Below are 52109 nucleotides of genomic sequence, written 5' to 3'. Positions count from 1 at the left end.
CAAATGCCCCATCGAGGTGATGGGAGAGGTCATGCAAAATGCCATGGCAATGCGGCATGATGCTCCGGCTTCAATTCAATAACCGTGTTGCACTCAGCTCCTGCAACCGCCTGGAGAGAAGACTGGCTTCTCACTCAGCATTGCCAGCCACCTCTCACATTACTGCGGCAACAATCGCCGATTTTCCAATATTGACAGACATGTTCAGTCATTCTTTTTACAGGCAAAAAAGGAGAGCAACGACTTCGAAGGCCTATTTGAAGCAGCCAAAAAGAAACTTGGCACACTCAACCACAATGAAATGTATGGATTCGTCCCCGCGCTCGCCTTTGGTGGGGATGCAAAACTAGAGCGAATAGAGAAAGTAAAGACCATCGAGCACTTAATTATGCTTTCACAGCTCTCTGTACTCGAGCCCTACAGCTTCTCCGATTTCTAAATACACCACAAAGGACTTAAACGAATGGATGTAATCTTCACCCTCTTCCTCGAAACCTTCGGCGATCCTGTCGGCCACCAACCTGTACCGCCCTCCGCGCTCGATCATTACCAGGGCAAACTCCCCGATCGTCTTCTTGGGTACTGGCGAGACCACGGCTGGTGCGGCTACGGCGGCGGCCTGTTCTGGCTGGTAAACCCCCAGGAATACCAGGATGTCGTGGCCTATTGGCTGGCAGGCACGCACTTCGAAGCTCGCGATACCTATCACCTCATCGCCCGTAGCGCATTTGGCGACTTGTACCTATGGGGTGAGAAAACCGGCTCGGTGTTGACCATCGCAGCCTACCATTCCCGTTACCTCGATGGCGCTCACAGCTCAGGCGATGAGGAGCGAGACAACAGGATCCACGGCTTGCTCGTTTGGCTAATGTCCGAATGCATCTATTTCGACGACCTGTTCGAGCCTGCCAGGGAACGGCTCGGCACCTTGAAGGCAGACGAAATGTATGGGTTCGTTCCTGCCTTGATGCTGGGCGGGTCAGGCCGCCTCGAGCACCTTGAAAAGCTGAAGGCCGTAGAACATCTGGTGCTGCTTTCCCAACTAAGCGAGCTCGAGCCCTATGAACTCGGCGACGAGCAAGCGCACTAGCTTGGGGCTAGCCCGCGCCTGCAGGATTGCAGGCTATCCTCTGTTTGTGCTCGGCCAATCTGCCCCGCCACCTCAGGGTTAACCTTGGGTTAATCGTCCCAGGCCAGCATGTCGCCATTCCATGCATTGCCAAGGCGAAGACATGCGCGTCCTCCTGCTCTTCCTGACATTCCTTCTTGCGGGGCCTCTGCAGGCCAACCCCTTCGAGACCAAGCCCGACTTCCTGCCGGTCAACGAGGCCTTCGTCCTCTCCCATGACCGCCTGCCCGATGGCCAGATGCGCCTGCATTTCCAGATCAAGGACGGCTACTACCTCTACCAGAAGCGCCTGAAGTTCGATGGCCTTGCACCTGGACAGCATCCCGCCTTGCCTGCCGCCGAGAACCACCACGACGAGTTCTTCGGCGACAGTGCGGTCTATCGCCACCAGCTCGAGCTGCTGATACCCGCAGGCGCCCAAGGCCAGTTGCGCCTGGGCTGGCAGGGCTGCGCCGACGCTGGCCTGTGCTACCCGCCGCAGACCACTGCCATCGACCTCGGCGGTCGGGCCGCCCCCGTCGCCGACCAGGCCAGCGACCAGGCCCTGGCCAGCGGCCTGCAGCAGGCCAGCCTGGCCTGGAGCCTGGCAGCCTTCTTCGGGCTGGGCCTGCTGCTGGCCTTCACGCCCTGCTCCTTGCCGATGCTGCCGATTCTCGCCGGGCTGGTGCTGGGCAATGGTGCCAGCGCCCGCCGTGGCTGGCTGCTGGCCGGGGTCTATGTGCTGAGCATGGCCCTGGTGTACGCCGCCCTCGGCGTGGTCGCCGCCCTGCTCGGCGCCAGCTTGCAGGCCTGGCTGCAGCAACCCTGGTTGCTGGGCAGCCTGGCGGGCTTGTTCGTCATCCTTGCTCTGCCGATGTTCGGTGCCTTCGAGTTGCAGCTGCCCGCCGCCCTGCGCGACCGCCTCGACCGGGCCGGCCAGGGCACCCGTGGTGGCAATGTGTATGGCGCGGCCTTGCTCGGGGCGCTGTCCGGCCTGCTCATGGGGCCCTGCATGACGGCACCGTTGGCCGGGGCGCTGCTGTACATCGCCCAGAGCGGCGACGTGTTGCAAGGTGCGCTGGTGCTGTTCAGCCTGGGCCTGGGCATGGGCGCGCCGTTGCTGTTGCTGGTCACCGTCGGCAACCGCTACCTGCCGCGCCCGGGCGCCTGGATGAATCGGGTCAAGGGGCTGTTCGGCTTCGTCTTCCTGGCCATGGCCCTGTACACCCTGCGCAGCCTGTTGCCAGCCCCATTGTTGCTGGCCCTGAGCGGCGCCTGGCTGATCGCCCTGGCCTGGGCGGCCTGGCCGGCCCTTCAGCCCCTGCCGGCCTTGCGTGCGGTGCCGCTGCTCGGCGCGCTCTGGGGTGGCCTGCTGCTGGTCGGTGCGGCGGCCGGTGGCGATGACCTCTGGCAACCCTTGCACCCCTTCGCCGGGGGCAGCCTGCCAAGCGCAGCGACCAAGGCCGAGGATGCCTTCGTCACCGTCAGCCAGCCCCAGGCGCTGCAACGTGAGCTGGACGCCGCCAAGGCACGTGGCCAATGGGTGATGCTGGACTACTATGCCGACTGGTGCGTGTCGTGCAAGGTGATGGAAAAACAGGTGTTCGCCCGCCCTGATGTCCTGGCCGGCCTTGCCGGAGTACACCTGGTACGCCTGGACGTCACCGCCGATACACCCGCCAGCCGCGAACTGCTGCAACGCTACCAGGTGCCAGGCCCGCCCAGCCTGATCTGGATCGGCCCGGAAGGCGACGAGCGCCGTGCCCGGCGCATCACCGGCGAGGTGGACGCCGACGCGTTCCAACGACACTGGGCCAAGACCAGGAGCCAAGGCTGATGCTGAGCGTGACCCTGGGGCCGTTGACCATGGCCCTCAACCACCTGCTGTTGCTCGCGGCTCTGTGTGTGGCCAGCGTGGTCGGCTGGTGGGTGGCCCGGCGCGGTGGAGAAAACCCCGAGTCGGCGTTGTTCAACCTGTTCCTGTTGGGGCTGGTGTGCGCCCGCCTCGGTTTTGTGATGGCCTACTGGCCGATGTTCCGCGAGGAGCCGCTGCAGATCATCGATATCCGCGACGGCGGCTTCCTGCCCTGGGCCGGCCTGGCCGGCATCGTTGCCGGTGCCTTGTGGCAGTACCGGCGCCACCCTGGGTTGCGCCGCCCGCTGGGCTGGGCATTGTTCAGCGGTGCCCTGTTCTGGGGGCTGGCCAGCCTCGGCAGCCACCTGTACAGCAAGGGCACCGAGCTGCCGGCGCTGAGCCTGCGCAATGCCGCCGGGCAATCCGTGGCCTTGCACGCCTACCGTGGTACGCCGCTGGTGATCAACATCTGGGCCACCTGGTGCCCGCCCTGCCGCCGCGAGATGCCGGTGCTGCAACAAGCGCAGGATGACTACCCGCACGTGACCTTCCTGTTCGTGAACCAGGGCGAAACGCCGGAAAACGTCAGCACCTTCCTCGCCACCACCGGCCTGAGCCTGACCCACGTGCTGTTCGACGGCACCGGCCAGCTGGCCGAACGGGTCGGCTCCATGGCCTTGCCCACCACCCTGTTCTACACCGCCGACGGGCGCCTGATCGGCAGCCACCTGGGCGAGCTGTCTCGCGCCAGCCTGCACCGCGCCCTGGAACCTTTCGAGCAGGCCGCCGCGCCTGCCCCCGCCGCACAAGGAAACTGACATGCGATTGAATGCCCTCCTGCCCCTGGCCCTTGGCCTGCTCACTGCCCCCGCGTTGCACGCCGAGGCACTGCCCAAGGCGATCCAGCAACTGCAAGCCAAGGGCGCCGAGATCAAGGGCAGCTTCGATGCGCCCAATGGCCTCAAGGGCTATGCCGCCGCCTACCAGAACAACGGCATCGCCCTGTACCTGACTCCCGACGGCAAGCATGTGCTGGTCGGCAGCCTGTTCGACGAACAGGGCAAGGACCTGAGCGCCGAACCGCTGGAAAAACTGGTATACGCCCCAATGAGCAAGGCCATCTGGGCAAAGATGGAAAAAACCGCCTGGATCGCCGATGGCAAGGCCGACGCGCCCCGCACGGTGTACCTGTTCAGCGACCCCAACTGCCCGTACTGCAACATGTTCTGGCAGCAGGCGCGGCCTTGGGTCGAGTCGGGCAAGGTGCAGCTGCGCCACATCATGGTCGGCATCATCCGCGAAGACAGCCCTGGCAAGTCGGCGGCGCTGCTGGCCGCCAAGGACCCGGCCAAGGCGCTGCAGCAACATGAGAAGGCCGGCAAGGCCAGCACCCTCAAGCCGCTGGAGAACATCCCCGAGGCGGTGCGCAAGCAGTTGGAGGGCAACCTGGCGCTGATGGAAGAGATGGGCCTGGCGGCAACGCCGGCGATCTTCTACCAGGATGAGCAAGGCCGCCTGCAGAGCCAGCAAGGGGCGCCACGGCCGGAGATGCTGGGGCAGATCCTGGGCAAGCGCTGACCATCCGCTTCAACGCTGCCCCTTGTGCGGGCTTGTCCCGCGATCAAGGGCAAAGCCCTTGCCATGCAGCCGCAATGGCAGGGCCGCCCAATCGCGGGACAAGCCCGCTCCTACAAGGGTGGACAAGGCGCTTACAACTCCTCCAGCTCCGCCATCAGGTCACTGAGCCGGTCAACCTTGTCATCGTCCAGCACGCGCGCCTCCAGCCCACGCACGTAGTCGGCCAATGCTTCCACCGTACTGCACTCGAACATCGCCCGCAGCGGCACGTTCAACTGCAACTGCTTCTGCACCCGCGACGCAATCTGGGTGGCCAGCAATGAATGCCCGCCCAACTCGAAGAAGTTGTCGCGCACCCCAACCCGTTCGGCCTTGAGCACGTCGGCCCAGATCCCGGCCAGGGTTTGCTCCAGCGCGTCTCGCGGCGCCAGGTAGGCCTGGCTGTGCGGGCTGCCGATGTCGATGGCTGGCAGGGCCTTGCGGTCGAGCTTGCCGTTGGCGTTGTGCGGCAGGCTGTCGAGCCAGGCCCAATGCAGCGGCACCATGTACTCTGGAAGCTCCGCGCACAGGCGTCGCTTGAGCTGTTCCAGCAGCGCGGCGTCGGCCGAGACATGCGGGTGCGCCACCAAATAACCCACCAGGTGTTTGCCGTTGATGCCCTCCTGCACGCCTACCGCCGCATCGCGGACCTCAACCTGCTCATGCAGGCGCGCCTCGATCTCGCCCAGCTCGATCCGATAACCGCGGATCTTCACCTGGTGGTCGATACGGCCCACGTATTCGAGCACACCATCGGCGCGGCGCCTGGCCAGGTCACCGGTGCGATACAGCCGCTCGCCTGGCTCGCCGTAGGGATGCGGCACGAACGCCAGCGCGGTGCGCACCGGGTCGCCCACATACCCGCGACCGACACCTGTCCCGGCGACGCACAGCTCACCCACTGCCCCCACCGGCACCAGCCTCTGCGCCTCGTCGAGCAGGTACAGGCGGTTGTTGTCGGTCGGCATGCCGATCGGCAGGTAGCTGCCCTGGGTGGACGCCGCATCGACCTGGAAAAACGCCACATCATCCGAGCATTCCGCCGGGCCGTAGGCATTGACCAGGCCGATGCCCGGATAGCGCTGCAGCCACTGGGCCGCCAGCTCGGGCGGCATGGCTTCGCCGGTCGGTAGCATCCAGCGCAGGTCGCCCAGGTCTCGCTGTTCGTCGGCCAACATGCCCTGGATCAGCGACGGCACGCTCTCCAGCACCGTGATGCCGGTGGCCTGCACGTGTGTCAGCAGCCCTTGCGGGTCCTGGGCGATGCTGTTGGGCACGATCTCCACCCGGGCACCGAACAGCGGCGCGGCGAGGAACTGCCAGACCGAGATGTCGAAGCTCTGGGAGGCGGTCTGGGCGATCACGTCCCGCGCATCGAGCGTGAGGTACGGCACCTTGCTCAGCTGGTTGTTGAGCATGCCGCGCTGTTCGACCATCACGCCTTTGGGCAGGCCGGTGGAGCCGGAGGTATAGATCACGTAGGCCAGGTTGTCCGGCGCACTGTGGATGCCCGGGTTGTGGCTGGCGACCTGGCTGGCTTGCACCTGCTCCCAGACCAGCAGCTTCGGGCGTACCGCACCGCCGACCTCGTCCAGCAGTTGCCGGGCCTGCTCGGCACAGGCCGCCGAGCACACCAGTACCGGCGTGCGGCTGAGCTCGACGATGCGTTGCAGGCGCGCCGAGGGCAGGCCTGGGTCCAGCGGCAGGTAGCCGGCGCCTGCCTTGAAGCTGCCGATGATCATGCCCAGCAGCGCCAGGCCCCGCTCGGCCAGCAGCGCCACCGGCTGGTCGATGCCCACGCCGGCGGCCACCAGGGCATGGCCCAGGCGGTTGGCGGCAAGGTTCAGCCCGGCATAGTCGTAGCTGGCATCCAGGCAGCGGGCGACCGTGCGCTGCGGGTGCGCCGCGACCTGTGCCTCGAACAGCGCCACGTAGCTCTGCGCCAACGGGTAGGCCTGCTCGGTACGGTTGCAGTCCTCCAGCAGGAAGCGCTGTTGCTGCTGGCCTAGCAGCGCCAGCTCGGCCATCTCGCCGTCGAACCCGTCCACCAGTGCCAGCAGCAGGCGCTTGAAGTCGGCCAGCAGGCGCTCGACGGTCGGGAAATCGAAATAGCGTTGGTCGAACGACAGGTGCAGGCCCAGATCGTCGGCGGGGTAGCACACCGCGGTCAACGGGAAGTTGGTGTGGGTGCGACCCGAATCGGAGCTGGCATTGAGGTGCTGGGCATGGTCCAGCACCGCCGTTTCCACCGGTGCGTTCTCGAACACGAACAGGCTGTCGAACAGTGGCTGGCCCTTGGGCAGCTCGCTGCAGTCCTGGATCGCCACCAGCGGCAGGTATTCATGCTCACGCAGCTCCATGTTGCACGCCAGCAGGCCTTGCAGCCACTGGCGCACGCTTTGCCGTTGGCCCGGTTCGGGCAGTCGCACACGCAAAGCGACGCTGTTGATGAACAGCCCGACCGTGCGCTGCATCTGTGGCAGGCTCACCGGGCGCCCGGCCACGGTGACGCCGAAGACCACGTCGCGCTCGCCGCTGTAGCTGGCCAGCACCAGGGCCCAGGCCGCCTGGGCGAAGGTGTTGACGGTCAGTTGATGGGCCTGGGCCAGCTCGCGCAGCCGCACCCCATCGCGGACGTCCAGGCGGGTATGGCAGTCACCGACGACCATGCCGTCACCGGCGTGGTCATGGCGCAGCGGCCGGTCGCTGGGGAGGGCCGTGGCACGCTCGAAGCCGGCCAGGTTGCGCTGCCACCACTGGCGCGCCTCGTCCGGGTCCTGGCGCTGCAGCCAGCCGATGTAGTCGCGGTAGCGCGGCGGCACCGGCAACTGGGCCTGGCGGCCTTCGCCCAGGGCCTGGTAGATCTCGAAGAAATCGTTCATCAGCAACGAGCGGCACCAGGCATCGATGAGGATGTGGTGGTTGCTCATCATGAACCAGTAGCGCGCATCGGCGACCCGCACCAGGCGCAGGTGGAAAGGCGCCTCACGCAGCAGGTCGAAGCCGGCCTCGCGCTCCTGCTTGTGCAAGGCCTGCAGGCGCGCCTCCTGTGCCGGCGCATCCAGGCCGCGCCAGTCCTGGTAGTCGACCGGCGTATGGCCCGGCTTGTGGATGATCTGCAGCATCGATTCGCCCGCATTCCAGCTGAACGACGCGCGCAGGGCCTCGTGGCGCGCCACCACGGCCTGCCAGGCCTGGGCGAAGCGCTCGGGGTCCAGGGCGCTGTCGATGCGGTAGCGGTCCTGCATGTAGTAGATGCCGGTGCCCGGTTCCAGCAGCGTATGCAGTAGCAGGCCTTCCTGCATCGGCGTCAGCGGGTAGACGTCTTCGATCCGGGCCGCCGGTACCGGCAAGGCATCGATCTGGGCCTGGGTCAGTTGCGCCAGCGGGAAATCCGACGGCGTGAAGCTGCCGTTGCCATCGGCCAGGCAGTGGCTGACCAGGGCCAGCAATTCCTGACGATAGGCCTCGGCCAGCGCGGCGATGGTCGCCGCTTCGTAGCGTTCGGCGCTGAAGGTCCAGCGCAATTGCAGCGCACCGCCATACACCTGACCATCGATGCCGAGCCAGTTGGGCAATGGCGCATCCAGATCGTGGGCCTGGCCTGCTGGCGCATCCAACGGCTGGAACAGCGCCGCGTCGTCGAATTGCTGGTCGAACTGGCCCAGGTAGTTGAACGTGACCCGCGCCTGGGGCAACGCGGCCATGGCCTCTCGCCCGGCATCGTCGGCCAGGTAGCGCAGCACGCCATGCCCCAACCCCTTGTGCGGCACCTGGCGCAACTGCTCCTTGATGGCCTTGATGGAGCCGGCAAGGGCCGGGTCGTCGTCGCCGGCCTGGGGTTTCAGGCACAGCGGGTAGGCATTGGTGAACCAGCCGACGCTGCGGGTCAGGTCCATATCCTCGAACAGCCCGTCACGGCCATGGCCCTCCAGTTGCACCAACACCTCGCTGTCACCGCTCCAGCGGCACAAGGTACGTGCCAGGGCGGTAAGCAACAGGTCGTTGACCTGGGTGTGGTACGCCGCAGGTGCCTGCTGCAGCAGTTGACGGGTCTGCGCCACGTCCAGGTTGATGGTCAGGGTACGTGCATGGCGATAGAGATTGCCGCCCTGCGGGTGGTCGCACGGCAACTCACGGCGGGCGGTGTCCAGCTGGCCTTGCCACCAATCGAGCTCGTCACGCAGCGAGTCGCTGCTGGCATAGCTGGCCAGGCGTGCGGCCCAGTCGCCCAGGGTATGGGTCTTGGCGGCCAGGGGTTGGCCTCGGTAGAGCGCCTGCAGGTCTTCGAGCAGCACGCGCCAGGACACGCCATCCACCACCAGGTGATGGATCACCAGCAACAGGCGCTGGGCGCCCTGCCCGTCGCTGACCAGCAACGCACGCAGCAGCGGCCCCTCGACCAGGTCGAGGCTGCGTTGCACATCGGTGTACAGGGCCTGGCAGTCGTCCAGATCAGCCACGGTGGCGAGCCACAGCAACTGATGCGTGGCCGGCTGGGCATACTCGGCCTGCCACCGGCCATCGGCCTGGGTGAAGCGCAGGCGCAGGCTGTCGTGGTGTACCAGCAAGGCCCCCAGGGCGCGCTCCAGTGCCTCGGCCTGCAACGGCTGGCGGATGCCCAGCAACACCGCCTGGTTCCAATGTTGGGGCCGGATGACGTCACTGTCGAAGAACCAGTGCTGGATCGGCGTCAAGGCACTGCGCCCCTGGCGCGGGCCCTGCTCGACCTGGCTGGCGCGCTCGCTGCGGCTGACCACCGCGGCCAGGGCCTGGATGGTCTGGTGCTGGAACAGGTCCCGAGGGGTGAAATGCAGGCCCAGCTGGCGGGCACGGCTGACCACCTGGATCGACAGGATCGAATCGCCGCCCAGCTCGAAGAAGTTGTCGTGCACGCCGACGCGGGCAAGGTTGAGCACCTCGCCCCAGACCTGCGCCAGTTGCTGCTCCAACGCGTTGGCCGGGGCTTGGTACTGCTGACGTGCCAGGGCAAGGTCCGGCATGGGCAAGGCGCGGCGGTCGAGCTTGCCGTTGCCCATCAACGGCAGGCTGCCCAACAGCACCAGGTGCGTGGGCACCATGTAGTCCGGCAGGTGCTGCCGGGCATGGGCCTTGACCGCCTCGCGCAGGCTGGCCTGGGCATCCTGGTCGGCGTCGGCCTGTGGGCAGACGAGGTACCCCACCAGTTGCTTGCCACCCGGCAGGTCCAGCGCCAGCACCACCGCCTCGGCCACATCGGTATGTTCCTGCAGGCGGCTCTCGATCTCGCCCAGCTCGATGCGGAAGCCGCGGATCTTCACCTGTTGGTCGGCCCGCCCGATATACTCCACCAGGCCATCGGTGCGCAGGCGCACCAGGTCGCCCGTGCGGTACAAACGCCCGCCCTCACGGCTGAACGGGTCGGCGATGAAGCGCTCGGCCGACAGCCCCGGCCGGTCATGATAGCCCTGGGCCAAGCCGACGCCACCGACATACAGCTCACCGATGCCACCCTGGGGCAGTACGGCCAGGTTCTCATCGAGGATGAACGCCGTGCGCGCACCGATCACTCGGCCGATGGGTACGCTGCCGGCGTCCACGGGCAACTGCTCGGGCGCCAGGCAAGCCAGGGGCATGACCACGGTCTCGGTCGGCCCGTAGGCGTTGAAGAACTGCTGGGGCGCGAATGCCTGGCGAATGCGCTGCAGATGCTCGCCGGTCAACGCCTCGCCGCCGGTGATCACCAGGCGCACCGGCAGGCGCTCGCCCTGCCCGGCCAGGTGCTGGGCCAACTGGCTGCCATAGCTGGGCGTGAAGCCCAGGATGTTCACCTGCTGCTCGCGCACCAACTGGCAGATGTCCTCGGCGCCCCACTGGCCCTGGCCACGCAGCACCACCCGGGCACCGCAGAGCAATGGCGCCAGCAGGCGCTCGGTGGCGGCATCGAAGTTGATCGAATAGAAATGCAGCTCGCAGTCGTCGCTGCGCATGCCGAACGCCGCGATCACCGCCTGGCAGTGCATGGCGATCTCGCCATGGCTGACCACCACGCCCTTGGGTTTGCCGGTGGAGCCGGAGGTGTAGATCAGGTACGCCTGGTGTTGCGGCAGGTTGAGGTTGTCCAGCGGCGCATCGCTGTAGCCGGCCAACGATGCGCTATCGTCCTCCAGGCACCATTGCGTCACACCGTGCGGCAACGCGCCCAGGGCGTCGAGCAGCGCACGCTGGCCGAGCAGCAGGCCGATGCGGCTGTCCTCGATCATGTAGCGCAGGCGGTCGAGCGGGTACTCGGGGTCCAGCGGCACATAGGCCCCCCCAGCCTTGAGGATCGCCAGCAGGCCCACGACCATTTCCAGCGAACGCTCCAGTGCAAGGCCTACGCGCACCTGCGGGCCGACACCGCGCTCGCGCAGGGCACGGGCCAGGCGATTGGCCTGCTGGTCCAGCTCGGCATAGCTCAGGTGCTCGCCGGCGAAGGTCAGCGCCCGGGCCTGCGGGGTGCGCACGGTCTGGGCGGCGAACAACCCGTGGAGGGTCTGGCCGGGCTCGAATGCCTGCTCGCCCTGGAGCTGGCTGACCAGCACCTGCTGCTCGGCGCGACCCAGCATCGGCAGCTCGCACAGGCGCAGGCTCGGGTCGTCCAGCAGGCCGACCAATACCTGTTGCCAGTGCTCGGCCATGCGGGCGATGCGCGGTTCGTCGAACAGGTCGCAGCTGTAGGTCAGGCAGCAGCCGAGGCGCCCATCCAGGTCAGTGACCTCCAGGTAGAGGTCGAACTTGGTGGCGTTGGCATCATTGACCAGGTAATCCACGGTCATGCCCGACAACGTTCGACGTTGCTGGAAGGCCCAGCGCTGCACGTTGCACATGACCTGGAACAGCGGGTTGTAGGCGCTGCTGCGTGGCGGCTGCAGCGCATCGACCAGTTGCTCGAAAGGCAGGTCCTGATGCGACTGGCCTTCGATCACCGTGCGTCGCACCTGCTCGAGCAATTCGGCGGCGGTCATCTGCCCGTCCAGCTCACAGCGCAGCACCTGGGTGTTGAGGAAGGCACCGATCAGGCCTTCGCTTTCCGGGCGGATACGGTTGGCCACCGGCGCGCCGATGCGCAGGTCGTGCTGGCCGCTGTAGCGGTGCAGCACAGCGGCCAGCGTCGCCGTCATGGTCATGAACAGGGTCAGGCCACGCGCACTGTTGAAGGCGTGCACGCGTGCGACCAAAGCAGGGTCCAGGTCGAAGCGGTAGAGCGCGCCGCGGTGGCTCTGCACGGCGGGGCGCGGTCGGTCCGAGGGCAGCGCCAGCACCGGGTGGTCGTCACCCAGGCGGGCTTTCCAATAGGCCAGCTGGCGTTCCCCTTCCCCGCTTTCCAGCCATTGGCGCTGCCACACGCTGTAGTCCAGGTACTGCACCGGCAACGGCGCCAGCGGCGATTCGCGCTCGTCGACGAACGCTTCGTACAGCTCGCCCAGCTCGCGGGCGAAGATGTCCATGGCCCAGCCTTCGGTGACGATGTGGTGCAGGGTCAGCACGAAGTAGTGCTCGCGCTCGTCGGCCTTGACCAGGCAGGCGCGCAACAGCGGGCCGCGCTCCAGGTCGAACGGCTGGTGTGCCTGCTCGTCGGCCAGCTGTCGCAGGCGCTGCTGGCGAACCTCGGCGGCCAGCATCGAGAAATCATGCCAGTGCACTGACAACGGGCGGTCCTCGGCCACGCACTGGCAAGGCACGCCATCAATACTGGGGAAGGTCGTACGCAGGGTTTCATGGCGCACGATCAACGCCTGCAAGGCGCGCTCGAACGCATCCACATGCAGCACGCCGCACAGCCGCGCCATGCCGCCGACGTTATACGCCGGGCTGTCCGGCGCCATCTGCCAGAGGAACCACATGCGCTGCTGCGAGTACGACAGCGGCACCGCCTGGCGACGGTCGACCCGGGCGATGGCCCCTTGCCGGTTGTGCCCGCCGGCCGCCTGGATGCGTGCGATCTCGGCGCAGAACGCGCCCAGCTCGCGGGCCTCGAACAAGGCCTTGAGCGGCAGCTCGATATCCAGCGCCTGGCGCGTGCGCGAAACGATCTGGGTGGCCAGCAGCGAGTGACCGCCCAAGGCGAAGAAGTCATCCTGCATGCCTACCCGCGGCAACTTCAGCACCTCACGCCAGATCGCCGCCACCTGTTGTTGCAAGGCGCCCTGCGGCTCGACATGGGCACGCTGCTGCCAGACCGGTGCCGGCAATGCCTTGCGATCGACCTTGCCGCTCGGCCCCAGGGGCATCCGGGCCAGGTGCACCAGTTGCGCCGGCACCATGTAGGCCGGCAGGCGCGCCGTCAGCGCGGCGAGCAGCGCCTCGGACTGTTCGACACCGCTGTAGTAGCCCACCAGTTGTGCGCCGGCATCGTCCTGGTGGATCAGCACCAGTGCCTGGTCGACCCCTGGGTGGGCCAGCAGGCAGGCCTGGACTTCCTCGGGCTCGACCCGGAAGCCACGGACCTTCACTTGCTGATCGAGGCGCCCGAGATACTCCAGGGCGCCGAGCTGCACCTGCCAGCGGGCACGGTCGCCACTGCGGTAGAGGCGCTCGCCGTTACCGTCCGGCCGGGGCACGAAGCGCTCGGCGGTAAGCCCTGGGCGGCCCAGGTAACCGCGGGCCAGGCCCGCTCCGCCCAGGCACAGCTCACCTGGCACGCCGGGGGCGGTCAGCTCCAGCTCAGCGTCCAACACCTGGCACAGCACATTGGCCAATGGGCGACCGATGGGTGAGCGCAAACCATCCTGCGCTCGGCAATGCCAGTGGGTGACATTGATCGCGGTCTCGGTCGGGCCGTAGCGGTTGTGCAACTGCACCTGCGGCAGCACTTGTAGTACGCGGTCGCGCAGGTTGGCCGAGAGTGCCTCGCCGCCGGAGAACACCCGGCGCAGGCTGGTGCAGCCAAGCACCAGTGGCTCCTGGATGAACACCTGCAACAACGGCGGTACGAAATGCAGCGTGGTCACGCCATGGGCCTGCACCAGCTCGGCGATACGCCGGGGGTCGCGATGCTCTCCGGGGCCGGCCAGCACCAGCGTGCACCCCTGGGCCAGCGGCCAGAAGCACTCCCACACCGACACGTCGAAACTGATCGGCGCCTTTTGCATCAGGACGTCGCTGTCATCCAGGGCGTAGGTGCCCTGCATCCATTGCAGGCGCTCGGCCAGGGCCGCATGGGTAGTGCCCACGCCCTTGGGTTGGCCGGTGGAACCGGAGGTGTAGATCACATAGGCCAGGTTGTCGCCGTCCAGGTGCAGGCCTGGGGTGTGGCTCGGCCAGCTGTCCAGGTGCAGCTGGTCCAGGGCGAGGGTGCCGACCCCAGCCACCCGAGGCAGGCGCGGGAGCAGGTCGCTGTGGCTGAGCAGCAGGCCGGCCTTGCTGTCGGCCAGCATGTAGGCCAGGCGCTCGGCCGGGTAATCGGTGTCCAGCGGTACGTAGGCACCGCCGGCCTTGAGGATGGCCAGCAGGCCGACCATCAGCTGTGGCGAGCGCTCCAGGGCGATGGCCACGCAGGTATCAGGGCCAACGCCCTTGTCGCGCAGGTAATGGGCCAGGCGATTGGCCTGCTGGTGCAGCGTGGCATAGTCGAGGCTGCCGCCGTCCCACGCCAGGGCGGTGCGGGTCGGTGTCAGGCGTGCCTGGTCATTGAGCTGCTCCACCAGCAGGCGGTGCGCCTTCGGTGCCGGCGCCTGCCCCCAGGCCAGCAACTGAGCACGATCGGCCTCGTCGAGCAATGAAATCTGGCCCAAGGCCAGCTGCGGATTGGCGCAGACCTGCTCCAGCAAGGCCAGCAACTGCCCGGCCAGGCGCTCGATGGTGGTTGCCTCGAACAGGTCGGCGGCATAGTCGAAGGCCAGGCTCAGCCGCCCCTGGTGGTCCTGCTCGCTGTGCAATTGCAGGTCGAACTTCGCTTCGCGGCTATGCCAGGGCAGCTCTTCGGCGAGCAGGCCCGGCAAGCGGCGCAGGGCCGAGAGGTTCCGCTGCTGGTGGTTGAACATAACCTGGAACAAGCCCTGCTCGCGGGCGTCGGGCAATGCCTCGAGCAGTTGCTCGAACGGCAGGTCCTGGTTGGCCTGGGCTTGCAGCGTGGCATCGCGTACCTGGGCCAGCAACTGGTCGAATGGCAGGCGGCCATGGACCTGGGCGCGCAGCACCTGGGTGTTGATGAAGAAGCCGACCATGCCTTGGGTTTCCAGGCGCGGGCGGTTGGCGTTGGGCACGCCCACACGGATATCGCCCTGGCCTGTGTAGCGGTGCAGCAAGCCTTGCCAGGCCGCCAGCAACACCATGAACAGGCTGGCGTGCTGTTCCTGTGCCAGGTTGCCCAGGGCTGCCGTCAACCTGGCCGGCACCTTGACACTCAAACGAGCCGCCCGGGGCTCGCGCTGCGCGGAACGCGGGTGGTCGGGGCACAGGTCCAGCACCTTTGATTCGTCGCCCAGTCGCGCCTTCCAATAGGCCAACTGCCGCGCCGCTTCACCGCCGGCCAGCCATTGGCGTTGCCACTGGCCATAGTCGGCATGGCCCAGGGGCAACGGTGCCAGCTCGGCCTGCTGGCCTTGGCAATGGGCGGCATACAGCCTGGCGAACTCGCCGAGCAGGATATTCAGCGACCAGCCATCGGCCACGATGTGGTGCAGCGTCACCCACAATTGATGATCGTCATCGCCCAGTCGCGCCAGGGTGACCCGCAGCAGCGGCCCCTGGGTGAGATCGAAGGGTTGGCGGGCCTCGACCTCGCGACGGGCCGCCACCTGTTCGACATCGAGCCCCTGCAGATCGATGCGCTGCAGGTCGAAGACGGCCTCAGGCATGACCTGCTGCAGGCCCTGGCCATCCACTTCGCAAAAACGCGTGCGCAACGATTCGTGTCGCGCCACCAATGCCTGGAAGCTGGCCTGCAATGCCGCCTCGTCCAGCTCGCCGCGCAGGTGCAAGCCGGCGGGGATGTTGTAGGCGGCGGACTGCGGCTCCAGTTGCCAGACCAGCCACAGACGGTTCTGTGCCAGGGTTTGCGGATGGGCCTGGGCAGGGTCCAGGGCAGTGATCGCTTGCCTGCCAGGGCCGCCCTTGGCCAGCACGGCAGCCACCGCATCGCTGTAGGCGGCCAGCGTCGGCGCCTCGAACAGGGTGCGCACGCCCAGGTCGATGCCCAGCTCATCGGCCAGGCGCGCCGTCACCTGGGTGGCGGCGATGGAGTTACCGCCCAGCAGCAGGAAATGGTCGTCCGGCTCCACCGATTCGACATCGAGCCGCTCGCGCCAGATCGCGGCGATGCGCCGCTGCAGGTCGTCACCGCTTGCTGCCGGTGCGGCCTGCGCCTCGGTGCCGGGGAAACGCGCGTAGCAGTCCAGCCTGCCGTCGGCCATACGCAGGCGGCACGCCGAGCGTTGCAGCTTGCCGCTGGAGGTCTTGGGCAAGGCACCGGGGTTGAGCAACAACACCACCGCCGGGGCTTGGCGGCAGGCATCGGCAGCCACCTGGCGCAGGGTACGGATCAGGTCCTGGGGCTTGGTCGCCTTCTGCACTTTGCGGCTGACCTCCACCGCCACGCCGATGCCCTGCTCGCCCTGATCGTCCACCGCGAACACCGCCACGCGCCCTTTGCGCAAACCTTCGACTTCACGCTCCAGGGTCTTTTCCAGGTCCTGCGGGTAGAGGTTCTGCCCACGCACGATCAACATGTCCTTCAGGCGCCCGGTGACGAACACCTCGCCTGCACGCAGGAAGCCCAGGTCACCGGTACGCAGCCAGCGCTGGCCGTCCTGCTCGACGAACGTCCGGTCACTGGCCTCGGGGTTGCGCCAGTAGCCCAGAGCGATGCTCGGGCCGGCTGCCCAGATCTCCCCAACCTGGTTGTCGTCCAAGGCCTGAAGGCGTTGCGGGTCGACGATACGCACGGCATGCCCGGGCTGTGGGTAGCCGCAGCTCATCAGCACGCTGCCCTGCCCCGGCTCGGCGCGGTTGGCGGCGAGCGCCTCGGCATCCAGCGCCAGGGCGGCGATCCCCTGGCCACGCCGGCTGCCACTGACGAACAAGGTCGCCTCGGCCAGGCCGTAGCTGGCGAAGAAACTGGCCGGGTCGAAACCGCAGGGGCGGAACCTGTCGGCGAAGGTGTCCAGGCTGTCCTGGCGGATCGGCTCGGAGCCCGAATACGCCACGCGCCAGCGGCTCAGGTCCAGGCCGGCCAGGGCCGCCTCGCTGACCCGCTCGCTGCACAAGCGGTAGGCGAAGTCCGGGCCACCGCTGATGGTGCCGCCGTATTCGCTGATCGCCTGCAGCCACCGCAACGGCCGGGCGAGGAAATAGCCCGGCGACATCAGCACGCAGGGCACGCCGCTGAAGATCGGTTGCAACAGCCCACCGATCAGGCCCATGTCGTGGTACAGCGGCAACCAGCTGACGATGACATCGTCTGGGTTCAAGTCGATCCCGAAGCCGTGGCGAATCAGTTGTTCGTTGGCCACCAGGTTGCCGTGGCTGACCTCCACGCCCTTGGGCTGCGCGGTGGAGCCTGAGGTGTACTGCAGGAACGCGACGTCTTTGCCGGTCAATGCCGGCTCGCGCCATTGGCTAGCCAAGGCCAGGTCCAACTCATCCACCGCCAGCAGGCCTGGCGCAGCCCCACCGGCCAGGCCCTGCAGGCTGCTGCGCAGCGCCTGCACCGTCAGCAGCAGGCGTGGCTCGGCATCGTCGATGATCGACAGCAAGCGTTCCTGGTGATGCTGGCGCGAAGACTCCGGTGGGTAGGCCGGCACGGCAATGACACCGGCATACAGGCAGCCGAAGAACGCCGCGACGTAGTCCGGGCCACTGGGGAACAACAGCACCGCCCGATCGCCAAGGCCAGCCCGTGCCTGCAAGGCCGCAGCGATGACGCGGGCGCGCAGGTCCAGGTCCCGATAGGTGAGCACGGCCTGCTCGTCGGGATTGTCGGCCAGAAAGCGCAAGGCGATCCGGTCCGGGGTCTGCGCGGCGCGTTGCGCCAGGGCCTGGACCAGCGAGAGCGGGAGTTCGAAGGCGTCCGTCATGAGGGGTTCCTGCCAGTGTCTGGGTGGTTCGCGCCGGGGCGGTGCCACGCCGGTCGGCGGGCAGCGTTCGGCAGCTGGGTGTACACAGGGGACGGATGGGCAGGGGAAATAATTAGACAGCCGCGCGGCGCCGAAGCCGCGGTGGACGCGATGTGCGAACGCGGAAAGTGAACCGGTTCACGCTCCGGGGCTTAGGCGATTTCCTCACGGATATTAATTCTATTTCGCATTTGACAATAATTATCACTGAGAATAGCTTGTCGCACGTCGTAGGAAGCGCCCACTCCGGTGTGCTCCCTCCTCCCTTCGAGACAAGGTGATTTCCATGGCGGAACAACTATCCACAAGTAAGTGCGATTCACCCCTACTCCAGGCGTTCGTCGACAACCGCAGCATCCTGGTCAAGATCGCCGCACGCATCACCGGCTGCCGCTCGCGGGCCGAAGACGTGGTGCAGGACGCCTTCTTCCGGCTCAGCGCCGCACCGCAGATCACATCCTCGTTCAAGGCCCAGCTGAGCTACCTGTTCCAGATCGTGCGCAACCTGGCGATCGACCACTACCGCAAGCAAGCCATGGAACTCAAGTATTCGGGCAGCGAAGAGGAAGGCCTCAATGTCGTCCTGCAGAACGCCTCGCCCGAAGCCACCCACATCAACCTTGCCACCCTCGAGCACATCGCCGAGGCCCTGGGCGAGCTGCCCCAGCGCACCCGCTATGCCTTCGAGATGTATCGCCTGCACGGGGTGCCGCAAAAGGACATCGCCAAGGAGCTGGGCGTATCGCCGACGCTGGTGAACTTCATGATCCGCGATGCGCTGATCCATTGCCGCAAGCACAGCCGCCAGGGCTGAACCCCCTGGGGGCGCGGCGCGCCCCTATCGCGGGACAAGTCGGACCGCCGCACCGCCGCTCCCACAGGGGCAGCATTGGCCGCTTGTTCTCTGCGCGACAACGCAGCCCGAAGGGTTGGGTGATCTCCCACAGCGACTGACGTATCAGGCCAACGAACAGCGATCGAAGAACCGCTCCCGCCCCAGAATCATCAACGCCGCCCGCTTGTGCGGGAAATCGAATTCCTTCTCGCAATGGAAGCACTGCCCGTGCAGGTAACCAATCATCCTGCCGTTGTCGGCACGTGGCTCGGCGACTACCCGCTGGGTACGTGGGTCGTCCAGGAACAGGTAGTGCACCAGCGCCGACAACCAGCTGGCCACCTTGTGCGGGCCACGATGCGCCTGCTCGCCTACCAGCATGTGGATACCGCGGTCGTAGTCGCCAGCCGGGTAGAACGGTGCGATCCGGTCTTCCTTGGCCCAGTAGGCTTCGAAGTAGGCGAACGGCTCATCATCGAAGCAACCGACCAGGGTCAGGGTGTGCGGGTCGGCCTCGAGTTTCGCCAGGTATTCGCGATGCTGCTCAAGGGTACCGGCCTCCTGCCAGAACTGCGCGACACGTGGGTCGTTCTGCCAACGGTTGAAACGGGCCAGGTCGTGGTCGATCTCCAGGGTGCGCAATGACACCCAGGCGCCCAGGCGCGCATCGAAACGCCGGTACACCTCACCACGCGGCTTGGGCGGGCGCCTGGGGTGGCGCTTGCCGTCGCTGATCATCATCTGCTGGGGGTAGTGATCGGCCGCAGCATCGCCAAGCCAGGGCTGAGGCAATTGCCAGAACATCCCGCGCTCGCACAGGTACAGGCCCGGGCGCTCGCCACGCACCAGCAGCCCGCTGGCCAGCGCCTGAGGTACCGCTTGGGGCATGTGCCAGGCCAGACGCTGGCAGGCCGGGTCGCGCGACAGCAGCCAATAGCATGCTGCCCACAAGGCCTGTTCGGGGCGCTCCGGGCACAGTCGCTCCAAGTGCACGTCCAGGGTAGCGCCAGGGGCCAGGCGCACCTGGATCAGCGGGCGGCCTTCGAGTGTAAGGCTCAAGCGGGTATCCCCTTCATCGGCACTGAGGCTGCGCCAGCGGGGCAAGGAAAGAGGCAGCGAAGCGGCATCGAACGGCATGGTCACGGCTCACGAAAAGGACGGTAGGGTTCAATCCGGTAGACGTGACCTGCACAAGGGAATTTAGTCGTTGGGCGGGCGCACCAGCTTGACGCGATACGGCTGGAAGATACGCAGCATCTGGCCGTTATCGTGCAGGCGTCGTATCAGCGCGGCAAATGCCTTGGCGTCGATGGGCGATTCGGGACGCAGGATGGCGTAGTGGCGATAACGCTGGTCGATTCGTTCGGAGGCCAGGAACTGGTCGGCGATGTCGGGGTGGCGGGCGCAGAAATCGATGAAGTAGGAGCGCGTGACCAAGGCGATATCGACCCGCCCGCGCTCGACCATCAACAGGTTGCTGTCGTGGGAGTAGGTCAGGATCGCATCGTAGGTTTCACCCAGGTAGTACGGGTCGGAATTGAAGTTGGCGAATGCATAGTGATAGCCGTTGAACAGCGCCAGGCGCTTGCCCTGCAGGTTCTCGAAGTACTGCTGGTCGCGCCCGGTCTGGCGGCGGGCGACGAAGATCTCGGCATCTTCCAGGCCCAGGTCCACGCTTTGATGGGGAAAGCGCTCCCAGCCCCACTTGGGGTTCTCGAACATGGCGATGTCAGTACGCCCCTGCTGGAAATCGCCGAAGCGGCGCGGCACGGACGTAGGCACGAGCACGAAATGGTACTGCTGTTGCAACTGGTTGAGCGCCTTGAGCATCTGCGGCAGCAAGCCGCTTTCGGCGCCTTGTTCGGGGCGCACGGTATAAGGGGGGAAATGCGCACCGCCAACCCTCACCTCCACCACCTGGCCCGCCTGCGCGAGCGAGGCCTGCGATAACGCAGCAGAGATCAACAAACAGGACAGGGCCTTGAGGCCGGGTACGCGAATCAAGGGAAGGACACTCGTCACGGTTCGAACGGGATCCAACTAACCTAGGCGTTTTCCCGCCAAGGCACAACAACAGCTTATGCCAAAATGCCAGGGGATGCCCTCGGCGCGGACATTGGCTACGCTCTAGCGACCACGCAAATGCTGCGTCTTGAAGGGAGCCCTGGTATGGGCCATTGGCTGGTGATTGACCTGGAGGCCACCACCGACGACGGGGGCTGGCCAGTCACGGAGATGGAAATCATTGAAATCGGTGCGAGCCTGGTGACCCGGGAAGGTCGCGAGGTCGATCACTTCCAGCGTTTCGTGCGCCCCCGGCGACGGCCGCAACTGACGCCCTTCTGCCGCGCCCTGACCCACATCAGCCAGGCCAGCGTCGATGGCGCGGCGGCCTTTCCTGACGTGTGGGCGCAATTCGAACGCTGGCTGGGCCACCATCGTGAACGTCTGCAGGCCTGGGTCAGCTGGGGCGACTATGACCGCCAGCAACTGAGCCAGGAATGGCAACAGCACCAGGTCACGAGCCTGCTGCAGACCCTGCCCCATATCAACCTCAAGCAACGCTTCGCCAAGGCCCGCCACCTGCAACGCCCGCTGGGGCTAAACAGCGCCCTGCAACTGGCCGGGCTGCAGTTCACCGGCCAGCAGCACCGCGCCCTGGAGGATGCCCGCAACACCGCCCGGCTGCTGCCCTTGAGTCTGCCGGCCACGGGCACGTGAATTCAGATGACGGCGTGTGGGGGCTTGGGCATACTGGCCAACCCTTTTTCATCCCTCTTTCAGGAGTCGCTCCATGTTCAAGGTCAATGAATACTTCGATGGCACCGTCAAGTCGATCGGCTTCGCAGGCGAGGAAGGCCCGGCGACCGTGGGCGTCATGGCGCCGGGCGAGTACGAGTTCGGCACCGCCAAACGCGAGATCATGCACGTGGTTTCCGGTGCGCTGACCGTCAAGCTGCCAGGCAGCGACAACTGGGAAGTGTTCAAGGCAGGCAGCCAGTTCAACGTGCCGGCCGACAGCAAGTTTCAACTGAAAGTGGCAGTCGATACCGCCTACCTGTGCGAGTACCGCGACTGATCGATTCGGCGGCGAGCGCGGGTCAGAGCGCTTGCTGCCAGCACTGACCGGGGAGCAACAGCCTTGCGGTATGTGAAACTCTCCGGATCCTGGGGCCGCTACTGGCCATAATGGATACGATTGACATACCAGGTAGCTTCACCGGTAGGCGTGTTCACCACCACCTCATCCCCTTCCTCCTTCTTCAACAGCGCCCGTGCCATGGGCGAGTCGATCGAGATGTAGTCGTTGCGGCCATGGATCTCGTCGTAGCCGACGATACGAAACTTCAATACCTCGCCATCGTCGTTCTCGATCTCAACCCACGCGCCGAAGAACACCTTGCCTTCCTGCTGCGGTGAATAGGCAACGACCTTGACGTCTTCCAGACGCTTGCGCAGGTAGCGTACCCTGCGGTCGATCTCCCGCAGCAGCTTCTTGTTGTACTGGTAATCGGCATTCTCGCTGCGATCACCCAAGGAGGCTGCCCAGGTGACCTTTTGCGTGATCTCGGGGCGATAGACCCGCCACAGGTGGTCGAGCTCCTTCTTCAGGGCCTCGTGACCTTCGGTGGTGATGATGTTGGTGCTCAAGCCGTATTCTCCTCAGTGCATCCACGGCAGGCGCAAGCCTGCCGTGGCCCCGAGCTTAACGAAAAATCCGCGACGCTACACGCGCCTCAACGGCGGGTAATCAAGCCCTGGCGGGCGATGCGGGTGAGCTGGCCGATCACTTCGGCGGCCTCGTCGGCCAGAGGCGCCTGGATGACCGCCAGGTCGAAACGGTCATTGGCGAACTCGGCCAGGCCATCGCAGGTTTCGGCGAACTGGACGAGGAACGCGCGTGCCTGACCCTTGCGCCGTGAAAGGCCATCGAGGTTGCGTAGAAGCGTGGGTTGATGCTGACCACCGAGCAGGATGCGCGGTGTACGGGACGCCTGGTCGGCAGGCAATGGGCTCAAACAGACACTGGTACGTGGACAACTCATGGAGATATCTCTGCGCCTCGCGAATCCCGCTGGGCAGCGGTGGGAGGCGTCACCGAACCAGCGCTTTAGCGGTATTTCGGATGACCCGGAGGGGGCTTCTCCCGCGCCCCGCAAGTAGCTGTTTAAATCGGCGCAGACGGTATGCTAGAGGCTCGAGCGGCAACTTACAAGCCACCTGTAAAGGTTTCAGCGCTTGGCCACACGCTCCAACGATTGCCGCTGGCGGTTGAACGCCAGGAAGTACTTGTTGACACTGTTGACGAAATTGACCGGCCCCATGCCGACCTGCTCCATGGCGATGCGCTCGGTCTGGAAGAACCACTGGTTGCCGTTGAGCCCACGGCGCCGCGCTTCGGCCCGCATGGCCTGGACCCGCTCGGGCCCGAGGTTGTAGGCCGCCAGCACGAACGCCATGCGCTCGCGCTCGTTGAGCTGGGGGCTGGCGAAGAACTTGCGGCGGATCAGCGCCAGGTAGCGTGCCCCAGCCTGGACATTGCCATCGACCGTCGCCGTGTTGCTCACCCCCACGCGGCGGGCCGCCGCCGGGGTGATCTGCATCAGCCCATGGGCGCCACCGCTGCCCCGCGCCGCCGGGTTGAGCGTCGATTCCTTGAAGGCCAGCGCCGCCAGGTTGAGCCAGTCGATCTGCTGCGCAGCACCATGCTTTTGCAACACCGCACGCACCGACTCCAGGCGCTTGCGGCTCTTGCGTGCCAACGGGTCGTGTACCCGGTACTGGCGCCGGTAGATGCGCTCGAAGGCCGCGTCCTGGTTCGCCGGGGCACGATAGCCCTGAAGGAAGCGATCCACGGTGGCCAGCAGCATGCTGGCATCACGCCGGACATACCAGCGCATCGCCTGGGGTTGGCCCAGGTGGACCCGGCTGTCCAGGCGCAAGCGCGGCATCACCCGCGCCCAACGCTGGGCGATCGGGCGCTCCACCACGGTCAGGTGGTAGATGCCGGCCTGGACCATTTCCAGTACATCCTCGACGGCCAGGCTCGGGTCCACCCACTCCACCTTGATCGCAGGGCGCTTGCGCAAGGCCAGCTGCTGGTTGAGCTGTTCGATCACCGCTCCGGCGGCACTGGCGCTGGTCAGGGCAACGGTACGCCCGGACAACTGCTCGACGCGGCTGAAACTGCGCTCACCCTTGCGCCCTACCAGCATCAGCTGCACCTGGTCGCGTACCGGGGCGCTGCCGCTGACGCCGCGCACCAGCGAAGGGTCCAGCAGTTCGCCCGGCGCCGCCAGGTCGCCCTCGCCCCGCTGCAGGGCAGCGAGCAGCTGCTCCTTGGCCCGTGGAATCAACTTGAGGCGGATTTCCTGGCCATCTCGGGCACGGGCATTGAGGTAGTGCTCCAGGCTCCGCAGGCGATGATGCTCGACGCCCACCGGCTCGCCCTTGACCTCGCCCGAGCTGTTGCGGCTCTGGTTCACCAGGACCCTGAGCACCTTGCTGCTACGGATCTGCGCTAGGTCCCGCACCTGGCTGGCCGGGACGTGTTGCTGCGGGCCAGGCAAACGGGCATTGGCTGGCCCGGCCAGGGTCAGGCCGAGGGTCAGCAGGAAAATCAGCAGCGATCGCAGCATGCGAGAACCTGTCCATGGGCGGTGGGCCGGCGTCATGGCGCATCCAACCCATGACAAATGACGCCAAAAGACCACGACAACCGCTTGAAGTTCTGGGATTTATTGGAAATTCCCGATTTTTGCTATGCTGGCCGACCCGCGGCACGAGGTAGCACCATGCAACTGATCGATATCGGCGTCAACCTGACCAACAGCAGCTTCCATGACCAACAGGCCGCCGTCGTCGAACGCGCCGTGCAAGCGGGCGTGGTGCAGATGGTCATCACCGGCACCAGCCTGGGTGTCAGCGAACAGGCCTTGGAACTGGCCTTGCAGCTGGACCCGGAAGGTCACCACCTGTTCACCACCGCAGGCGTCCACCCCCACGATGCCAGCACCTGGGACAGCGCCAGCGAGGATCGATTGCGCCAGCTCCTGGCGCAGCCGCGCGTGTGCGCCGTTGGCGAATGCGGCCTGGATTTCAACCGCGACTTCTCCCCTCGCCCGCTCCAGGAAAAAGCCTTGCATGCACAACTGGCCCTGGCCGCCGACCTGCAGTTGCCGGTATTCCTTCACGAGCGCGATGCCAGCGAGCGGCTGTTGGCGATCCTCCAGGACTACCGCGACCACCTGCCCGCCGCCGTGGTGCACTGCTTCACCGGCGAGCGCGAAGCCTTGTTCGCCTACTTGGACCTGGACCTGCACATCGGCATCACCGGCTGGATCTGCGATGAGCGCCGCGGCACCCACCTGCACCCGCTGGTCGCCAACATCCCCAGAGGCCGCCTGATGCTTGAAAGCGACGCGCCCTACCTGCTGCCGCGCAGCCTGCGGCCAAAGCCCAAGAGTGGGCGCAACGAACCGGCCTTCCTGCCCGAGGTATTGCGCGAGGTGGCGCTGCACCGGGGCGAACGTTCGGAAGAGACGGCAGCCCATACCACCGCCACGGCGCAGGCGTTCTTCCGGCTGGCGTAAGGCCCGGCCTTTGTTGACGCATATCAAGTCATGCCCTGGGGGGAGCAGGCACAATGATGGCACCTTGCCAATGTTGTTTCCGCTCAACTCAGAGAAGACCTGTCCATGGGTGCCTGGCTTAGCAATATTTCCCTTAGATACAAGTTTTGGGCCGTCAACGCGGTGGCCTTCATCACCACCTTGCTGCTGGTGCTCTACGCGGTGCACCTGGAACAGCAAGCGCGCGCCGAGGGCGCCCGCGATACGGCAGCCGCCCAGGCCGAGCTGATCGGCGCCTGGCCTGCGGCGCAGGCCCTGCCCCGGCAGCCCAACCTGGTAACCTGGCAAGTCGGTCAGGTCCCGGTCATCGCCGAACAACCACGCGAGGCCCTGGCCAACGCCCAGGGCTGGGTTCCACTGCCCCATGCCTGGCTGCTGGGCGACACCCCACTGCTGGGCGCCCAGGTCGTGCGCCATGGCGACCAGCAAGTCGCCGTATTGGCCCAGGCGCCGAGCCTGCGCCAGGTATTCTTCGAGCGCGTCAGTCGCTATGCCCTATGCGTGCTGATCCTGATGCTGGCGATGCTCTGTGCCTCGCAGCTGCTCATCCGCTTCTTGCTCAGCCAGCTGAACACCCTCAAGGACGTGATGCTCCACGTGGAGAAGACCGGCGACCTGGCCGCTCGCGTACCGCTGTCCTGCGGCGATGAAGTCGGCCAGATGGCAGGCGCCTTCAATGCCATGCAAACCACCTACCACCGCATCGTCAGCACCGTGGCGCACACGGCGGCACAGCTGGACGCCGGCGCCGCGCGCCTGGCCGCAAGCATGGATGAGGTGCGCCACGGCATGATCGGTCAGCAGAGCGAAACCGACCAGGCAGCCACGGCAATCAATGAAATGTCTGCCACTGTGCACCATATCGCCCAGCACGCCGGCGCCACCCGCGACCTCTCCCAGAGCGCCGACACCCTGGCCGGCAGCGGCCAGGCCGTGGTCAGCCGGGTACAGGGCTCGATCGCCGGATTGTCCGGCGGGGTCCAGCAGACCGCCGAGATGATCCGCCAACTGGCCGAGGACAGCCAGCGCATCAACGGCGTGGTCGGGGTGATCCACAGCATCGCCGAGCAGACCAATCTGCTGGCCTTGAACGCAGCCATCGAGGCCGCCCGCGCCGGCGACCTGGGCCGTGGCTTCGCCGTGGTGGCGGACGAAGTGCGCAACCTGGCCAGGCGCGTGCAAAACTCCACGGATGAAATCACCGGCATGGTCGCGGCCTTGCAGGCCGGCACCCGGGATGCGGTGGACTTCATGCAGGAGAGTTCGTACAAGGCCGATGACTGCGTCAAGCAGGCGCAGGAGGCCGGCGAAGCGCTGGCAGAGATCACCAGTGCCGTGGCGCAGATGCGCGAGAGCAACACCCAGATCGCAGTGGCCGCGCAACAGCAGAGCCAGGTCGCCGAGGAAATGAACCGGGCGGTGGTCAGCATCCGCGATGTCACCGAACAGACCGTTCAGCAGACGGTCGACTCGGCCAGCACCAGCAGCGAACTGGCGAGCCTGGCCGCACAGCTGAACAAGGCCATCGGCCAGCTCAAGCTATAGGGCCGATAACCCGCTTCGATTGGCCCCTGCCAAGGGGGCGCACTAAGCTTTGGGCATGACTGACGAGGAAATGCCCATGAACAAACGCCTGCCCAACCTGCCCGCCTGGCAATGGCGTGGCTACCACCACAACCACCGGCACCCGACCAACCTGGTGCTGCACCTGATCGCCGTGCCGCTGTTCATCCTCGGGGCACTGCTGGTGCTCTCGGGCCTGTTCGGCCTGGACCTGAGCCAGGTCGCCGTCGGCGTGATCGCCCTGGTCGCGGGCCTGGGCCTGCAGCGCCAGGGGCATCGTCTGGAAGCCGAACAACCGGAGCCGTTCGCCAACCGCAAGGATGCCCTGCAGCGTCTTCTGACCGAGCAATTCATTACCTTTCCGCGTTTCGTTATCAGTGGCGCCTGGTGGCGTGCCTGGCGCGACCGCCGTAAGCATCACCGGTGATACGCGCTAACGACGCGCCAGGGCCGCCTGCAGGGCCTGCAGCCTGATATCGGCCTTGCCCTCGGCCTCGTGCAGTTCGCGCGTCCAAGTCGCCTTGAAGGGCGCAAGGTCGGCGTGCTCGCGCGCCAGCAACAACCACTGGACGCGGTCGTGCCAGTCGCCCAGGTCGCCCTGGGCCTGCTTGAGCAGCCGCTGCAGCTTCTTGCCGGCATGCCTCAGCTGCGGATAGGCGTCGTCGCCGTAGCGCGCCCGCTTGATCAGCAGGCGCAGGCGATGTCGGTCGTGGGCAGGGTCGGCCAGGGCCTTTTCCAGCTTGTGCCACTGCTTGCGCAGGCGCTTGTCGATGCGTTTGCCCAGCTCATCGACCAGGCCTTCGCGGTCACTGACCCGCAGGAACAACGGGAAGTTGTCGACGATGGCCAGCACTCGGGTGAGCTGGCGGCTGGCGGCCACGCTGGCGAAGGTTTCGGCCCTGCCTTGCAGGCGTCGCTGCCCGGCCTGTTCATGGCCCCGGCCGATCAGGTGCGCCGCCAGCACCTCACGATCGCGCAGGGGGGTCGTCAAGGTGCCCAAGGCCTTCGCTGCATCCTCGAGCTGCTCCACACCCGGCAGGCCGCGCAAAGGCCGCAGCAGGCTGCGCAGGCGCCTCAGGCTGATACGCAGATCGTGCAGCGCTTCGCTGTCGACATTCGCAGCCAACCGCTCACGGCACGCCAGCAGGCGCACCTGGACCGCCAGCACCTGGGCAACCACATGGTCGAGCATGGCAGCCATACGTCACTCCAGAATCAACGCCCCGCGCGGGACTCACGAATGTAGAAGCGCGCCTTCTCGGCCTTGCGCGAGCAGCCTTCGAAAGCTTCGAACTGTTGCTGGGTCTTGGCGCCGGTCAGCAGCGACAAGGCCTTGGAATAGCTGACGGTGCCGGCGAAGCCTTCGGCCTTGGCAAGGTCCAGTTCCTTCCAGGCGGCATCGAGCTGGTTAGCACAGCTGTCACGATAAGCCGTCTTGCCTGCGCAGCCAGCCAGGGCCAGGGCCAGGAGGGGAAGGCAGATCCATGCTTTCATCGGTAATACCTCGAAATTGAACAAACGAATAGAGTGGCCGTTCGACGCTCAGGCAAGCGAAAAGTGCCCTGCTCAGCGTAGCCCAGCGCGGTCTACATTGAAGCATATGCAGCAATGGGTGCATTGTTGGACCATGGTTGCACAGCAGTGAGGGGACGATCATGAGCAAACGCGTGGCATTGGTACTGGGATCGGGCGGTGCCCGGGGGTACGCGCACATCGGCGTGATCGAGGAGATCGAGCGACGAGGCTACGACATCGCCTGCATCGCCGGTTGCTCGATGGGCGCGGTGATCGGTGGCATCTACGCAGCCGGCAAGCTGGACGAATACCGCGGCTGGATCGAAAGCCTGGACTACCTGGACGTGCTGCGCCTGGTGGATGTGAGCTTTCGTCTCGGCGCAATCCGCGGCGACAAGGTGTTCGGCCAGATTCGCAAAATCGTCGGCGAGGTGAACATCGAGCAATTATCCATTCCCTACACGGCCGTGGCGGCGGACCTTACCAACCAGCAGGAAATCTGGTTCCAGGAAGGCTGCCTGCACCAGGCCATGCGCGCCTCGGCGGCGATTCCCAGCCTGTTCACGCCGGTGATGCAGGGCAACCGGATGCTGGTCGATGGCGGCATTCTCAACCCATTGCCGATCGTCCCGGTGGTCTCCAGCCACTGCGACCTGATCATCGCAGTGAACCTCAACGCCACCAACCAGAAGCAGTACCAGTTGCCGGTCATCGAGCGCCCGGCAGCGTTCAAGATGCGCTTCGATGCCCTGATCAGCTCGCTGGGATCGCGCATGCCCTTCCGCCGCAAGCCGGCCGAACAACTGATACGCATCGAACAGGAGATCGCCTCCGAAGGCCTGGCATCCCACGACCCCTGGCTGGGTGAGTCGGCCGACCCGGAAAGCCAGCAACCTGCCGCTGCGCCGGAGCGCGGGGGCGCGCCCAAGTCGGCCACGGGCTCGTTCATCATCGACAACGTCGGGCCTGCCTCGTTGCTCGACCTGATCAACCAGAGCTTCGAGGTGATGCAGACGTCCCTGGCCCAATACAAGATCGCAGGCTATCCGCCGGATGTGTTGATCAACGTGCCCAAGCGGGTATGCCGGTTCTTCGAGTTCTACAAGGCGCCGGAGCTGATTGCACTGGGCCGGGAGATTGCGCGGGATACGCTGGATAACTATGAAGGCGAGCGGCGCTAGGCGCCTGGGTGTCCTGCCTAGGCTACAACGCACGAATCGCCCGCGCCTATCGGTTCGAGCGAAGCTCAAAAACGAAACAGGCCGCATGAGCGGCCTGTTTCGTTGCGGGGTGGGCACTCAGTAGCGAGTGACGTCCGCGTTGGCTTCCAGCTGCTTGCGGTAGGCGGCGAAGTCCTGCTCGCCGGCACGGGAGGCGAGATAGCGACGGATGTACGCCTTCTCCTCGTCAGTGGCCGCAGCGCCTTCGTTGACACCCTTGAGCTGCAGCACCACCAGGCTACCATCGCCCAGGACCACGCTGCCGTACACCGGCTTGTCCTTGGACTCAGGCTTGCCCAGGCGGAACACCGCTTGCAGCTCGGCCGGGTCGATACCGTCCTGGCCGCGGGTAACCGCTTCCTGGACTTTCCACGCCTGGCCCTCGTGGGCCGCATCAGCGGCGATCGAGCCATCACGCAGGCCAGCGATCAGCTTGTCGGCCTTGGCCTTGAGCTCGGCGATCGCCTTCTCCTTGGCCAGGTGGTCGTGGATGTTGCTGGCCACGGCCTCCAGCGGCAACTGCGATGGCTTGCGATGCTCCTTGACCCGCAGCACGACCACGGTTTCCGGATCCAGCTCGATGGCGTTGCTGTTGGCGCCCTCTTCCAGCACTTCTTCGCTGAACGCGGCCTGGACCACCGAACGGTTGGCGGTGATACCTTCGCCGCCCTCGCGACCGAACGCTGCCGAGGTCTGTACCTTCAGGCCCAGGTCCTGGGCCGGCTGGGCCAGGTCGGAGGCTTCGAAGGCGGCATCCTCGAGCTGCTTGGTCACTTCCACGAAACGCTGTTCGACCTGCTGGGTCTTCAGCTCGCGGGTCAGCTTGTCCTTCAGGCTGGCGAAAGTCGGCACTTCCGGCGCCTGGACGCCCAGCAGCTTGATCAGGTGGTAGCCGAACTCGGTGCGCACCGGTTCCGATACCTGGTCCTGGTTAAGCTTGTACAGGGCCTCCTCGAAGGCCGGGTCATAGACACCGGGGCCTGCGAAACCAAGGTCACCACCGTTGTTGGCCGACCCCGGGTCCTGGGAGAACTCCTTGGCCAGGGCGGCGAAGTCTTCGCCCTTGGCCAGGCGCTGCTGGATCTCTTCGATGCGGGCCTTGGCCTGGTCGTCGGAGACCTTGTCGTTGACCTCGATCAGGATGTGCGCAGCATGGCGCTGCTCGGCCAGGTTGGCGACTTCCTTCTCGTAGAGGTCCTTGAGTTCGTCTTCGTTGACCTCGACCTGGTCGAAGAACGCCGACTTCTTCAGCTCGATATAGTCGATGACCACCTGGTCCGGCGTCATGAACTCCTTGGCGTGCTGGTCGTAGTGCGCCTTGACCTCCTCGTCGCTCACCTTGACCGCGGCTGGGTCGGCCTTGAAGGTCAGCGAGGCGAAGTCTCGGGTCTGCTTCTCCAGGCGGGCGAAGGCCTCGACCTGCTTGTCGGTGACGAAGCTGCTACCGACCAGGCCCGCGCGCAGCTGGCTGATGAGCATTTCCTCGGTCAGCATTTCGCGGAACTGCATCCGGCCATAGCCCAGCTGGCGAATGACCGAGTCGAAGCGTTCGGCGTTGAACTTGCCGTCGACCTGGAACTCCGGCATCTGCAGGATCATTTGATCCAATGCGGCCTCGGAGAAGGAGAATTTGGCATCCTTGGCGCCCTGCAACAGCAGCTTGCGCTCGATCAACCCCTTGAGCGCGGCTTCGCGCAGCACTTTATCGTCCAGCAGCGCTGGGTCGACATCCTTGCCCAGCTGTTGCATCAGCTGACGGCGCTGCAAGTCGACGGCCTGGCTCAGCTCGTTCTGGCTGATGGTTTCGTCGTTCACCTTGGCAGCATCCTGGCTATGGCTGGTGGCCTGGAAAATGGCCTCGAAGCCGGTCAGCGCCATCAGCACAACGATAAGGCCGATGATGGTCTTGGCAATCCAACCTTGTGAATTGTCCCTGATATTCTGCAGCATGCGTCCCCCAGAAACGGTTGTACCACTGCGTCGACAACCGTGGAGCGTGGGTAGAGTCCTGATAGAAGAAAGGCGCATCCTGTGGGATGCGCCTTTTCAAAGCGAGCGTGCCAGCGGGAACGTTTGCGGCCCCGCCGTCACGCGGTCGGGCCTGGCATGGCCAAGCCCGGCTGAAAGAGACGACTTAGTTGACGGCGTCTTTCAGGCCCTTGCCAGCCTTGAAACCTGGGACCTTGGCGGCAGCGATCTTGATCGCCTTGCCGGTTTGTGGGTTGCGGCCGGTGCGCTCGGCGCGCTCCTTGACCGAGAAGGTACCGAAGCCAACCAGTACAACATCGTCACCTTGCTTCAGGGCGCCGGTGACGGATTCGATGACTGCGTCCAGCGCACGGCCGGCTACAGCTTTCGGAATGTCAGCGGATGCGGCGATAGCGTCAATCAGTTCCGACTTGTTCACTCTAAGTCCCCTTATATCTCTATTGAGTTTGTTTCTAAGTATGTAATGAAAAGCTTATGAAACGAGCACTGGGCGGCCTATTGACACTGGCGTGCCGTTTTATAGCAAGGCCCCGAAAAAACTGTCAAGGAAAGCCCCCCAGCGAAATACGTACTAGTGCGTGCTGATTCTTTCCTTAGCATCGCCGTCGCGCTTTTCATCTTTCGCGACAATCTCCGGAGCCACATCTGGCAAGGGCTCCGGGGCGTATTGCAGCGCAATTTGCAGGACTTCGTCAATCCATTTGACCGGTTTGATCTGAAGATCCTGTTTGATATTTTCCGGAATCTCCTTCAGGTCGCGGACATTCTCCTCGGGAATGATCACCGTCTTGATCCCGCCCCGATGCGCCGCCAGGAGTTTTTCCTTGAGGCCACCGATGGCCAGCACCTGGCCACGCAGGGTGATCTCGCCGGTCATGGCCACATCGGCGCGCACCGGGATCTGGGTCAGGGCCGAGACCAGCGCGGTGCACATGCCGATGCCCGCGCTCGGGCCGTCCTTGGGCGTGGCGCCCTCGGGCATGTGGATGTGCACGTCATGCTTCTCGTGGAAGTCGGCGGCGATACCCAGGCTGCGGGCACGGCTGCGAACCACGGTCTGCGCGGCGGTGATCGATTCGACCATGACGTCGCCCAGGGAGCCGGTCTTGATCAGTTGGCCCTTGCCGGGGATGACCACCGCCTCGATGGTCAGCAGTTCGCCGCCCACCTGGGTCCAGGCGAGGCCGGTGACCTGGCCGATCTGGTCCTGCTGCTCGGCCAGGCCATAGCGGAACTTGCGCACGCCGAGCAGGTGCTCGAGCTGCTCGCCGGTCACCTTGACCTTGAGCTGCTTCTCGCCGGTGTGCTCCTTGACCACCTTGCGGCAGACCTTGGCGATCTGGCGCTCCAGGCCACGTACCCCCGCCTCGCGGGTGTAGTAGCGAATGATGTCGCGGATCGCGGTGACGTCGATCTCCAGCTCGCCCTTCTTCAGGCCGTTGGCCTTCACTTGCTTGGGAGTGAGGTACTTGACCGCGATGTTGATCTTCTCGTCCTCGGTGTAGCCCGGCAGGCGGATGACCTCCATACGGTCAAGCAGCGCCGGTGGGATGTTCATCGAGTTCGAGGTGCACAGGAACATCACGTCCGAAAGGTCGTAGTCGACCTCCAGGTAGTGGTCGTTGAAGTTGTGGTTCTGCTCGGGGTCGAGTACCTCGAGCAATGCCGAGGCCGGGTCGCCACGCATGTCGCTGCCCATCTTGTCGATCTCGTCGAGCAGGAACAGCGGGTTGCGTACGCCCACCTTGGTCATCTTCTGGATCAGCCGGCCCGGCATCGAGCCGATGTAGGTGCGGCGGTGACCACGGATCTCGGCCTCGTCACGCACACCGCCAAGGGCCATGCGCACGAACTTGCGGTTGGTCGCGGCAGCGATGGATTCGGCCAGGGATGTCTTGCCCACACCGGGTGGGCCGACCAGGCAGAGCACCGGGCCGCGGATCTTCTTCACGCGCTTCTGTACGGCGAGGTATTCCAGGATACGTTCCTTGACCTCTTCCAGGCCGTAGTGGTCGGCATCGAGGATTTCCTCGGCCTTGGCCAGGTCCAGGCGTACCTTGCTCTGGGCCTTCCACGGCACCTGCACGAGCCAGTCCAGGTAGGAACGCACCACCGTTGCCTCGGCAGACATCGGCGACATCTGCTTGAGCTTGTTCAGCTCGGCCTGGGCCTTGGCCAGGGCATCCTTGGGCAGGCCTGCGGCTTCGATGCGCTTTTTCAGCTCTTCGACTTCGTTATGGCCTTCGTCGCCGTCGCCGAGCTCCTTCTGAATGGCCTTCATCTGCTCATTCAGGTAGTACTCGCGCTGGCTGCGCTCCATCTGCTTCTTGACCCGACCACGGATACGCTTCTCGACCTGCAGCAGGTCGATCTCGGCATCCAGCAGCGCCAGGACATGCTCGACCCGGGCCGGCAGGTCGACGATCTCGAGGATCTCCTGCTTCTGCTCGATCTTGAGCGCCATGTGGGCCGCCATGGTATCGACCAGGCGCCCTGGCTCCTCGATGCTGTTGAGCGAGGACAAGACTTCGGCCGGAACCTTCTTGCCCAGCTGGACGTACTGTTCGAACTGCGACAGCAGCGTGCGCACGAAGACTTCCGACTCGCGCTCGGCCGCTTCAGCTTCATCGATCAGGGACACTTCGGCACGGACGTGCCCTTGGGTCTCGGTAAAACGCTCTACCGCACCGCGCTGCTCGCCCTCGACCAGCACCTTGACGGTGCCATCGGGCAGCTTGAGCAATTGCAGGACGGTGGCAATGGTACCGACGCGATACAGGGCATCTTCGCCCGGATCGTCATCGGCAGGATTCTTCTGGGCCAGCAGCAGGATCTGCTTTTCGCCCGTCATCGCGGCCTCGAGGGCTTCGATGGACTTCTCGCGCCCCACGAACAGTGGGATGACCATGTGCGGATAGACAACGACATCGCGCAATGGCAAGAGAGGCAAGTCGAGGGTGGTCTTCATGATTTCGCCTCTACAGCGGCCCTTAATGGCCGGAAACCGGTGGAAATGATGCTTGGACCTAATGTGGGGGCAGGTCTGTAAAAATACAAGCGTTCAGATCGGAAAAGCAGAAAGGGGCCCGTAGGCCCCTTTCTTGCGCGCTTGGCTTGCCCGACTCAGGCGTCAGGTGCAGCCTTGGCTTGCGGCTCGCTGTTTTCGTAGATCAGCAGCGGCTGCGACGTGCCATCGATGACGCTCTCGTCGATCACCACCTTGCTGACATCCTTCTGCGAAGGGATCTCGTACATGGTGTCGAGCAGCACGCCCTCGAGGATCGAGCGCAGGCCACGGGCGCCGGTTTTGCGCTCCAGGGCCTTGCGTGCAACGGCCTTGAGCGCGTCGCTGCGGAACTCCAGATCCACGTCTTCCATCTCGAACAGCTTGGCATACTGCTTGGTCAAGGCGTTCTTCGGTTCGGTGAGGATCTGCATCAGCGCCGCTTCGTCCAGCTCGTCGAGGGTCGCCAGCACCGGCAGGCGGCCGACGAACTCCGGAATCAGGCCGAACTTGACCAAGTCGTCCGGTTCGACCTCACGCAGGGACTCGCCGACTTTCTTGCCTTCCTGCTTGCTGCGCACTTCGGCGCCAAAACCGATGCCACCCTTGGTGGAGCGGTTCTGGATGACCTTTTCCAGGCCCGAGAATGCACCACCGCAAATGAACAGGATATTGCGGGTATCGACCTGCAGGAATTCCTGTTGCGGATGCTTGCGCCCGCCCTGCGGCGGCACGGAGGCCACGGTGCCTTCGATCAGCTTCAACAGCGCCTGCTGCACGCCTTCGCCCGAAACGTCACGGGTGATGGAGGGGTTGTCCGACTTGCGCGAGATCTTGTCGATCTCGTCGATGTAGACGATGCCCATCTGGGCCTTTTCCACGTCGTAGTCGCACTTTTGCAGCAGTTTCTGGATGATGTTCTCGACATCCTCACCCACGTAACCGGCTTCGGTCAGGGTGGTGGCGTCGGCAATGGTGAACGGTACGTTCAACAGGCGTGCGAGGGTTTCGGCGAGCAGGGTCTTGCCCGAGCCGGTAGGCCCGATCAGCAGGATGTTGCTCTTGCCGAGTTCGACTTCGTCGCCCTTCTTGTCACGCTGGTTCAGGCGCTTGTAGTGGTTGTACACCGCTACGGACAGCACCTTCTTCGCGCGCTCCTGGCCAATGACGTACTGGTCCAGGATGCCGCTGATTTCTTTCGGCGATGGCAATTTGTGCGCGTTGCTTTCGGCCTGGGCTTCCTGCACCTCCTCACGGATGATGTCGTTGCACAGGTCGACGCACTCGTCGCAGATAAATACCGAGGGCCCGGCAATCAATTTGCGCACTTCGTGCTGGCTTTTGCCGCAGAAGGAGCAATAGAGCAATTTGCCGCTGTCCTCGCCGTTACGGGTGTCAGTCATTCGATCGATCCAATCCGGTAGGCATGAAACACAAGATGAAGGCAATTGCGGGCTTTTTCAAGTCCGCAGGTAGGCGCTTTCGGCGCCCACCCGCTCTGGCACCTTGGTTCAGGACGCCAGTTGCCGCTTGTCGTAGACCGAGTCGATCAGGCCGTACTCGGCCGCGCGTGCAGCGCTCATGAAGTTGTCGCGTTCGGTGTCGCGCTTGATGGTTTCCAGGTCCTGGCCGGTGTGGTAGGCCAAGAGCTCGTTCAGGCGCGCCTTGATGTTGAGGATTTCCTGGGCATGGATCTCGATATCGGTCGCCTGGCCCTGGAAACCGCCCAATGGCTGGTGGATCATCACGCGCGAGTTCGGCAGACAGTGGCGCTTGCCAGCGGCGCCGGCCGCGAGCAGGAAGGCGCCCATGCTGCAGGCCTGGCCGATGCAGATGGTCGAGACGTCCGGCTTGATGAACTGCATGGTGTCGTAGATCGACATGCCCGCAGTCACCGAACCACCCGGCGAGTTGATGTACAGATGGATATCCTTGTCCGGGTTTTCCGCTTCAAGGAACAGCAGTTGTGCCACCACCAGGTTGGCCATGTAGTCCTCGACGGGACCAACCAGGAAAATCACTCGCTCCTTCAACAGGCGGGAGTAGATGTCGTAGGCGCGCTCGCCACGGGCGGACTGCTCGATAACCATCGGGACCAGACCGCCCGCGGCCTGGATGTCGGAGCTCTGCTGAATATAAGAATTGCGGGACATGTCCTGCACTCACTCCCAAATAGTCATGGCTTGAATACGCACAAGCCAGCTCGAAGGCTGGCTTGTGGGGGTTTCCTACGAGAGAAGACCTATCACTCAGCGGCGGCAGGTGCCTGTGCTGGCTTGACAGCTTCTTCGTACGAGACCGATTTGTCGGTCACAGTCGCTTTCTGCAGGACAGTATCTACAACTTGTTCTTCCAGCACAACCGAACGGACTTCGTTCAGCTGCTGGTCGTTCTTGTAGTACCAGGCGATGACCTGCTCTGGCTCCTGGTAGGCCGAAGCCATTTCCTCGATCATTTCGCGGACCTTGGCTTCGTCCGGCTTGAGCTCGAACTGCTTGACCACTTCGGCGACGATCAGGCCCAGGACCACACGGCGCTTGGCCTGCTCTTCGAACAGTTCGGCCGGCAGCTGCTCAGGCTTGATGTTGCCACCGAACTGCTGGACAGCCTGCACGCGCAGACGGTTGACTTCGTTTTCCAGCAGGGCTTTCGGCACGTCGACCGGGTTAGCGGCCAGCAGACCGTCCATGACCTGGTTCTTGACCTTGGCCTTGATGGCCTGGCGCAGCTCGCGCTCCATGTTCTTGCGAACTTCGGCGCGGAAGCCTTCCAGGGTCGACTCCTTGATACCGAACTGGGCGAAGAAGTCTTCGTTCAGCTCAGGCAGCTGCGGGGCCGAGACGCTGTTGACGGTGATGGTGAACTCGGCGGCCTTGCCGGCCAGGTCGAGGTTCTGGTAGTCCTCGGGGAAGGTCACGTTGACAACGCGCTCTTCGCCCGCCTTGGCGCCTACCAGGCCGTCTTCGAAGCCCGGGATCATGCGACCGGAGCCCAGCACCAGCTGGGTGCCCTTGGCCGAACCGCCGGCGAAGGCTTCACCGTCGATCTTGCCGACGAAATCGATGTTGACCTGGTCGTCGTTCTGCGCGGCGCGCTCGACAGCCTCGAAGCGGACGTTCTGCTTGCGCAGCACTTCCAGCATGTTGTCCAGGTCGGCGTCAGCCACTTCGGCGCTCAGGCGCTCGACGTTGATCGACTCCAGGCCGCCAACGGTGAATTCCGGGAAGACTTCGAAGATCGCGACGAACTCCAGGTCCTTGCCCTTTTCGAAGGACTTCGGCTCGACGGCCGGGGCGCCGGCCGGGTTCAGCTTCTGCTCGACCACGGCTTCGTAGAAGGAAGCCTGGACCAGGTCACCGAAGGCTTCCTGGCGGGCTGCGTCTTCGTAACGCTGACGGATCACGCTCATCGGCACTTTGCCAGGACGGAAGCCTGGAACCTTGGCGCGACGGGCAGTCTGTTGCAGACGCTTGTTGACTTCGTTCTCGACGCGCTCGGCCGGAACGGCGATGGTCATGCGACGCTCGAGAGCGGAAGTGTTTTCAACAGAAACTTGCATGGATATTCCTCGTTGCACAGACGTTAGCCGGCGATTGCCCGACTCCAGAATCAAGGGCAAGCATTCTAGTGACTCACGCACCAGAAGTCACCCCACCCGGGACGACGGGAAACCACGCCGGTCGATTTCCTTGAAAGGCCCAGGCGGCGTGCCGTGGGGCGCTTTACGGTTCGGTACCGCGCGACAGTGGATGCACCTCGCGCTGGCTGTAAAAACTTGTTAAACAAATGCAGCTATATAAAAGCAGGCACTTATCGGCCAGCGACCTCGTTGAACTGGCAGTACTCCTCCCAGCTCATGCCCAGCGCCTCGGCAACCTCACGGTGCACCTCAAGGCGCATGGCCTGCAGCTCTTCGGGGTTTTCCGCGATCAGTTGCAAGGCCAGCTCCCAGGGTTCGATACCCTGCTCATCGGCCGCATCTTCGAACGCCCACTGGATCTGCTGAGCCTGCTCATGTTCATCCAGCTCGCGAATGTCCTCGAGCAACTGCGGGTTGGCTTGCGCGAAGCGTTGCAACGCCAGGGCCTGGCGGGCTTCTTTTGCAATCATGACGATTCCTCTGCCGACCCCTTGGCCGGTGTTTCAACCGACTGAAATCTATCAGCTTTCGCCAGGGCGCCACCAGTGGATTGCACGGAAGCTGGCAGCGCGAGGAGGAAGGCCGATACGCGCGCACAAAAAAAGCCGCTCTAGGCGGCTTTTTCCGGGCGTTTCGCGCAATGGGCGAAACTATGTATGGTGCGGACGAAGAGACTCGAACTCTTACAGCTTGCGCCGCTGGAACCTAAATCCAGTGTGTCTACCAATTTCACCACGTCCGCATGGAGCAGTTAAAGCAAAGGCGCCAGATTATACAATCAAGGCGCCTTCGAGAATATGGGGTGGACGATGGGAATCGAACCCACGACAACTGGAATCACAATCCAGCGCTCTACCAACTGAGCTACGCCCACCATATTGCAATACAACGTTACTTGCTGTGCCAAAGCTGCCTAATGGCGCACCCGGCAGGACTCGAACCTGCGACCATCCGCTTAGAAGGCGGATGCTCTATCCAGCTGAGCTACGGGCGCATATTCAATCTGCTTTCTGTTACGATTGCAAATCAACTTTTCAGCCGTACCGAACAAGCCAGCAAATCCGCTTATTCTGCCTGACCTTGCTAACCAGTGCTAGGCTCTGCCCGACAAGTGCGACGAATGTTATAGACGGGCCGGCAGGTCGTCAACACTTTTTTCAAAAAAATTTAGTTTATTTAAGGGGTTAGGGGATTTGGCCGACCACCCGCCTTTGCCCTTGGGCCGTGTCGTGCGAGAATGCGCCCTCATTTATGTTCCCTTCTCGATGGTTAATCACGCGTCTATGACTGCACACCTAATCGATGGCAAGGCGATCGCCGCCAACCTGCGCCAGCAGATCGCTCAACGTGTCGTGGAGCGTCGCCAGCAAGGCCTGCGTACGCCGGGCCTGGCGGTGATCCTGGTCGGTACCGACCCCGCCTCCCAAGTCTATGTCTCGCACAAGCGCAAGGACTGCGAAGAGGTCGGCTTCATTTCCCAGGCCTATGACCTGCCCAGCGAGACCACGCAGCAAGCCCTGACCGACCTGATCGACCGCCTCAACGACGACCCGGCCGTCGACGGCATTCTCCTGCAGCTGCCCCTACCGGAGCACCTGGATGCGTCGCTGCTGCTCGAGCGCATTCGCCCGGACAAAGACGTCGACGGCTTCCACCCCTACAACATCGGCCGCCTGGCCCAGCGCATCCCGTTGCTGCGCCCGTGCACCCCGAAGGGCATCATGACCCTGCTCGAAAGCACCGGCCAAGACCTATACGGCATGAACGCAGTGATCGTCGGCGCCTCCAATATCGTTGGCCGCCCGATGGCCATGGAATTGCTGTTGGCCGGTTGCACGGTCACCGTCTGCCACCGCTTCACCCAGGACCTGGCCGGCCATGTGGGCCGTGCCGACCTGGTGGTGGTCGCGGCCGGCAAACCCGGCCTGGTCAAGGGTGAATGGGTCAAGGAAGGCGCCATCGTCATCGACGTCGGCATCAACCGCCAGGAAGATGGCAAGCTGGTAGGCGATGTGGTCTTCGAAACCGCCCTGCCCCGTGCCGGCTGGATCACGCCGGTGCCAGGCGGCGTCGGCCCGATGACCCGGGCCTGCCTGCTGGAAAACACGCTCTACGCGGCCGAAACGCTGCACAAGTAAAGCGACCGGGCCGCTTGCCGGCCGACAAGGCCGCTCCTGCATGGGCCTACGTGCCCTGTTGCAGGAGCGGCCTTGTGCCGCAAAAGGGCTGCAAAGCAATTCCAACAGCCCCTGTGGTATCTATCTAACCCAACCGCACTCCCCCATCTCACTAGGCTCGCTGTTCCTTCCTCCCGAGGTCCAGCCATGAGCACTTCCCATCTCGCGTTCATCCACACCCGAATGCCCAGCTGGCTAAAAGCAGCCACACCGGCACAACGCCAACAACTGGAACAACTGATCCGCGACAGTCATCGCGCCACCCGACAAGTCCAACAGGTACTGGCCCAGGTGCAGCCGATCGAGGCGTTCTGCCGCCCGCTGCTGGACGACGCGATGAACCACTGGTTCGACGACCGGGAGCTGCCCACCGTCGACCAGGGGTGGTTACGCACCGGCAGCGAAAAAAGCGGTCGCTCCTGGCTGGAGGCCGCTCTGCAGAACTTCGACAGCGATGCGCAGGTCGAGCTGTACTTTTCCAGCACCGACCAGACCCCTATGCAGCTTGATAGCGCCCGCTTCGTGAAAGGCGTCCGTAATCTCGACTTGGGACAGCGATACCGCAATCACCTCTTGGACCATGTCGCCACGGCAGACTTCCGCCAGCTGCTGCGCGAGCAAGACCGTGCAGCGTTCGCCGCCGATGTGGCCCACGCCGAACTGCAGGGCCACATCGATGCCCAGGGCCGCGCGCTGGCGGACGCCGCCCTGGCAGGCGCCCCCTTCCTGCTCGATGAGGATGGCAAACCCGCCCCGCTCGAGTGCAGCTACCTGAACCTGTTCGACATACCGCTCAATGGGCCGCTGCTTATCCGCCGCGAACCACTGGACGACATCGAGCCCTGCCTGCTCTACCTGCCAGGGCATCCACGCCAACCGCTGCGTCAATACGCATCGCTGAAGGTCGCTGGTAAAGCCCTGACCCGACTGCTCTGGAAAGACAGCGAACGGGCGTTCTTCAACCGTTACGCAAGCCATACCCAACGCCCCGAACTCGTGTCTCGGTTGCGCAAGACGCTGTACCCCTACTATCCCTACGCCACTTTGCAGACCACCACACCGGTGATCGAGGAAGGCGACTCGTTCAGCTGGATCAAGCGCATGTTCCCAAGCCCGCACGATCTATGGCAGGCGACATTGGACAAGAATGCACGACTTGCCTTGGCGCTTACACGCTGGCCGGATGACTGTTTCGCGGCGCGCGCTCGCCTTCATGTTCAACGCATGCTGGCCGATGCAGCCGCCATCGCAGTGCCGGTTGCGCAACGAGATGCCGCCACCCAGCTCGAACACCTCGAACAGTGGCTAAGCGTGGGTTTGTCAGTATTGAATGTGGCCGGGTTCTTCGTGCCGGGGCTTGGCGAGCTCATGCTGGTGGTCGGCGGCGCACAATTGGTCGACGAGTTCCTCGAAGGGGTGCATACCGCCAATGAGGGTGACGCAGATGCCGCCATCGGGCACCTGTTCGAGGTCTTCGAGAACCTGGCCCAAGTGGCTGCACTGGGAGCCGCAGTCCACTTCAGCCTGCCGCAAGGCGCCCTGCACGATTGGTACAGAATCGGGCACGGCGACGAGCAACGCCTCTGGCACGGCGACCTCGACCCCTTCGCCAAGGCCCGCCCAGAGCAGGCCACGCCACGCAATGGGCTATATACATGGCAAGACCGTCAATGGCTGATGCGGGAAGCGCAAAGCTTTCCGATCGAGTCAGCACCCGATGGCCAGTGGCGCTTGTCCCGAGCACCCAGGCACCGCCACCAACCCCGGTTGCGAGGTGCCAGTGAAGGCCCCTGGGCGCTGGATCATGAACGCCCCCTGGCCTGGCCAAGCGACCAATTGCTCAGGTGCCTAGGCCCGGTCGGAGCGGGCCTGGACGAGAGCATCCTGGCCCAGGCCCTGCGCAGCAGTGGCTACGACGACGCAGCCCTGCGCCAGGTCTTCGTCGACCGTCTACCGTTACCCGCCCTGTTGCTCGACAGCCTCGAGGCTTTCGGCGCCGACATCCCGCCGCCGGCCAGTCGCCCGGCGGATGCGCTGCTGGCGCGGGACTTCCCGACGCTGAGCCGACACGCGCGGCGTGAAATTCTCGACCAGGCGCACTCGCGCGACCTGCGAGCACTGCAACGCACCGGCCGCCTGCCGCTTTCGATGGGCGAAACCGCCCGATTATACCTGCGCGACACCCGAATCAACCGGGCCTTGGCCGGCTTCTATCGCGCCAACGGCGCGGTGGCCGACCGAGACACCCTGGCCCTGGCCGCGCTGCAGCGCCTGGCCGGCTGGACCGGAGAAATCCGCCTGCAATTGCGGGCAGGACGGTTGACGGGCCAACTGCTGGGCGAGACGGGCCAAGCAGGTACCTCGACCAAGACGATACTGCGCCTGGACAACGGCTATCAGCCCTTGGACTCGTCTGGTCAGACCCTGTCCAGTCCGGCAAGCCTCTTCCAAAGCATCCTCCAGGCCCTGCCCGACAGTGAACGCGACGCGCTCGGCCTGAATATCCATGAACCCGACAAGCTGCGCGAGCGACTGCTCGAATGCGTGCTCGAAGATCGTGAACAGGCCGCCCATGACCTGGGCCTGGCCCCGGTACGTCCAATGTACCGCCTCCCGACACGATTGCCCGGCGACCGACGTATCGGCTACCCATTGAGTGGCCGAGGCCAAGGCTTGCAGACACCTGACGAAATGTTCGACCAGCTGTTTCCCGCCAACATGGACAACGACCGGAACGCCCTGAGAGCCCGCCTGCGCCAGCAGGCCGGCGATGCGCCCGGCGCCTTCAGCCGCCTCATGCACGAACTGCAACAACAGTACCGCCAGCTCGACAGCACATTGCAAGCCTGGGTCCAGGACACACGAGGGCTGGCTGCCGACGACCTGGAGCAACGTCGCGCCGCACGCCAAGCCCTGGCCGAACGCGTCCGACAGGCATGGCGCCGGGAGAACAACGATGCCAATGGCAGCCTGGACCGGGTAGTCCTCAGCATCTATGGCGACCATATCGGTGCCCTGCCAACACTCGATGTGCAGTTGCCGTACGTCCGCCAGCTCACCGTCACAGGCCTGTGGCAGGCAAGCAGCGAGGGCCTCGGCGCCTTCCTGGCAGCCTTTCCAGGCGTGCGGGAACTGGAGCTTACCGAGAACGGCCTGACCGTACTCCCCGCCCAACTGGGCGAGTTGACCGAACTGACCTCGCTGGACCTGTCGGAAAACAACCTGGACATGAACAGCGAATCCAACCTGGCGACCTTATGCAGCCTGACGCGATTGCGCACCCTCAATCTCACCGCTGCGGTTGCGGACCTGCCGGTCGCAGCCCTGGAGCGGATGGCGCAACTCCCGGAGCTGAGCGGGCTGCAAGCTGAAACGAACGAACTTTTTCTCGAGGAGCAACACTTCCAGGCGCTGCAGCGCTGGCCTGCCTTGGCCGAGCTGAGCCTGGGCCAGAACGACATCACCCTGACTCCGGCCTCCCGCGCCGCACTGGCAGGCCTCGACCGTCTACGTATCTTGTTCCTGCATGAAAACCCATTGGACCTGGAGCCCGATCTCACCGGCTGGACGCGACTGGAACGGCTCGACCTGGAGCAGACCGGCATCGCCCAATGGCCGACCGGCCTGACCGACCTCATGAACCAACAGCCCCTGGCATTGCGTGCGGTGGACCTGAGCAGCAACCAGCTGCGCCATGTGCCTGACCTGCGCGATACCGCGTTCGCTGCAAGCGTCAGGGCGGGCGATGGCGACTTCTACTATTCCTTCCAGAACAACCCACTCGACGCACAAGCGTTGCAGAGCCTGAATGACGCCGGGCTCCCCACCCAAGCGCGAGCGTATGCAGTGGGCTGGCTCGCCGATTTTCCACAACCGTTGCGCGATCACATTTCTGAAACCTTCGGTACACCTGAATGGCAACCGCTATACGAGCTGTTCAACCGTATGGAGGATACCCAGCAATACAACAGCAGCCCGGGCGCCATGCGCCGGCGCATGCAAGCCGTGCTCGAGCAACTGACCACGCCCGGCCAGGCCGGCGCCGACGAGCGTTGGGGGCAAGCCCAGGTGCAACAACGCATCCTCGACGTGCTCAACGAGGCGGCCGAGGGTTGCGTCGACCAAACCACCCTGCTGTTTCAGCAGGTCGAGGTCGAAGTGCTGGTGTGGCAGCAGGTCCTTCTGGCCGCTGCGGATCAGAACAGCGAATCGGTGGCCGTGGCGGTCGTCAGCTCGCTGTTTCGCCAGCACCTGCTCGATGAGCGTATCGCCGCCCTCTATGACGCACGTGTCGCCAGGCGCCGGGCACTGATAAACAAAACACCCGCCGATGAGGCGCCTGCGCTGCACCCCGATGACGATATCAGCGACGAGCTGCTCAGCGAGCCACCATTCTTGCTCGATGAGATGGAGATGGCCCTGCACGCGCGCATGCGGCTGATACAGCGCCTGGGGTTGCCACCGCAACCCAGCGAGATCAGTTTCGACTATCTCGCCCGCTTGAGCCCAGCCACCCTGGAACGACTGGCCCTGGGCGTCGAAGGCCTTGCCAGCCAGCCGGCCGTCGCGGAATGGGCCCTCGAGCAACCATTCTGGGAAACCTGGGTGCGCCGCCTGCGCCCTGAGGCATTTACCGAGCTCGGCAACACTTGGAATGGCGCCAGCGTCTATTTCGACAAGCTCAGCGAAGCGGGAGACTTGAGCGCCTATGACGGCCCTGCGGTGCCGCAGGCGTACATCGATGCCCTGGAGGAGGAACGGCCCGATATCGCCTGGCGACGCGATGGCGTGCTTCAACGAATCGACCTGGTTTCCGACCGCTATCGCGATGAAAACGCGCTTTATCGCAGTGCCGGTGAACTGCTGTTGCAGACGCGCAACGAAGCCGACGCAAACCTGGTTAAACAGCTCACCGAGAGCATGACCGAGACCTATCTGTCGCGCCGGTGAGATACCCGCCTGGGTTTACCCGCGAAGCGACACGCTGCATGCACCGGCGCTGCCGGTGTTCGCGGGTTAACCCACGCCCACAAAGTCGTTTGAAGTCAGTTGGTTAAATTGCTCCTCAGGCGCGAGCTGCGGCGAGGTGGAGGTTGTCGCCTCAACTGGTCAGACCGGTAAGGCCAAAATTGCTTGCAAAAGGTAAAAAATCGCGGTTCTATGATCGGGCGCTGAACAAACCGGTAAGACCACAATAATTAAGTCCTGCGCTCTTTCGCCGTCGCCGGCACCGAAGCAAGGACACCGACCAGAGATCCCTCCCATGCTCAAATGGTGCTCGCGTTCGATCTTCCTCCAAGTGGTGCTGGGCCTTGCCCTCGGCATCGCCTGCGGCCTCAGTTTTCCCGAAGTGTCTCTGCAGCTCAAACCCCTGGGTGACGGGTTCATCAAGCTGATCAAGATGCTCATCGGCCTGATCGTGTTCTGTGTAGTGGTCAGTGGCATTTCCGGTGCCGGCGACCTGAAGAAAGTCGGGCGCATCGGCCTGAAGTCGGTGATCTACTTCGAAATCCTGACCACCATCGCACTGGTGATCGGCCTGGTGTTCGCCTTCACCAGCGGTATCGGCAGCGGCGCCAACATCCACCTGGACCAGCTTTCCAGCGCCGATGCCAGCAGCCTGGCCGAGCGCGGCCAACATATCCACGGTGCCACGGCATTCTTCATGGACCTGATCCCCACCTCGGTGATCGGGGCCTTTGCTGACAACAATATCCTCCAAGTCCTGCTGTTCTCGGTGCTGTTCGGCAGCGCCCTGAACCTGGTGGGCGAGTCGGCATCCGGCATCTCGCGGCTGATCAACGAGCTCAGCCACGTGGTGTTCCGCATCATGGGCATGATCGTGCGCCTGGCACCGCTGGGCGTGTTCGGCGCCATCGCCTTCACCACCAGCAAATATGGCCTGGAGTCGCTGCAGCACCTGGGCGGCCTGGTGGCGCTCTTCTACCTGACCTGTGCAGGCTTCGTGCTGATCATCCTTGGCACCGTCATGCGCCTGTCGGGCCTGAAACTGCTGCCGTTCATCAAGTACCTGCGTGAAGAACTGACTATCGTCCTGGGCACCGCCTCCTCCGACGCCGTGCTGCCGCAGATCATGCGCAAGCTCGAGCACCTGGGCATCGGCAGCTCCACCGTGGGCCTGGTGATCCCCACCGGTTATTCCTTCAACCTCGATGGCTTCTCGATCTACCTGACCCTGGCCATCGTGTTCATCGCCAATGCCACCGGCACGCCGCTGGCCATGACCGACCTGCTGACCATCCTGCTGGTGTCGCTGGTGACCTCCAAGGGTGCCCACGGCATCCCAGGCTCTGCCCTGGTGATCCTCGCCGCCACCCTGACAGCGGTACCGGCCATCCCGGTGGTAGGCCTTGTGCTGGTGCTGGCAGTGGACTGGTTCATGGGCATCGGCCGGGCATTGACCAACTTGATCGGCAACTGCGTCGCCACCGTGGCCATTGCCCGCTGGGAGCGGGATATCGACATGGAGCGGGCGAATAACGTGCTGTCCGGCAAGCCTGGCTTCACCAGCACGCCGCGCAAGCAACCCCCACAGGCCCACCAGCAGGAATTCTGAACACCCCGCGGCCGGCGCAATGCGTCGGCCGCACTGCAGTAATTTGTAACCATGGAGCGAACCGTGATCAGCTCATCAACCGTCGTCAACTCAGTGGTGGAGAAACTCCGCCAGGCCCTGGCCAGCGGCCAGTGGCGCAGCGGCGAAATGCTGCCCGGCCAGCGCGAGCTGGCGGAACAACTTGGAATCAGCCGCCCCAGCCTGCGCGAAGCGGTGACCGTGCTGGAAACCCTGGGCCTGGTGCGCTCGATGCCGGGCAAGGGTGTGCTGGTGCTCGACATCGAGGCCGCAGCCCAGGAGCCTGTCGTCGAAACCGTCGCCGCGGCCAGCCTGGCTGACGTGCTGGAGCTGCGTTATACCCTGGAGCCTTTCATCGTCGGGCTGGTCGCCCAATCGGCCAACAGCCAGGACATCGGCCAACTGCGCCTGACCCTGATGGACATGCGCGAAGCCCTGGAGGCCGGCGACAGCGAGGCCGGGGTCAATGCCTATATCGCCTTCCATGAAGCGCTGTTCGGCCTGACCACCAACCCGATCTTCCAGAGTGTGGTGCAACAGACCGGCAATGCGCTCAAGCAGAGCACCGAGATGCTGCGCAATTCGCCCGAACACCTGGCCGCTCGGCTTAAGGAAAACGAAGCGGTGGTTCGCGCCATCCGCGACAAGAACAGCGCCCAGGCCAGTGCCCAGATGCGCCGGCATATCCTCGAGGAAGGCCAGCGCATGGGCATCGAACTGAACATTCCCGATGAGCATTCGGGTCAATGACCCAAGGAGCGCGACCATGACCGCCTGTGCCCACGCCTCCCCTCGCCTGCCAGCCCTGCTCGCCAACGGCGAGACCCGCCTTTCGGCCGAGCAGATCTACCCACGCCTGTTCGATGCCATTCTCGAACAACGACTGCCCCCGGGCAGCGCCCTGCCCGAGCAGGCCCTGGGCAATGCCTTCGGCGTCAGCCGCACGGTGATCCGCCGGGTCCTTGGGCGCCTGTCCGACCAGCAGGTGGTGGTGCAAAGGCCCAGCCACACTGCACACCTGGCCACCCCGGACCCACAACAGGCGCGCCAGGTGCTCAGTGCCCGCCGCCTGGCCGAGACCACGCTGATCAGCCTGGCCACCCAACGCGCACGCCCGGCGCAAATCCGCCAATTGCGCCAATTGGTCGAGCGCGAGCGCCTTCACCATGAGCGTGGCGAGCGCTGCACGGCGATCCGCCTGGGTGGCGAGTTCCACCTCAAGCTCGCGCAGATGGCCGCCAACGCGCCCCTGGCCCGCTTCCTCAACGGCCTGGTGCCGATGACCTCGCTCATCATCGCCCGCTACGAATCGCCCTGCTGCGACCACTGCGCCTGGCAGGAGCACGCGGCGATCATCGATGCCGTGGAAAAGGGTGACGTGAACGCGGCGCTGGCACTGATGCATGACCATCTGGATCATCTGGAAGCCAAGCTGGACCTGGATCAAGGCACAGGCGCATAAGGCACTGTGGAACGGGTTTACCCGAGAGCACCGCGTGACGTGATTCGCGGGTAAACCCGCTCGCACAGCATCGCGAACATCATGCCTATACTCGGATAACCATCTCCTCCCTACCCAGGAAGGCCAGCCGCGTGAACCGGCGCATCCTGCTTCTGCTGCTCTGCCTGTTGCTGGCCCTGGCCGGGTGCGCCGGCAAGCGCCCGCCTGCCCCGCTGCCACCGGCGGTACTCACCCCAGCCATCTGGCAGCGCATCGACCAGGACCTGATCGAGGCATCGGTAGCCGCCACCGGCTCGGCCAACGACTACGCCCGACGTTCTATGCGGGTATGGAAGGACCAGGTGCAACAGCGCACCGAAAGCGACTTCATCCCATGGTTCACCGGCTACTGGACCCAGCAATGGCTGACGCTCAAGGTGGCCTGGTACAAGATGAACAGCGGCGATGGCGCCGAGCCGCCCGAACGGCGCCTGGCGCTGTACCTGCAAGAACAGTATCACCAGCGGGTGATCGAACCTGTGACCGAGCAGATCAACCCCGAGGTCATCCGTGACCGCGCCAGCGAGCTGTACCTGCAACTGTTCGGCCAGCAGCTGCCTGCTATCATCCAGCGCTACAACGCCCCACCCGACCAGGTCAGCCAGCGCCTCAACCGCATCAGGATCATCGCCCTTGGCCCGCCAGCGGCACGGGACGCCACGCTCTATCAACTGCTCAGGGCCAAGTCCCTCGACCAGCAACCGGCCTGGCAGGCCTTGCGCCAGCACCTGCACCAGCAGGCCGCCAAAGCCCCTGGGCAGACCCAGGCCGGGCTATCGTCGGTGGCCAACCGGGCCAGTGAAAAACTCGGTGCCACCCTGGCGCCACGCGGCATCGCCAGTGCTGTCGCCGCAGCGGTGGGCAAGGCGGCCGGTACGCTGATTTCAGTCGCGGTGGCAGGGTATGGCATGGTCACCCATGATCAGGAACACCCACAGATGGTCGAGCAACTGCGGGTGATCCTCAACGTGGCGCTGAACGAAGAATGGCGGGACCTGATGGAGAACCGCCAGAGCGGCGCAATGTCCGGTGTCTACTACCTGTCAGGGCAGGTCGAGGACAGCCTGCTGGGCAGCCAGCCAAAGCCCGGGGAGCAGCTGCAGGAGCCGCTGTTGATTCGCTTGCCGCCTTGACGCCATCGCGGGGCCAAGCCCGCTCCCACAGGTACTGCGCCAGCCCTTCAGGCAGTTGCCAGCGCCGATGTCGGCAACCCAAAGATCCGGTCGAACGCCCAGTTGTAGACGAAGGTATAGCACGGCACCAGGATGATGAACGCCAGGTCCACCAGGAACGCTTCCACCAGAGTCATGTCCAGCCACCAGGCGATCAGTGGGATCAGGTACACCACCAATGTCAGCTGGAAGCCGATGGCATGCCCGATGCGCCGAGCCACACTGCGGCCACGCTTGGCCTGGCGGCTTTCCCACCATTCGAACAGGCTGTTGTAGATCAGGTTCCAGAGCATGGCGATGGTGGTGATCATCACCGCCAGCGGCCCGGTATGGGAGGCTTGGGTATCGGACAGGTAGGCCAGGCCCAGGGTCGACATGCACAGGCCGATCAGTTCATAGAAGGTCACGTAGACCAGTTTACGTTTGAATCCTTGCACAGCTTTATCTCTGGATGTTTCACGAAGGCGGCCAGAATGAATCAATCTTCTTGACAGAAAAAGTCGGCAGCTTTCAGATTTACTGAAAGGAGGCCGCTCATGAATTTTTCCAGCGACAATATCCAGCTGTTTCTCGCCGTGCTTGACCGCGGCTCGTTTTCCGCGGCTTCCCGGGCGTTGCGGCGTGTCCCTTCGGCAGTGAGCATGGCCATCGCCAACCTCGAGGCAGAGCTGGGCTACCCGCTGTTCGAGCGCGGCCCACGCGAGGCGCGCCCGACCGCCCAGGCCCGCGCCCTGGAGCCCCATGCCCGGTTGATCGCGGAGCAGCTGGGCCTGCTGCAGGTGCATGCGCTGGAACTGTCCCAAGGCCTGGAAAGCCGCCTGGCCATCGCCGTGGTGCCGGATATCGACCAGACCCCACTGCTCGCCGCCATTGCCGTGCTTGGCGAACGCCACCCACTGCTGGATATCGAACTGCTCAGCGCCCCCCAGGAAGAAGCCCTGCAATTGCTCGACAGCGGTCGGGCCAGCCTGTGCCTGGCCTTCGCGGGTTTGCATGTGGACCCTCGGCGCAGCTTCCAGCACATCGCCATGGAGTCGCTGGTAGCCACTCTTTCACCGCACCATCCGGCATTGGGGAGCGGGCGCATTCACTACCTGGAGGACCTGTTCAATGTGCGCCAGGTTCTGGTCCGCAGCATCGACCTGCCGCTGTCCGACCCGCGTCCACTGGTGGCTGCGACCCATTGGTGCAGCAACAGCCTGGACCTGGCCTTGCAGATGGTTGAAGCCGGCCTGGGCTGGGGCAACTTTCCCTTGTCCCGAGTGGCGCCGCTGATCGCCGCCGGTCGCCTGGTGCGCCTGGACTTTCGCAACACCCAGAACGCCCTGGAGCTGCCCGTGCATGCCTTCTGGCTCAAGCAGCAGCCCCTGCACCTGGCGGCCCGGACCTTGGTGGATCTGCTGGCAGCCCACCACGCCTAGTTCTTAATATTTCAAAGGCCCGGCCGATAATGTGGTGACAGGTCTCGCCCTGCGTGTCACGAGCGCGCGGCGTCCTCCCCTCACCGGCCCAAGGTCTCGAAACATGAACCTGAAATTCCGCCACAAGATCCTGCTCAGTGCCTGCGGCGTCGTTGTCCTGGCATTCGCCTTGTTCACCCTCTACAACGACTACCTGCAGCGCACCACCACGCGCCAGAACATAGAATCCTCCGTACGCCAGGCAGGGGCGCAGACCGCCGGCAGCGTGCAGAACTGGATGAGCGGGCGCATCCTGGTGCTCGAGAACCTGGCCCAGGACATCGCCCAGCAAGGTGCCGGTGAGACCCTGCCTGGGCTGGTCGACCAGCCGTCGTACACCAACAACTTCCAGTTCACCTATTTCGGCCAGAACAACGGCGTGTTCACCCAGCGACCGGACGCCAAGATGCCCGACGGCTACGACCCACGCCAGCGGCCCTGGTACACCGCCGCCGTAACGGCCGACAAGACCTTGCTGACCCCACCCTACCAGGCGTCGGTGGGCGGCCTGGTGGTGACCATCGCCATCCCGGTCAAGGCCAAGGCCAACGGCGAACTGCTCGGCGTGGTCGGCGGCGACCTGAGCCTCAATACCCTGGTGGACATCATCAATGCCGTGGACTTCGGCGGCATCGGCCATGCCTTCCTCGCCGACCGCAACGGCCAGGTGATCGTCAGCCCTGACCAGGACCAGGTGATGAAGAACCTCAAGGACATCTACCCCGATGCCGCCTTGAAGGTCGAGCCAGGCATGCAGGACGTCACCTTGAACGGCCAGGACCGCATCATTTCCTTCGCCCCCGTGCAGGGCCTGCCCTCGGCCCAGTGGTACATCGGCCTGTCCATCGACAAGGACAAGGCCTACGCGGGCCTGAGCCAGTTCCGCACCTCGGCGATCATCGCCATGCTCATCGCCGTGGCCGCCATCGCCGGCCTGCTGGGCCTGCTGATCCCGGTGCTGATGCGTCCGCTGACCACCATGGGCCGCGCCATGCAGGACATCGCCGAAGGCGAAGGCGACCTGACCCGCCGCCTGGCGGTGCAGCACAAGGACGAGTTCGGCGAACTGGCCACCTCGTTCAACCGCTTCGTCGAGCGTATTCACGCCTCGATCAGCGAGGTGTCCTCGGCCACCCGCCTGGTGCATGAC

36 protein-coding genes and 3 tRNA genes are annotated in these 52109 nt (G+C 64.5%); 20 read left to right on the top strand and 19 right to left on the bottom strand.

Annotation, left to right across the window (positions count from 1 at the left end):
- The first annotated feature begins 100 nt into the window (after positions 1-100).
- The 5 genes from ACNFCI_RS21610 to dsbG all read left to right on the top strand — a co-directional run bounded on the left by ACNFCI_RS21610 (position 101) and on the right by dsbG (position 4541).
- Entirely contained in the window at positions 101-439 is a 339-nt protein-coding gene (locus tag ACNFCI_RS21610; protein ID WP_416768206.1) for a T6SS immunity protein Tdi1 domain-containing protein, read from the top strand.
- Positions 440-463: 24 nt separating this feature from the next.
- Entirely contained in the window at positions 464-1090 is a 627-nt protein-coding gene (locus ACNFCI_RS21605; RefSeq protein ID WP_368829486.1) for a GAD-like domain-containing protein, read from the top strand.
- Positions 1091-1232: 142 nt separating this feature from the next.
- Entirely contained in the window at positions 1233-2945 is a 1713-nt protein-coding gene (dsbD, locus tag ACNFCI_RS21600; RefSeq protein ID WP_368829487.1) for a protein-disulfide reductase DsbD, read from the top strand.
- The gene (locus ACNFCI_RS21595; RefSeq protein ID WP_324814237.1) at positions 2945-3781 is read left to right on the top strand and encodes a prolipoprotein diacylglyceryl transferase family protein; all 837 of its coding nucleotides are present in this window, start codon (positions 2945-2947) and stop codon (positions 3779-3781) included. Before dsbD ends, ACNFCI_RS21595 begins: the two co-directional genes overlap by 1 nt.
- Before the next feature lies 1 nt (position 3782).
- Entirely contained in the window at positions 3783-4541 is a 759-nt protein-coding gene (gene dsbG / locus ACNFCI_RS21590; RefSeq protein ID WP_084854784.1) for a thiol:disulfide interchange protein DsbG, read from the top strand.
- 131 nt (positions 4542-4672) lie between these two features.
- Here dsbG and ACNFCI_RS21585 read toward each other — a convergent pair whose 3' ends face one another.
- Complete coding sequence (locus ACNFCI_RS21585) at positions 4673-17617, bottom strand: non-ribosomal peptide synthetase (RefSeq protein WP_368829488.1); 12945 nt, start codon at positions 17615-17617, stop codon at positions 4673-4675.
- Between the two features lie 325 nt (positions 17618-17942).
- Here ACNFCI_RS21585 and ACNFCI_RS21580 point away from each other — a divergent pair, with 325 nt between their 5' ends.
- The gene (locus ACNFCI_RS21580) at positions 17943-18470 is read left to right on the top strand and encodes an RNA polymerase factor sigma-70 (RefSeq protein WP_084854786.1); all 528 of its coding nucleotides are present in this window, start codon (positions 17943-17945) and stop codon (positions 18468-18470) included.
- A 144-nt stretch (positions 18471-18614) separates the two neighbouring features.
- Here the strand turns inward: ACNFCI_RS21580 and ACNFCI_RS21575 are convergent, their stop codons facing one another.
- On the bottom strand, positions 18615-19628 hold the full coding sequence (locus ACNFCI_RS21575) for a GNAT family N-acetyltransferase (RefSeq protein WP_416768203.1): 1014 nt from the start codon (positions 19626-19628) through the stop codon (positions 18615-18617).
- Positions 19629-19691: 63 nt separating this feature from the next.
- On the bottom strand, positions 19692-20495 hold the full coding sequence (locus tag ACNFCI_RS21570) for a substrate-binding periplasmic protein (protein ID WP_416768202.1): 804 nt from the start codon (positions 20493-20495) through the stop codon (positions 19692-19694).
- 165 nt (positions 20496-20660) lie between these two features.
- Here ACNFCI_RS21570 and ACNFCI_RS21565 point away from each other — a divergent pair, with 165 nt between their 5' ends.
- Both ACNFCI_RS21565 and ACNFCI_RS21560 read left to right on the top strand, forming a co-directional pair.
- Positions 20661-21212 (top strand): exonuclease domain-containing protein, encoded by a 552-nt coding sequence (locus ACNFCI_RS21565; protein WP_084854789.1) that lies wholly within the window; start codon positions 20661-20663, stop codon positions 21210-21212.
- Positions 21213-21285: 73 nt separating this feature from the next.
- Positions 21286-21570 carry a pyrimidine/purine nucleoside phosphorylase gene (locus ACNFCI_RS21560; protein WP_196145727.1) on the top strand — a complete coding sequence of 95 codons (285 nt, stop codon included), beginning with the start codon at positions 21286-21288 and terminating at the stop codon, positions 21568-21570.
- Positions 21571-21668: 98 nt separating this feature from the next.
- On the opposite strand, the gene greB is transcribed toward ACNFCI_RS21560, so the two are convergent.
- The 3 genes from greB to ACNFCI_RS21545 form a co-directional block, all read right to left on the bottom strand.
- Complete coding sequence (gene greB, locus ACNFCI_RS21555) at positions 21669-22142, bottom strand: transcription elongation factor GreB (RefSeq protein ID WP_324819073.1); 474 nt, start codon at positions 22140-22142, stop codon at positions 21669-21671.
- 86 nt (positions 22143-22228) lie between these two features.
- A complete protein-coding gene (locus ACNFCI_RS21550; protein WP_084854792.1) occupies positions 22229-22537 on the bottom strand; it encodes a hypothetical protein in 309 nt (102 codons plus the stop codon).
- A gap of 186 nt (positions 22538-22723) precedes the next feature.
- Positions 22724-24130 carry a transglycosylase SLT domain-containing protein gene (locus tag ACNFCI_RS21545; protein WP_084854793.1) on the bottom strand — a complete coding sequence of 469 codons (1407 nt, stop codon included), beginning with the start codon at positions 24128-24130 and terminating at the stop codon, positions 22724-22726.
- A gap of 156 nt (positions 24131-24286) precedes the next feature.
- Between ACNFCI_RS21545 and ACNFCI_RS21540 the strand changes: the two genes are divergently transcribed.
- From ACNFCI_RS21540 to ACNFCI_RS21530, 3 genes are all read left to right on the top strand, one after another.
- The gene (locus ACNFCI_RS21540) at positions 24287-25084 is read left to right on the top strand and encodes a TatD family hydrolase (RefSeq protein WP_324815194.1); all 798 of its coding nucleotides are present in this window, start codon (positions 24287-24289) and stop codon (positions 25082-25084) included.
- Between the two features lie 105 nt (positions 25085-25189).
- On the top strand, positions 25190-26668 hold the full coding sequence (locus ACNFCI_RS21535) for a methyl-accepting chemotaxis protein (protein WP_084854795.1): 1479 nt from the start codon (positions 25190-25192) through the stop codon (positions 26666-26668).
- Positions 26669-26744: 76 nt separating this feature from the next.
- A complete protein-coding gene (locus ACNFCI_RS21530) occupies positions 26745-27113 on the top strand; it encodes an Mpo1-like protein (protein ID WP_084854796.1) in 369 nt (122 codons plus the stop codon).
- 6 nt (positions 27114-27119) lie between these two features.
- Here the strand turns inward: ACNFCI_RS21530 and ACNFCI_RS21525 are convergent, their stop codons facing one another.
- Both ACNFCI_RS21525 and ACNFCI_RS21520 read right to left on the bottom strand, forming a co-directional pair.
- Positions 27120-27887, bottom strand: coding sequence for a CHAD domain-containing protein (locus ACNFCI_RS21525; RefSeq protein WP_416768198.1), 768 nt, complete (start codon positions 27885-27887; stop codon positions 27120-27122).
- 14 nt (positions 27888-27901) lie between these two features.
- A complete protein-coding gene (locus ACNFCI_RS21520) occupies positions 27902-28180 on the bottom strand; it encodes a hypothetical protein (RefSeq protein WP_084854798.1) in 279 nt (92 codons plus the stop codon).
- A 161-nt stretch (positions 28181-28341) separates the two neighbouring features.
- On the opposite strand from ACNFCI_RS21520, the gene ACNFCI_RS21515 reads away from it, so the two are divergent.
- Positions 28342-29382 carry a patatin-like phospholipase family protein gene (locus ACNFCI_RS21515; RefSeq protein ID WP_084854799.1) on the top strand — a complete coding sequence of 347 codons (1041 nt, stop codon included), beginning with the start codon at positions 28342-28344 and terminating at the stop codon, positions 29380-29382.
- A gap of 117 nt (positions 29383-29499) precedes the next feature.
- Here the strand turns inward: ACNFCI_RS21515 and ACNFCI_RS21510 are convergent, their stop codons facing one another.
- The 10 genes from ACNFCI_RS21510 to ACNFCI_RS21465 all read right to left on the bottom strand — a co-directional run bounded on the left by ACNFCI_RS21510 (position 29500) and on the right by ACNFCI_RS21465 (position 39048).
- Positions 29500-31371: a SurA N-terminal domain-containing protein gene (locus ACNFCI_RS21510; protein WP_416768197.1), complete on the bottom strand. Its 1872-nt coding sequence runs from the start codon at positions 31369-31371 to the stop codon at positions 29500-29502.
- Between the two features lie 184 nt (positions 31372-31555).
- The gene (hupB, locus tag ACNFCI_RS21505; protein WP_011533117.1) at positions 31556-31828 is read right to left on the bottom strand and encodes a nucleoid-associated protein HU-beta; all 273 of its coding nucleotides are present in this window, start codon (positions 31826-31828) and stop codon (positions 31556-31558) included.
- A gap of 153 nt (positions 31829-31981) precedes the next feature.
- Positions 31982-34378 carry an endopeptidase La gene (gene lon / locus ACNFCI_RS21500; protein WP_084854801.1) on the bottom strand — a complete coding sequence of 799 codons (2397 nt, stop codon included), beginning with the start codon at positions 34376-34378 and terminating at the stop codon, positions 31982-31984.
- Positions 34379-34533: 155 nt separating this feature from the next.
- A complete protein-coding gene (gene clpX / locus ACNFCI_RS21495) occupies positions 34534-35817 on the bottom strand; it encodes an ATP-dependent Clp protease ATP-binding subunit ClpX (protein ID WP_043213487.1) in 1284 nt (427 codons plus the stop codon).
- Between the two features lie 108 nt (positions 35818-35925).
- Positions 35926-36567 (bottom strand): ATP-dependent Clp endopeptidase proteolytic subunit ClpP, encoded by a 642-nt coding sequence (clpP, locus tag ACNFCI_RS21490; RefSeq protein WP_084854802.1) that lies wholly within the window; start codon positions 36565-36567, stop codon positions 35926-35928.
- 92 nt (positions 36568-36659) lie between these two features.
- Positions 36660-37973: a trigger factor gene (gene tig, locus ACNFCI_RS21485; RefSeq protein ID WP_084854803.1), complete on the bottom strand. Its 1314-nt coding sequence runs from the start codon at positions 37971-37973 to the stop codon at positions 36660-36662.
- Between the two features lie 251 nt (positions 37974-38224).
- Positions 38225-38524, bottom strand: coding sequence for a DUF6388 family protein (locus ACNFCI_RS21480; protein ID WP_084854804.1), 300 nt, complete (start codon positions 38522-38524; stop codon positions 38225-38227).
- 187 nt (positions 38525-38711) lie between these two features.
- A tRNA-Leu gene (locus ACNFCI_RS21475) sits at positions 38712-38796 on the bottom strand.
- 56 nt (positions 38797-38852) lie between these two features.
- Positions 38853-38928, bottom strand: a tRNA-His gene (locus ACNFCI_RS21470).
- Positions 38929-38971: 43 nt separating this feature from the next.
- Positions 38972-39048, bottom strand: a tRNA-Arg gene (locus ACNFCI_RS21465).
- A gap of 289 nt (positions 39049-39337) precedes the next feature.
- Between ACNFCI_RS21465 and folD the strand changes: the two genes are divergently transcribed.
- From folD to ACNFCI_RS21435, 6 genes are all read left to right on the top strand, one after another.
- A complete protein-coding gene (folD, locus tag ACNFCI_RS21460; RefSeq protein ID WP_084859350.1) occupies positions 39338-40192 on the top strand; it encodes a bifunctional methylenetetrahydrofolate dehydrogenase/methenyltetrahydrofolate cyclohydrolase FolD in 855 nt (284 codons plus the stop codon).
- A 186-nt stretch (positions 40193-40378) separates the two neighbouring features.
- A complete protein-coding gene (locus ACNFCI_RS21455) occupies positions 40379-45181 on the top strand; it encodes a dermonecrotic toxin domain-containing protein (RefSeq protein ID WP_416768195.1) in 4803 nt (1600 codons plus the stop codon).
- A gap of 313 nt (positions 45182-45494) precedes the next feature.
- Positions 45495-46808 (top strand): C4-dicarboxylate transporter DctA, encoded by a 1314-nt coding sequence (locus ACNFCI_RS21450; protein WP_084859354.1) that lies wholly within the window; start codon positions 45495-45497, stop codon positions 46806-46808.
- Between the two features lie 63 nt (positions 46809-46871).
- Positions 46872-47576: a FadR/GntR family transcriptional regulator gene (locus ACNFCI_RS21445; RefSeq protein WP_084859356.1), complete on the top strand. Its 705-nt coding sequence runs from the start codon at positions 46872-46874 to the stop codon at positions 47574-47576.
- 16 nt (positions 47577-47592) lie between these two features.
- Complete coding sequence (locus tag ACNFCI_RS21440) at positions 47593-48288, top strand: GntR family transcriptional regulator (protein WP_084859358.1); 696 nt, start codon at positions 47593-47595, stop codon at positions 48286-48288.
- Between the two features lie 131 nt (positions 48289-48419).
- Positions 48420-49460, top strand: a complete 1041-nt coding sequence (locus ACNFCI_RS21435; RefSeq protein ID WP_416768194.1) for a hypothetical protein — start codon at positions 48420-48422, stop codon at positions 49458-49460.
- A gap of 47 nt (positions 49461-49507) precedes the next feature.
- Here ACNFCI_RS21435 and ACNFCI_RS21430 read toward each other — a convergent pair whose 3' ends face one another.
- Positions 49508-49936, bottom strand: coding sequence for a PACE efflux transporter (locus tag ACNFCI_RS21430; protein WP_084859361.1), 429 nt, complete (start codon positions 49934-49936; stop codon positions 49508-49510).
- 99 nt (positions 49937-50035) lie between these two features.
- On the opposite strand from ACNFCI_RS21430, the gene ACNFCI_RS21425 reads away from it, so the two are divergent.
- Entirely contained in the window at positions 50036-50920 is an 885-nt protein-coding gene (locus ACNFCI_RS21425) for a LysR family transcriptional regulator (protein ID WP_324815223.1), read from the top strand.
- A 103-nt stretch (positions 50921-51023) separates the two neighbouring features.
- Positions 51024-52109: cache domain-containing protein (locus ACNFCI_RS21420; RefSeq protein WP_416768193.1), on the top strand; the 1086-nt coding region annotated here is incomplete at its 3' end.

The organism is Pseudomonas sp. NY15356 (assembly GCF_048068175.1).
Lineage (GTDB): Bacteria > Pseudomonadota > Gammaproteobacteria > Pseudomonadales > Pseudomonadaceae > Aquipseudomonas > Aquipseudomonas putida_K.
Note: the sequence above shows the minus strand (reverse complement) of the source record. Positions and strands in the feature narration are given on the sequence as shown.

Coding starts and splice junctions, on each gene's coding strand:
- ACNFCI_RS21605 (WP_368829486.1), top strand. CDS start 464: ATGGATGTAATCTTCACCCTCTTCCTCGAAACCTTCGGCGATCCTGTC.
- dsbD (WP_368829487.1), top strand. CDS start 1,233: ATGCGCGTCCTCCTGCTCTTCCTGACATTCCTTCTTGCGGGGCCTCTG.
- ACNFCI_RS21595 (WP_324814237.1), top strand. CDS start 2,945: ATGCTGAGCGTGACCCTGGGGCCGTTGACCATGGCCCTCAACCACCTG.
- dsbG (WP_084854784.1), top strand. CDS start 3,783: ATGCGATTGAATGCCCTCCTGCCCCTGGCCCTTGGCCTGCTCACTGCC.
- ACNFCI_RS21585 (WP_368829488.1), bottom strand. CDS start 17,617: ATGACGGACGCCTTCGAACTCCCGCTCTCGCTGGTCCAGGCCCTGGCG.
- ACNFCI_RS21580 (WP_084854786.1), top strand. CDS start 17,943: ATGGCGGAACAACTATCCACAAGTAAGTGCGATTCACCCCTACTCCAG.
- ACNFCI_RS21575 (WP_416768203.1), bottom strand. CDS start 19,628: ATGCCGTTCGATGCCGCTTCGCTGCCTCTTTCCTTGCCCCGCTGGCGC.
- ACNFCI_RS21565 (WP_084854789.1), top strand. CDS start 20,661: ATGGGCCATTGGCTGGTGATTGACCTGGAGGCCACCACCGACGACGGG.
- ACNFCI_RS21560 (WP_196145727.1), top strand. CDS start 21,286: ATGTTCAAGGTCAATGAATACTTCGATGGCACCGTCAAGTCGATCGGC.
- ACNFCI_RS21550 (WP_084854792.1), bottom strand. CDS start 22,537: ATGAGTTGTCCACGTACCAGTGTCTGTTTGAGCCCATTGCCTGCCGAC.
- ACNFCI_RS21545 (WP_084854793.1), bottom strand. CDS start 24,130: ATGCTGCGATCGCTGCTGATTTTCCTGCTGACCCTCGGCCTGACCCTG.
- ACNFCI_RS21540 (WP_324815194.1), top strand. CDS start 24,287: ATGCAACTGATCGATATCGGCGTCAACCTGACCAACAGCAGCTTCCAT.
- ACNFCI_RS21535 (WP_084854795.1), top strand. CDS start 25,190: ATGGGTGCCTGGCTTAGCAATATTTCCCTTAGATACAAGTTTTGGGCC.
- ACNFCI_RS21530 (WP_084854796.1), top strand. CDS start 26,745: ATGAACAAACGCCTGCCCAACCTGCCCGCCTGGCAATGGCGTGGCTAC.
- ACNFCI_RS21525 (WP_416768198.1), bottom strand. CDS start 27,887: ATGGCTGCCATGCTCGACCATGTGGTTGCCCAGGTGCTGGCGGTCCAG.
- ACNFCI_RS21520 (WP_084854798.1), bottom strand. CDS start 28,180: ATGAAAGCATGGATCTGCCTTCCCCTCCTGGCCCTGGCCCTGGCTGGC.
- ACNFCI_RS21515 (WP_084854799.1), top strand. CDS start 28,342: ATGAGCAAACGCGTGGCATTGGTACTGGGATCGGGCGGTGCCCGGGGG.
- ACNFCI_RS21510 (WP_416768197.1), bottom strand. CDS start 31,371: ATGCTGCAGAATATCAGGGACAATTCACAAGGTTGGATTGCCAAGACC.
- lon (WP_084854801.1), bottom strand. CDS start 34,378: ATGAAGACCACCCTCGACTTGCCTCTCTTGCCATTGCGCGATGTCGTT.
- clpX (WP_043213487.1), bottom strand. CDS start 35,817: ATGACTGACACCCGTAACGGCGAGGACAGCGGCAAATTGCTCTATTGC.
- clpP (WP_084854802.1), bottom strand. CDS start 36,567: ATGTCCCGCAATTCTTATATTCAGCAGAGCTCCGACATCCAGGCCGCG.
- tig (WP_084854803.1), bottom strand. CDS start 37,973: ATGCAAGTTTCTGTTGAAAACACTTCCGCTCTCGAGCGTCGCATGACC.
- ACNFCI_RS21480 (WP_084854804.1), bottom strand. CDS start 38,524: ATGATTGCAAAAGAAGCCCGCCAGGCCCTGGCGTTGCAACGCTTCGCG.
- folD (WP_084859350.1), top strand. CDS start 39,338: ATGACTGCACACCTAATCGATGGCAAGGCGATCGCCGCCAACCTGCGC.
- ACNFCI_RS21455 (WP_416768195.1), top strand. CDS start 40,379: ATGAGCACTTCCCATCTCGCGTTCATCCACACCCGAATGCCCAGCTGG.
- ACNFCI_RS21450 (WP_084859354.1), top strand. CDS start 45,495: ATGCTCAAATGGTGCTCGCGTTCGATCTTCCTCCAAGTGGTGCTGGGC.
- ACNFCI_RS21440 (WP_084859358.1), top strand. CDS start 47,593: ATGACCGCCTGTGCCCACGCCTCCCCTCGCCTGCCAGCCCTGCTCGCC.
- ACNFCI_RS21425 (WP_324815223.1), top strand. CDS start 50,036: ATGAATTTTTCCAGCGACAATATCCAGCTGTTTCTCGCCGTGCTTGAC.